General features: G+C 72.8%; 52 protein-coding genes, 1 tRNA gene and 2 pseudogenes (1 of these 55 running past the window's edge). 28 read left to right on the plus strand and 27 right to left on the minus strand.

Annotated features, from left to right (window positions below):
• Positions 1–153 precede the first annotated feature (153 nt).
• Positions 154–294 (minus strand): hypothetical protein, encoded by a 141-nt coding sequence (locus AC0682_RS03030; RefSeq protein WP_478530791.1) that lies wholly within the window; start codon positions 292–294, stop codon positions 154–156.
• A gap of 294 nt (positions 295–588) precedes the next feature.
• Here AC0682_RS03030 and AC0682_RS03035 point away from each other — a divergent pair, with 294 nt between their 5' ends.
• A complete protein-coding gene (locus tag AC0682_RS03035) occupies positions 589–1,761 on the plus strand; it encodes an ArsR/SmtB family transcription factor (RefSeq protein WP_478530657.1) in 1,173 nt (390 codons plus the stop codon).
• Positions 1,762–1,962: 201 nt separating this feature from the next.
• Entirely contained in the window at positions 1,963–2,343 is a 381-nt protein-coding gene (locus AC0682_RS03040; RefSeq protein ID WP_478530658.1) for a hypothetical protein, read from the plus strand.
• A gap of 118 nt (positions 2,344–2,461) precedes the next feature.
• On the opposite strand, the gene AC0682_RS03045 is transcribed toward AC0682_RS03040, so the two are convergent.
• The gene (locus AC0682_RS03045) at positions 2,462–2,923 is read right to left on the minus strand and encodes a peptidoglycan-binding domain-containing protein (protein WP_478530659.1); all 462 of its coding nucleotides are present in this window, start codon (positions 2,921–2,923) and stop codon (positions 2,462–2,464) included.
• A gap of 329 nt (positions 2,924–3,252) precedes the next feature.
• Complete coding sequence (locus AC0682_RS03050; RefSeq protein WP_478530660.1) at positions 3,253–4,896, minus strand: penicillin-binding transpeptidase domain-containing protein; 1,644 nt, start codon at positions 4,894–4,896, stop codon at positions 3,253–3,255.
• Positions 4,897–5,347: 451 nt separating this feature from the next.
• On the opposite strand from AC0682_RS03050, the gene AC0682_RS03055 reads away from it, so the two are divergent.
• Positions 5,348–5,503, plus strand: coding sequence for a DUF6131 family protein (locus tag AC0682_RS03055; protein WP_103421101.1), 156 nt, complete (start codon positions 5,348–5,350; stop codon positions 5,501–5,503).
• Between the two features lie 79 nt (positions 5,504–5,582).
• Positions 5,583–5,741 carry a hypothetical protein gene (locus AC0682_RS03060; RefSeq protein ID WP_478530661.1) on the plus strand — a complete coding sequence of 53 codons (159 nt, stop codon included), beginning with the start codon at positions 5,583–5,585 and terminating at the stop codon, positions 5,739–5,741.
• A 50-nt stretch (positions 5,742–5,791) separates the two neighbouring features.
• Here the strand turns inward: AC0682_RS03060 and AC0682_RS03065 are convergent, their stop codons facing one another.
• Complete coding sequence (locus AC0682_RS03065) at positions 5,792–7,561, minus strand: dolichyl-phosphate-mannose--protein mannosyltransferase (RefSeq protein WP_478530662.1); 1,770 nt, start codon at positions 7,559–7,561, stop codon at positions 5,792–5,794.
• A gap of 53 nt (positions 7,562–7,614) precedes the next feature.
• On the opposite strand from AC0682_RS03065, the gene rsmI reads away from it, so the two are divergent.
• Positions 7,615–8,544 carry a 16S rRNA (cytidine(1402)-2'-O)-methyltransferase gene (rsmI, locus tag AC0682_RS03070; RefSeq protein WP_478530663.1) on the plus strand — a complete coding sequence of 310 codons (930 nt, stop codon included), beginning with the start codon at positions 7,615–7,617 and terminating at the stop codon, positions 8,542–8,544.
• A gap of 18 nt (positions 8,545–8,562) precedes the next feature.
• On the opposite strand, the gene AC0682_RS03075 is transcribed toward rsmI, so the two are convergent.
• The 5 genes from AC0682_RS03075 to AC0682_RS03095 are packed head-to-tail and all read right to left on the minus strand — an operon-like array spanning position 8,563 to position 12,499.
• Complete coding sequence (locus AC0682_RS03075) at positions 8,563–9,621, minus strand: serine hydrolase domain-containing protein (protein WP_478530664.1); 1,059 nt, start codon at positions 9,619–9,621, stop codon at positions 8,563–8,565.
• Complete coding sequence (locus AC0682_RS03080; RefSeq protein WP_478530665.1) at positions 9,618–10,559, minus strand: DUF6895 family protein; 942 nt, start codon at positions 10,557–10,559, stop codon at positions 9,618–9,620. The genes AC0682_RS03075 and AC0682_RS03080 overlap by 4 nt, the downstream gene beginning before the upstream one ends.
• Positions 10,556–11,608 (minus strand): DUF6895 family protein, encoded by a 1,053-nt coding sequence (locus AC0682_RS03085; RefSeq protein WP_478530666.1) that lies wholly within the window; start codon positions 11,606–11,608, stop codon positions 10,556–10,558. Before AC0682_RS03085 ends, AC0682_RS03080 begins: the two co-directional genes overlap by 4 nt.
• Complete coding sequence (locus AC0682_RS03090; RefSeq protein WP_478530667.1) at positions 11,605–12,312, minus strand: hypothetical protein; 708 nt, start codon at positions 12,310–12,312, stop codon at positions 11,605–11,607. Before AC0682_RS03090 ends, AC0682_RS03085 begins: the two co-directional genes overlap by 4 nt.
• Positions 12,313–12,322: 10 nt before the next feature.
• Entirely contained in the window at positions 12,323–12,499 is a 177-nt protein-coding gene (locus tag AC0682_RS03095; RefSeq protein WP_019762097.1) for a hypothetical protein, read from the minus strand.
• Between the two features lie 475 nt (positions 12,500–12,974).
• On the opposite strand from AC0682_RS03095, the gene AC0682_RS03100 reads away from it, so the two are divergent.
• From AC0682_RS03100 to AC0682_RS03120, 5 genes are all read left to right on the plus strand, one after another.
• Positions 12,975–13,334: a hypothetical protein gene (locus AC0682_RS03100; protein WP_254812365.1), complete on the plus strand. Its 360-nt coding sequence runs from the start codon at positions 12,975–12,977 to the stop codon at positions 13,332–13,334.
• A gap of 193 nt (positions 13,335–13,527) precedes the next feature.
• Entirely contained in the window at positions 13,528–14,403 is an 876-nt protein-coding gene (locus tag AC0682_RS03105) for a TatD family hydrolase (RefSeq protein WP_478530668.1), read from the plus strand.
• 178 nt (positions 14,404–14,581) lie between these two features.
• Positions 14,582–15,751, plus strand: a complete 1,170-nt coding sequence (locus tag AC0682_RS03110; RefSeq protein WP_478530669.1) for a ubiquitin-like domain-containing protein — start codon at positions 14,582–14,584, stop codon at positions 15,749–15,751.
• Complete coding sequence (rsmA, locus tag AC0682_RS03115; protein ID WP_478530670.1) at positions 15,748–16,620, plus strand: 16S rRNA (adenine(1518)-N(6)/adenine(1519)-N(6))-dimethyltransferase RsmA; 873 nt, start codon at positions 15,748–15,750, stop codon at positions 16,618–16,620. The genes AC0682_RS03110 and rsmA overlap by 4 nt, the downstream gene beginning before the upstream one ends.
• Complete coding sequence (locus tag AC0682_RS03120) at positions 16,617–17,528, plus strand: 4-(cytidine 5'-diphospho)-2-C-methyl-D-erythritol kinase (RefSeq protein WP_478530671.1); 912 nt, start codon at positions 16,617–16,619, stop codon at positions 17,526–17,528. The genes rsmA and AC0682_RS03120 overlap by 4 nt, the downstream gene beginning before the upstream one ends.
• A 72-nt stretch (positions 17,529–17,600) precedes the next feature.
• Here the strand turns inward: AC0682_RS03120 and AC0682_RS03125 are convergent.
• The 4 genes and pseudogenes from AC0682_RS03125 to AC0682_RS03140 form a co-directional block, all read right to left on the minus strand.
• Positions 17,601–17,726, minus strand: a pseudogene (locus AC0682_RS03125) (mini-circle protein); the annotation flags it as partial.
• A 54-nt stretch (positions 17,727–17,780) separates the two neighbouring features.
• Entirely contained in the window at positions 17,781–18,425 is a 645-nt protein-coding gene (locus AC0682_RS03130; protein ID WP_478530672.1) for an SAM-dependent methyltransferase, read from the minus strand.
• A gap of 225 nt (positions 18,426–18,650) precedes the next feature.
• On the minus strand, positions 18,651–19,364 hold the full coding sequence (locus AC0682_RS03135) for a PASTA domain-containing protein (protein ID WP_478530673.1): 714 nt from the start codon (positions 19,362–19,364) through the stop codon (positions 18,651–18,653).
• A gap of 468 nt (positions 19,365–19,832) precedes the next feature.
• Positions 19,833–20,093 carry a Txe/YoeB family addiction module toxin gene (locus AC0682_RS03140; protein ID WP_478530674.1) on the minus strand — a complete coding sequence of 87 codons (261 nt, stop codon included), beginning with the start codon at positions 20,091–20,093 and terminating at the stop codon, positions 19,833–19,835.
• 123 nt (positions 20,094–20,216) lie between these two features.
• Between AC0682_RS03140 and AC0682_RS03145 the strand changes: the two genes are divergently transcribed.
• The 7 genes from AC0682_RS03145 (at position 20,217) to galK (ending at position 30,869) form a co-directional block, all read left to right on the plus strand.
• Positions 20,217–22,034: an ABC-F family ATP-binding cassette domain-containing protein gene (locus AC0682_RS03145; protein ID WP_478530675.1), complete on the plus strand. Its 1,818-nt coding sequence runs from the start codon at positions 20,217–20,219 to the stop codon at positions 22,032–22,034.
• A 408-nt stretch (positions 22,035–22,442) separates the two neighbouring features.
• Entirely contained in the window at positions 22,443–24,383 is a 1,941-nt protein-coding gene (locus AC0682_RS03150; protein ID WP_478530676.1) for an outer membrane protein assembly factor BamB family protein, read from the plus strand.
• A gap of 61 nt (positions 24,384–24,444) precedes the next feature.
• On the plus strand, positions 24,445–26,451 hold the full coding sequence (locus AC0682_RS03155; protein WP_478530677.1) for an outer membrane protein assembly factor BamB family protein: 2,007 nt from the start codon (positions 24,445–24,447) through the stop codon (positions 26,449–26,451).
• 247 nt (positions 26,452–26,698) lie between these two features.
• The gene (locus AC0682_RS03160) at positions 26,699–27,454 is read left to right on the plus strand and encodes a helix-turn-helix transcriptional regulator (protein ID WP_478530678.1); all 756 of its coding nucleotides are present in this window, start codon (positions 26,699–26,701) and stop codon (positions 27,452–27,454) included.
• A gap of 201 nt (positions 27,455–27,655) precedes the next feature.
• Positions 27,656–28,699 carry a galactose-1-phosphate uridylyltransferase gene (galT, locus tag AC0682_RS03165; RefSeq protein ID WP_478530679.1) on the plus strand — a complete coding sequence of 348 codons (1,044 nt, stop codon included), beginning with the start codon at positions 27,656–27,658 and terminating at the stop codon, positions 28,697–28,699.
• On the plus strand, positions 28,696–29,676 hold the full coding sequence (gene galE, locus AC0682_RS03170) for a UDP-glucose 4-epimerase GalE (protein ID WP_478530680.1): 981 nt from the start codon (positions 28,696–28,698) through the stop codon (positions 29,674–29,676). The genes galT and galE overlap by 4 nt, the downstream gene beginning before the upstream one ends.
• Complete coding sequence (gene galK, locus AC0682_RS03175) at positions 29,673–30,869, plus strand: galactokinase (protein WP_478530681.1); 1,197 nt, start codon at positions 29,673–29,675, stop codon at positions 30,867–30,869. The genes galE and galK overlap by 4 nt, the downstream gene beginning before the upstream one ends.
• Before the next feature lie 50 nt (positions 30,870–30,919).
• On the opposite strand, the gene AC0682_RS03180 is transcribed toward galK, so the two are convergent.
• Positions 30,920–31,363 carry a GNAT family N-acetyltransferase gene (locus tag AC0682_RS03180; protein ID WP_478530682.1) on the minus strand — a complete coding sequence of 148 codons (444 nt, stop codon included), beginning with the start codon at positions 31,361–31,363 and terminating at the stop codon, positions 30,920–30,922.
• A 282-nt stretch (positions 31,364–31,645) separates the two neighbouring features.
• On the opposite strand from AC0682_RS03180, the gene AC0682_RS03185 reads away from it, so the two are divergent.
• Positions 31,646–32,434 (plus strand): response regulator transcription factor, encoded by a 789-nt coding sequence (locus tag AC0682_RS03185; protein ID WP_254812368.1) that lies wholly within the window; start codon positions 31,646–31,648, stop codon positions 32,432–32,434.
• Here the strand turns inward: AC0682_RS03185 and AC0682_RS03190 are convergent.
• Positions 32,393–32,890 carry a MarR family winged helix-turn-helix transcriptional regulator gene (locus tag AC0682_RS03190; RefSeq protein ID WP_103421077.1) on the minus strand — a complete coding sequence of 166 codons (498 nt, stop codon included), beginning with the start codon at positions 32,888–32,890 and terminating at the stop codon, positions 32,393–32,395. The genes AC0682_RS03185 and AC0682_RS03190 overlap by 42 nt on opposite strands.
• Positions 32,891–32,979: 89 nt before the next feature.
• Here AC0682_RS03190 and AC0682_RS03195 point away from each other — a divergent pair, with 89 nt between their 5' ends.
• The gene (locus AC0682_RS03195; protein WP_478530683.1) at positions 32,980–33,792 is read left to right on the plus strand and encodes a trans-aconitate 2-methyltransferase; all 813 of its coding nucleotides are present in this window, start codon (positions 32,980–32,982) and stop codon (positions 33,790–33,792) included.
• A complete protein-coding gene (locus tag AC0682_RS03200) occupies positions 33,789–34,175 on the plus strand; it encodes a VOC family protein (protein WP_478530684.1) in 387 nt (128 codons plus the stop codon). Before AC0682_RS03195 ends, AC0682_RS03200 begins: the two co-directional genes overlap by 4 nt.
• A gap of 3 nt (positions 34,176–34,178) precedes the next feature.
• On the opposite strand, the pseudogene AC0682_RS03205 reads toward AC0682_RS03200, so the two are convergent.
• The 3 genes and pseudogenes from AC0682_RS03205 to AC0682_RS03215 form a co-directional block, all read right to left on the minus strand.
• Positions 34,179–34,391 (minus strand): annotated as a pseudogene (locus AC0682_RS03205) (Uma2 family endonuclease); the annotation flags it as partial.
• 13 nt (positions 34,392–34,404) lie between these two features.
• Positions 34,405–35,085 (minus strand): TetR/AcrR family transcriptional regulator, encoded by a 681-nt coding sequence (locus tag AC0682_RS03210; RefSeq protein WP_019763438.1) that lies wholly within the window; start codon positions 35,083–35,085, stop codon positions 34,405–34,407.
• Complete coding sequence (locus AC0682_RS03215) at positions 35,082–36,080, minus strand: acyl-CoA desaturase (protein WP_254812369.1); 999 nt, start codon at positions 36,078–36,080, stop codon at positions 35,082–35,084. Before AC0682_RS03215 ends, AC0682_RS03210 begins: the two co-directional genes overlap by 4 nt.
• A 396-nt stretch (positions 36,081–36,476) precedes the next feature.
• Here AC0682_RS03215 and ppc point away from each other — a divergent pair, with 396 nt between their 5' ends.
• Positions 36,477–39,209 (plus strand): phosphoenolpyruvate carboxylase, encoded by a 2,733-nt coding sequence (gene ppc / locus AC0682_RS03220; RefSeq protein WP_254812370.1) that lies wholly within the window; start codon positions 36,477–36,479, stop codon positions 39,207–39,209.
• Between the two features lie 175 nt (positions 39,210–39,384).
• Here ppc and AC0682_RS03225 read toward each other — a convergent pair whose 3' ends face one another.
• From AC0682_RS03225 to AC0682_RS03255, 7 genes are all read right to left on the minus strand, one after another.
• Positions 39,385–40,188 (minus strand): LPXTG cell wall anchor domain-containing protein, encoded by an 804-nt coding sequence (locus AC0682_RS03225; RefSeq protein ID WP_478530685.1) that lies wholly within the window; start codon positions 40,186–40,188, stop codon positions 39,385–39,387.
• Between the two features lie 412 nt (positions 40,189–40,600).
• On the minus strand, positions 40,601–41,194 hold the full coding sequence (gene pth / locus AC0682_RS03230) for an aminoacyl-tRNA hydrolase (RefSeq protein ID WP_478530686.1): 594 nt from the start codon (positions 41,192–41,194) through the stop codon (positions 40,601–40,603).
• 138 nt (positions 41,195–41,332) lie between these two features.
• Positions 41,333–41,926, minus strand: coding sequence for a 50S ribosomal protein L25/general stress protein Ctc (locus tag AC0682_RS03235; protein WP_254812372.1), 594 nt, complete (start codon positions 41,924–41,926; stop codon positions 41,333–41,335).
• A 205-nt stretch (positions 41,927–42,131) separates the two neighbouring features.
• The gene (locus AC0682_RS03240; protein WP_018492778.1) at positions 42,132–43,109 is read right to left on the minus strand and encodes a ribose-phosphate diphosphokinase; all 978 of its coding nucleotides are present in this window, start codon (positions 43,107–43,109) and stop codon (positions 42,132–42,134) included.
• A gap of 119 nt (positions 43,110–43,228) precedes the next feature.
• Entirely contained in the window at positions 43,229–44,677 is a 1,449-nt protein-coding gene (glmU, locus tag AC0682_RS03245; protein ID WP_478530687.1) for a bifunctional UDP-N-acetylglucosamine diphosphorylase/glucosamine-1-phosphate N-acetyltransferase GlmU, read from the minus strand.
• Between the two features lie 109 nt (positions 44,678–44,786).
• Positions 44,787–44,859, minus strand: a tRNA-Gln gene (locus AC0682_RS03250).
• Entirely contained in the window at positions 44,860–45,744 is an 885-nt protein-coding gene (locus tag AC0682_RS03255) for a hypothetical protein (RefSeq protein ID WP_478530688.1), read from the minus strand.
• Between the two features lie 156 nt (positions 45,745–45,900).
• Between AC0682_RS03255 and AC0682_RS03260 the strand changes: the two genes are divergently transcribed.
• Positions 45,901–47,247 (plus strand): sensor histidine kinase, encoded by a 1,347-nt coding sequence (locus AC0682_RS03260; protein ID WP_478530689.1) that lies wholly within the window; start codon positions 45,901–45,903, stop codon positions 47,245–47,247.
• A 54-nt stretch (positions 47,248–47,301) separates the two neighbouring features.
• On the opposite strand, the gene AC0682_RS03265 is transcribed toward AC0682_RS03260, so the two are convergent.
• Together AC0682_RS03265 and AC0682_RS03270 are read right to left on the minus strand one after the other, a co-directional pair.
• A complete protein-coding gene (locus tag AC0682_RS03265) occupies positions 47,302–47,892 on the minus strand; it encodes an SUKH-3 domain-containing protein (protein ID WP_478530690.1) in 591 nt (196 codons plus the stop codon).
• A gap of 10 nt (positions 47,893–47,902) precedes the next feature.
• Complete coding sequence (locus AC0682_RS03270) at positions 47,903–48,538, minus strand: YwqJ-related putative deaminase (protein WP_254812376.1); 636 nt, start codon at positions 48,536–48,538, stop codon at positions 47,903–47,905.
• Positions 48,539–48,773: 235 nt separating this feature from the next.
• On the opposite strand from AC0682_RS03270, the gene AC0682_RS03275 reads away from it, so the two are divergent.
• From AC0682_RS03275 to AC0682_RS03300, 6 genes are all read left to right on the plus strand, one after another.
• Entirely contained in the window at positions 48,774–49,751 is a 978-nt protein-coding gene (locus AC0682_RS03275; RefSeq protein WP_254812377.1) for an SMI1/KNR4 family protein, read from the plus strand.
• Between the two features lie 5 nt (positions 49,752–49,756).
• Positions 49,757–52,339, plus strand: coding sequence for an SUKH-4 family immunity protein (locus tag AC0682_RS03280; protein WP_478530691.1), 2,583 nt, complete (start codon positions 49,757–49,759; stop codon positions 52,337–52,339).
• A gap of 212 nt (positions 52,340–52,551) precedes the next feature.
• The gene (locus tag AC0682_RS03285) at positions 52,552–53,448 is read left to right on the plus strand and encodes a cellulose-binding protein (RefSeq protein ID WP_478530692.1); all 897 of its coding nucleotides are present in this window, start codon (positions 52,552–52,554) and stop codon (positions 53,446–53,448) included.
• 608 nt (positions 53,449–54,056) lie between these two features.
• Entirely contained in the window at positions 54,057–55,373 is a 1,317-nt protein-coding gene (locus AC0682_RS03290; RefSeq protein WP_478530693.1) for a type III PLP-dependent enzyme, read from the plus strand.
• A complete protein-coding gene (locus tag AC0682_RS03295; RefSeq protein ID WP_478530694.1) occupies positions 55,370–55,801 on the plus strand; it encodes a holo-ACP synthase in 432 nt (143 codons plus the stop codon). Before AC0682_RS03290 ends, AC0682_RS03295 begins: the two co-directional genes overlap by 4 nt.
• Positions 55,798–56,233: the 5' portion of a hotdog domain-containing protein gene (locus AC0682_RS03300; RefSeq protein ID WP_478530695.1), read on the plus strand. 17 nt of this gene lie beyond the right edge of the window; only the first 436 of its 453 coding nucleotides appear in the window; the start codon lies at positions 55,798–55,800; the stop codon falls past the right edge of the window. The genes AC0682_RS03295 and AC0682_RS03300 overlap by 4 nt, the downstream gene beginning before the upstream one ends.

A 56,233-nucleotide genomic window follows, 5' to 3' on the forward strand; every position in this document is an offset into this window, starting at 1 on the left:
CCCCCCCCCCCCCCCCCCCCCCCCCCCCCCCCCCCCCCCCCCCCCCCCCCCCCCCCCCCCCCCCCCCCCCCCCCCCCCCCCCCCCCCCCGCTTCCATGGGTTCCCCAGGAGGAGGGGAGCAGGCCGCCCCGCGGCCGGGGTGGTCCGCAGAGATCAACTCGTGTGCAGCATGAGGCTGATGCCCACCACCATCAGTCCCGCCGCCGCGATCCTCGGGGCGCCGAAGCGCTCCTTGAAGAACAGGGTGCCGATCGCCGCGCCCACGAGGACCGCCAGGGCGACCAGCGGGGTCACGTGGCGGGCTCGCGCACATCCACAACCGTCGCGCCCGCGTGGGCGATCACGTTCTCGGTGGGCTCGGGTGTGCTCATGGCTGCACGCCAGCGGTCGGTGTAGAGGGCATGCGAGGGGGTTACGAGGGGCGGGCCCCGCCCTTCACCGCGTGCGCCCCCGCGCTCTTTCCCCGGAGTGTCCGGCCAATCCCTGCGTCCTCCTCGGCCGGAAATCGCGGGTGGTGATCAGGGCTTCGTCCGGTCACGCCACAGTGAGAGGGCGATATGTACAGGAAAGTGCGACAAGGGGGAAATAGTGTTGCGCATCCATTTCACCGCCCAGGACCTGGCGTACGTCCGTCTCGCCCGCAGCCCCGACCCGCTCTGGGAGATCGTGTGCAGCCTCTGCCGGATCCAGACCGGCGAGGGCCCGATCGCGTTCGGGCCGTGGCGGCGGGCGGTCGCGGCCCGGCTGCGGGGCGCCGACGGGAGCGGGGGAGGGGCCGGGGGCGATCGGGCGGTCGCGCTCGCGTTGCGGAGCCTGGTGCCGTGCGGCCCGTACATCCCCGACTTCCTGACCCCGGCCGTGGACGGCGGTACCGTCGATCTGCGGCAGGGCGTGGACCGGGTGCTGTCGACGCCCCGGAGCCGGCTGCGCCGGGAGCTGACCCTGCTGACGGAGTCGGTACGGGCAGGGGTACGGGGGCCGGGGGCGGCGGTTCCGGGGGCGCCGCCGCCCAGGCCGCTGCGGCCCTTCGCGGGGGAGCGGCTGGCGCGGGGCGACGCGGGGGCGCTCCGGGCGCTGGGCGGGCTGCTCACGGCGTACGACGCGGGGTTCGTCGCCCCGTACCGGCCCTGGATCGACGCGGCGGTGGCCTCGGACGTCGCCTGGCGCTCCCGCGAACTCGCCGCGGGAGGGGTGCGGGCCCTGCTGGAGACCTTCCGCCCGATGGCCCGGTGGAGCCCGCCCGTCCTGGAGGTGACGTACCCGGTCGAGCGTGATCTGCACCTGGCGGGGCGCGGCCTGCTGCTGGTGCCCTCGTACTTCTGCTGGCGCAGGCCGATCACGTTGTTCGACGCGGCGCTGCTGCCGGTGCTGGTCTTTCCGGTGGAGAAGCCGGTGGAGGCGGCCCTCGCCCATCCCGGCCCCGGGCTGCCCGCCACGTCCGTGGACTCCGCCGCCTCCGGCGCCTCGCTCGCCCGGCTGCTGGGGCCGACGCGTGCCGCGCTCCTGTACGAGGCCGCCTCGCGCGGCTGCGCCACCACGTCCGAACTGGCCCTCGCGGTGGGCTGCTCGCTGCCCAACACCAGCCAGCAGCTGGCGATTCTGCGCGAGGCGGGCCTCACCGCCTGCCGCAAGGAGGGCCGCTGTGTGCTGCACCTCCCGACGCCGCTCGGGCAGCGGCTGCTGGAGACGGCCGGGGCGGCCGGGGCGGGCTCCCGGGCGAGCGGAGGCGGGCCGGCGGCGGCGCTGGCCGGGCCGCGGTGACCGCCCGCCGGGCGCCGGTCGGCGGGACGGTTTCACCCTGATGAAAGGGTGCGGCGCGCGGGGCCGTACCGCTGCCACGCTTCTGCCATCCGGTCGGCTCACCCGGCGCAGGGAACACGCGGGGCAGTCGGCCGGACGATGTGCACCACCCGTCCTACAGGGGAGTGCCGGGCCCGGGGCCCGGGGCAGGAAGGAAACGACATGCGCAGTTTCGTACGAGCGGCAGTGACGCTGATGCTCACGGCGGGCGCCGTGCTGGCGACGGGAGCGGGGGCGCAGGCAGGGGCGCCCGACACCCAGGACGCCCAGGACACCTACGCGGGCTGCCGGTCCGGGTACGTCTGCATCTACCCGGGCGCGTCCTGGAACGGCAACCGCCCCGAGTCGACGTACTACCGCTACGGCGTCTACAACCTCAACAACAAGATCGGCACCCACCGGGTGTTCAACAACCAGACCGGCGGGGCGACCGTCCAGCTCTGCACCGGCTACAACGGGGTCGGCTGCGGCGAGAAGATGCCCCCGTGGACCTACTGGGACGTGAACCTGACCCCGATCAACTCGATCAGGCTCGCCCCCTAAGGGCTGTCCCGCCAGGGATTGCGGGACAGCCCTGAGGGCGCCCCTCCGGATCCGGTCCGCACGCCTGCCTCGCCTCTTCTCCTCCTCCGTGGAGGGGCGAGGCAGGCGTGGTGCCTCATCACCTGCCGATGTAGTTGGCCCAGTTCGCCCATGCGGCCCTGGTGCCCGGTCCGGCGATGCCGTCGATCTGGCCCGTGTAGCCGGCGCGCTGCTTCAGGAACCGCTGCAGCGCCTTGATCGTGTTGGGGCCGACTACTCCGTCGATCGCGTCCCGGTAGCCCCACTGGGCGGCCAGGAAGCGCTGGACGGCCTTCCAGCTGTTGGTGCCCAGCTGGCCGTCGGCGGCTCCGGTGTAACCCCAGCCCGGCAGCCAGTTGCGCTGTATGCCCGCGGCCTGCTTGGTGGTCAGTCCGAGGTTGTTCACCGCGAAGGTGCCGATGGCGTCGGCACTCGCCGCCTGCTGGGCCGCGGTCGGCGCGGGGGCCGCGAAGCTGGTGCCGGCACCGGCGAGGGTCCCCACCGCCAGTCCGGCCACGGCGGTGGCGGCGACGATCGACCTCGTCATGATGCTCGGTCGCATGTGTTTCCCCTTCGTTCGTTCGGTCGGTCCTGGAGACGGCAGGGACGCTGTCACGTGGCTCGGGACGGCGGCAAGGGAACGCGGGACGCGCGGGACGGTGGGACGGGTGCCACGCATGTCACCTGGTCTTTTCCCGGCCAGTGGGACGTCTTCGGGACGGCGGCGGGACCGAGGCCGGGAAGACGACCGCCTGTGCCCCAGGCTGCTCGGCCCGGGGAGCGGCGGGCTCGGGAGCGCCGGGCCCGGTCCCGGGCCCGGCGGGCCGGCGAACGGGGGAGGCTCAGGAGTGCGGGCCCGGGACCGGCGGGCTCCGCGGTCCCGGCCGCTGCTCAGCGGCCCGCGCGCAGCACCTCCGCCACGACCGGGCCCGCCGCGTCGCCGCCGTGACCGCCCTTCTGGACCACCGCCGCCGCGGCGAGGTCGTTCCTGAAGCCGGTGAACCAGCTGTTCGACGTCTGCCCGTCGACCTCCGCCGAGCCGGTCTTGGCGCCCTTGTCGCCGCCCACGGTCGCCATGGACTTGGTGCCGGAGCCGGTGGGGCTGGTCGCGGTGTAGCGCATCATCTGCCGCAGCTGCTCGGCCACACCGGCCGGCAGCGGGCTGGCCGTGGCGAACGGCCGGTTGTCCACGTCGCGGGCGATCAGGTACGGCTGCTTGAAGCCGCCGTTCTTCACCGTGGCGGTGACCGACGCCATGTTCAGCGGGCTCATCAGCACCTTGCCCTGCCCGATGTACGAGGCCGCCGTCTCGGCCCCCGACGACTCCGGGACGCTGCCGTCGAAGGAGGGCACGCCGGTCTGCCAGTCGTCCCGGCCGAGGCCGAAGTAGTCGCGGGCCTCCTGGCCGAGGGCCGTGCCGGCCCGGGCGCCGAGCGGCTTGACCGGCTTGATGAAGGTGCTGTTGCAGGACCGGGCGAACGCCTCGCGCAGGGTGCCGCCGTTGACGGAGAAGCGGTTGAGGTTCTGGAAGGTCACCCCTCCCCACTCCACTGTCGCCGGGCACTCGGCCGGTGCGTCGATACTGCCCAGACCGTTCCGGATCATCATCGCCGCCGTCACGATCTTCATCGTGGAGCCGGGGGCCAACTGGCCGCTCATGGCGGCGTTGTAGCCGTCGGCGCGGTTGTTGGCGATCGCCACGATCGCGCCCGTGGACGGCTGGACGGCCGCCACCGAGGACTCCCCGTACCGCTTCACCGCCTGCTCGGCCGCCGCCTGGACGCCCGCGTCGATCGTGGTCCGCACCGTGCCGGGCTTGCCCTCGGCGAGGGTCAGCAGGTTGATGTCGGGCTGCTCGTCCTCGGCGGGATCGATCCAGGTCTCGATTCCGGGCGAACCGCCTGCCGTGGCACCGTACTTCTGGCGCAGGGTGTCCAGGATCGTCCCGAGCGAGGGGTACTTCTCCTTGGTGAGCACGGTCCCGTCGCGGTCGACGGCCTCGATCGCCGCCGTCGACGACTCGCCCGTCCTGAGTTTCGCGCCTTCGGTCAACTGCGGGTGTACGACGGTGGGTTCCCAGTCGACGAGGGCCTTCCCGGTCGTCAGGCCGCGTACGACGGTCAGCTCGGAGGCGTACGACAGGGGCTTGGACTTCCCTCCGTACGTGACGGTGGCCGTGACGGTGTAGGGCACCTTCGTGCCGACGGCCGCCTCCGGGGTGATCTTCACGTCGCCGATGTGGGCGTCCTTGCCGTACGAGGCGATTACGGGCTCCGCTTCGGCCTCGTTGTTGGTGAGCAGCGCCGCACCCGACGCGTCCCCCGCCGCCCAGGCGTCGAAGAACCCCTTCGACGTCTCGGCTATCTCCTCTGCGCTCGGCGGCCCCGTCTTCACCTCGGGCGTGGCGTTCTGAGAGGCGACCTTGCCGGTGCCGCCTCCGTCACCCCCGAGCGTGTCGTACGCCGCGTAGCCGACCCCACCGGCCACCAGCACGAACACTCCGCCGACCACGGCGACCTTCGCTCCACTGCGCATCTGTGCAGCCCCCTCCCCGGAACCGCCCCCTGAATAAGTTCAACGGGCAACAGTGAGGAACCCTAAAGGGTCGTCGCGGTCGGTGAGGGCGTTGTTACCGGACCGGAATGCTTGGCCGGAAAGCGCACTCCGGATGCGTTCCCCCGGAATCCGGTCCTCCCTCGCTCTCCCCGTGCCCCTCCGCTGCCGCGGGCCTGGAGGACTCCGTCACGGCGTGACGGGGGGCGAAAACCGGGCGGAGGTCCCGAAGGCCGAGCCGCGGAAATGGGCCCGCGAACAAATTTCCGTCGTCGTGAGTGAACCCGCTTCTGCCGGGCACTAGGACGGACGCAACGAGATCCTGGCGATGACGTGATCGCATTCGGGATGTACCGGTGGGGTGCATTGAGGCCGTTGTGAAGTTTCGGGCGCGCACGCGCCCGAATCGGACTTGACGATGGGAATGAAAAAAATGATCCTCCTTGGACTTCTTCTGCTCATAATCGGCCTGTTCGTCAAGGTGTCGCTGCTGACGACGATCGGCGGCATCCTGATCGTGGTGGGTGCCGTCCTGTGGATCCTGGGCGCGACCGGTCGCGCCGTCGGCGGGCGAAAGCATTTCTTCTGACCGACCCTTCCTCGGCCCTCTCCGGAACTGATCCCCGTCCGCCCGCGTCACGGCGTCCATGGAGCAGAGCGGAAGCACGATGGGCGAAGAACCGACGTGGGCGGAGCTGCTGCTCTCGTTCCTCCTCATCGGGGCCGTCCCCGTGGTCGTCGGAGGAGCGGTGGTTCTCTCGCTCGTCGGTCTGACGCTGTGGACGAGAGCAGTGCTGCGACGCGGACAGCGCGGGACCGAGGCATGAACGCCCGAGGGGTCCGACACCGGCCGGTGTCGGACCCCTCGGGCGTTCGGCTACACCCACGTGTCCAGCCACATCCGGTCCCGCCACAGGTTCTCCGGGATCGACGTCCCGGTGTAGAGCGGCCAGAAGTAGATGAAGTTCCAGATGATCAGGAGCACCAGGACGCCCGCCGCGATGGCGCCCAGGGTGCGGCGGCGTTCGCCGGTCGGGTCGGCCGTCGTCAGGCCCAGTTCGGCGCGGGTGCCCTTGCCCGCGGCCGGGCCGATGACCGCGCCCAGGAGCATGGTGACGGCCAGGCAGAGGAACGGGACGAAGACCACCGCGTAGAAGAGGAAGATCGTGCGCTCCTGGTAGAAGAACCAGGGGAGCCAGCCCGCCGCCACGCCGCACGCGATCGCGCCCGCCCGCCAGTCGCGGCGGAAGAGCCAGCGCCAGACCACGTACGCGAGGGCGACGCAGGCCAGCCACCAGAGCAGGGGCGTGCCGATGGCCAGGACCTCGGCGGCGCACTTGCCCGTGGCCGACTCCTGGCAGCCCGTCTGCTCCTCGTAGAAGTACGAGACGGGGCGGCCGAGCACCAGCCAGCTCCAGGGATTGGACTCGTACGTGTGGCCCGAGGTGAGGCCGACGTGGAAGTCGTACACCTGGGTCTCGTAGTGCCACAGGCTCCGCAGCCAGTCGGGCAGCAGCCAGCTCCAGCCGGAGTCCTTGCCCTCCGTGGCCGCCCAGTTCCGGTAGTACCCCTTGTCCGTGACGATCCAGCCGGTCCAGGAGACCAGGTACGTGACGATCGCCACCGGGACCGTGGAGACGAACGCGGGGACCAAGTCCCGGCGCAGTACCGCCAGATGCGGGCGAGCCGCGCCTGCCGTGCGGCGGGCGCCCACGTCCCACAACACCGTCATCAGGCCGAACGCGGCCAGCACGTACAGCCCGTTCCACTTCGTGGCGAACGCCAGGCCCAGCATCACGCCCGCCGCCAGCCGCCACGGCCGCCACCCCAGGCGCAGGGTCTCCGCGATCCGGGCGTCCGGGCGCAGCACCCCTTCCCCATCCACCGGCAGCGCGGCGGCCAACCGGCGGCGGGCACGGTCCCGGTCCACCAGCAGGCATCCGAAGGCCGCCAGCACGAAGAACATGACGATCAGGTCGAGCAGCGCCGTCCGGCTCATCACGAAGTGCAGCCCGTCCACCGCGAGCAGCAGCCCCGCCAGGCAGCCCAGGAACGTCGAGCGGAAGAGCCGCCGGCCGATCCGGCACAGCATGAGGACGGAGAGCGTGCCGAGCACCGCCACCATGAACCGCCAGCCGAACGGCGTGAAGCCGAACAGCTGCTCACCGAAGCCGATGACCCACTTGCCGACCGGCGGGTGCACCACATACCCCGGGTCGGTCGGGACCGGCACCGAGGACGGGTCCTTCAGGATCAGCTTGTCGACGTCCTTGGGCCACGACCCCTCGTACCCCTGGTTGACCAGCGCCCACGCGTCCTTCGCGTAGTACGTCTCGTCGAATATCACCGCGTGCGGCTGGTCCAGCTTCCAGAAGCGGAGCACACCCGCCACCAGCGCCACCAGGAGCGGGCCGCCCCAGCCCGACCACCGCACCAGCCGGTCGGCCAGCGGCTGCGAGATCGCGAGGACGGACCACACCTGGCGGCCCGGCCGGGTGTACGGCGGGTCCAGCCGGTCGCGGAGCGGTGTCTCCGGGCGGGGGACATGGCCGAAACGGCGCAGCCGCCGTTGCCAGGGGGTCGGCTCTTCGCCGAGCGGGTCCCCGGCGTCCTGGCCCCGCTGGGTCTCGGGTGCGGTACTCGTCACCGCGCCATCGTAGGGAACGCATCTGTGCGAAGGGTGCTGCCCGTGCTGCGAGGATGGCTGATGTGACTGGAACGACTGGAACGCTCGTGCTCGCAGGGACCCCCATCGGTGACGTGGCGGACGCCCCGCCACGCCTGGCCGCCGAACTGGAGAAGGCCGACGTCGTCGCCGCCGAGGACACCCGGCGGCTGCGCCGGCTCACCCAGGCGCTCGGCGTCCACACCTCGGGGCGTGTCGTCTCCTACTTCGAGGGCAACGAGTCCGCCCGTACCCCTGAGCTGGTCGAAGCGCTCGTCGGGGGAGCCCGGGTGCTCCTCGTCACGGACGCCGGGATGCCCTCCGTCTCCGACCCCGGGTACCGGCTCGTCGCCGCCGCCGTGGAGCGGGACATCCGTGTCACCGCCGTGCCGGGGCCCTCGGCCGTGCTCACCGCGCTCGCCCTCTCCGGGCTGCCCGTCGACCGGTTCTGCTTCGAGGGGTTCCTCCCGCGCAAGGCCGGTGAGCGGCTCTCCCGGCTCCGCGAGAACACCGACGAGCGGCGCACCATGGTCTTCTTCGAGGCCCCCCACCGGCTGGACGACACCCTCGCCGCCATGGCCGAGGTCTTCGGCGCCGAGCGGCGCGCCGCCGTCTGCCGCGAGCTGACCAAGACGTACGAGGAGGTCAGGCGCGGTCCGCTCGGTGAGCTGGCCGTGTGGGCCGCCGACGGCGTACGGGGTGAGATCACCGTCGTCGTCGAGGGCGCCGCCGACTCCGGGCCGGAGGAACTGGACGCCGAGGAGCTGGTGCGGCGCGTGCGGGTGCGCGAGGAGGCGGGGGAGCGGCGCAAGGAGGCCATCGCCGCCGTCGCCGCCGCTGCCGGGCTGCCCAAGCGGGAGGTGTTCGACGCGGTGGTCGCCGCCAAGAACGCCAAGAACGCCGAGAACGCCAAGAACGCCGAGAAGGGGACCGGGGACGCCTCCTGGCAGGCGCCCAAGCCGTAGGCGTACCCGTACGCGTTCTCACGGCGTCTGCGTCAGCAACTCGTACGCCGTCGCCACGAACGTGTCCTTCCGGTGCACCCGCCGCGTCGCCGTCGCCGCCACCGCGAGACCCGTCCCCGGGCGGAAGCCCAGGAACGCCTGCTGGCCCAGGGTCGCTCCCGCGTGGAAGAGGACCGGGCCGTACGGGGACGGGTGCTGGAACCACGTCAGCGTGTGGGTGTGGGCGTGGCGCCAGCCGCGCCGCAGCAGCGGGCGGACCACCTCGGTGAGCGCGGCGGCCAGCGAGGGGTCCCGGGGCTCGCCGCCCCCCAGGTGCGCTTCCAGGAACGTCAGCAGGTCCAGCGGGGTCGCGCGCAGCGCCCCCGCCGCCGTGAAGCCCCCCGTGTCCAGTGCGGGCAGCGGGGTGCCGTCGCGGCGGTGGCCGGTCGCGTCGGTGCCGTCCGGGCCGGGGCGCAGCAGCGTGGCCTCCAGGCCCAGCGGGGCCAGCACCTGCTGGTGCAGCAGCACCTCCCACGGGGTCCCGGTGGCGGCCGCGAGGGTGTGGCCGAGGACCGAGACCGCGAAGTTCGAGTAGCGCCACCGGGTGCCGGGGCGGTGGCGCGGGCGGGCACGGAGGAAGGCCCGCACCACCCGGGCCGCCGGGTAGTTGCCGTACGGGTCGGTCGACCAGCGCGGTACCGCCTGCGGGTAGAAGTCGGCGGGCAGCCCCGGCAGCCCCGAGGTGTGGGTGAGCAGCTGGCGCAGCGTGATCCGGCGCACCGCCGGGTGCACCGGGAGCCCCGGGGCCAGCAGGTCCGCCGCCCGGTCCTCGTACCGCACCCGCCCCTGCGCCACCAGCCGGGCCAGCAGCAGACCCGCGTACGGCTTCGAGGCCGAGCCCAGCTCGTGGTGCAGCCGCTCCCGGGGGATCGGGCCGGGCTCCGCGCTTCCGCCCGAGTGGACCGTACGGACTCCGCCCCGGCTCAGCGCGAGCACCACGTCCGGGGCGTCGATCCGCCCGGCCGCCTCGGCCAGGAGGCGGGCGGTGGCCGGGTCGTCGGCACCCGTGGTCACCGGCGACGCCGTCACGTCCGTCATGCCGGGGCCGGTTCCGTGCTCAGGTCCGACAGGGCCCGGCTCATCGCCAGAGCCGAGGCGAACGCGGCCACCAGCGTCGGGTGGTAGACCAGGTCGAACACCGCCTCCTCGTCCCCCTCCGGCATCTGGCCCACCACCGGCATCGCCCCGTCCGCCTGCTGCGCCTGCGCGAACCCCTGCCAGGCCGCCGCGTCCAGCGTCGGTTCCGGCAGGCAGGCGTCCACGACCAGCAGCTCGCCCAGCAGGTCCCAGCGCTTCAGGTCCAGCCAGTCGTCCAGCCAGGCCGGCAGCCACAGCGCCAGGTACTCGGCGATGTCGGCGGGCAGCCCGGCCGGCCTCTCGCCCCAGTCCGTGAGGTGGAAGACCGTGTGCGTGATGTCGTAGCCGATGTGGCCCTCCACCGTCCACGGCTCGGCCCGCCGCGCCAGCCAGGTGCGGGCCAGGGCCGCCGTCTCCGGAACGCTCGGCTCCACCCCGAACCGCCGCTCGATCGCGCTCAGCCCGAGCCGCCGCACCGGCAGCACCTCCAGCCCCGCCCAGCTGGCCAGCCCGTGGTTGAGCCGGATCGCGGACTCCAGGTCCGGCTGCCGGTAGCCCAGCTCCCGGAACGGTACGTAGACCTCCAGCGGTACCGGCGAGAGCGGTTCGCGCCGCTGGCCCTCCAGCAGCCGCGCCCCCGAACCCAGCAGCTCGTGCCAGGCGTGGTCCAGCAGCTTGTGCGCGAGCGCCGACTGCTGCGAACCCGCCACGCCCTCGCGGAAGATGACCTTCCCGATCAGTGCCAGCTCGCCCAGCGGTTTGAACCGGTCCAGCATCCCCGCCTCCGGTGACGGGTCCGCCTCCAGCCGGAAGCCCTCGCGGTGTTCGTACAGCCAGCCCAGGGCCTTCGCCCCCACGTCGTGGATCTGCTGGATGCCGGTGGTGGTGCCGCTGCTCATGGGGTGTGCCTTTCCCGGCCGGGAGTCGTCTCGCCCGGCTGTCGCAGCGACCTGAGGGACAGGGCCGCCGCGAAGGCCGTGACCAGCGTGGAGTGGTAGCAGTCGATGAAGGGGTACGGGTCCGGGGCCGTCGGCGCGCCCTCGTCGACCGGCGCGGGGTCCCGCACCGGTACGCCCGTCTCCGGGACGCAGCCGCTCCCGTGCTGGACGTCGGCCAGCACCGGCCAGACCGCGTCCAGCAGCTCCGCCGGGGCTGGGCCCGGCAGCGACGCCGCCACCGCCAGCAGCTCGCCGGTCAGGTCCCACTGGCCGCTCTCCAGGCAGCCGTCGGCCCAGGCCGGCAGCCAGGTCCGCAGATAGCCGTCGATCTTCTCCGGTACCCGGTCGGGCATCCGGCCCCAGTCGGTGAGGTGGAAGACGGTGTGCGTCAGCGCGTAGCCCGAGGGGCCCTCGAACATCCACGGCTCCGACAGACCGCCCAGCCAGGTCCGGGAGAGCACCCCGCCCGCGTCGGTGTGGGTCAGCACCCCCACCCGCCGCTCCGAGTTGACCAGCCCGAGCTGCCGGTTGGCGTGCTGCTCGGTGTGGGCCCAGGCGCGGGTCGCGGTGAGCGGCCGGGCCAGCGCCTCGAACCCCTCGTGGCGCAGCCCGTGCCCGGCGAAGGCGGCGTAGATCTCGTACGGGTAGGCCGCGAAGGGTTCGAGGCGGAGCAGCTCCAGGAGGAGGTCGCCCGCGCCCACCTGCTGCCAGGCGTACCCGACGAGCCCCCCGGCCACCTCGTGTTCGGGGGTGCCGGGAGCGGTGGCGGCGGTGACCGTGGAGCAGAGCTGGGCCAGTTCGCCGAGGGGCTTGAGTGTGGCGTTGACCTGGGTGTGGGGTTCCAGGACGTCGTCGGGGAGCGCGAACCGTGCGCGGTGCGCGTCGGTCCAGGCGAGGGCTCCGCGCAGGACGTGCGGGAGGACGGTGAGCGCGGCGCCGGGGGAGGGGCGCTCCCGGGAGGCGTGGCCCGGGTGGGCTCCGGGGTGCCGGTGCGTCGCGGTCGTCGTCATCGTGCCCTCGCCTCGGCCATCAGCCGTGCCGCCCGTACGTGGAGGGTGACGCGGGGGTCGTGGCCGCCCATCAGCTCCACGAAGTCGAGGCCGCGCTCCAGGCCCAGGGTGGCCGGTTCGCCGCCGGTGGCCGTGAGCCAGCGGCCCGCGCCCGCCGCCTGGAGCCAGTCGCGCCGCCGGACCGCGCGGACGAAGCCGCGTGCGAGGTCGACCGCCCGGCCCGCGGCGGCCCGCTGCACGGCCGAGGGGGCGGCCGGTACGGCGAGAGGGGCGAGGACCGAGAGCTGATGGGTGAACGACTGCCAGGGCGCCTGCTCCAGCCACGCCGCGTCCGGTTCCTCGTACGTGGTCGTGACCGGGGTGCCCGGGGACGGCGGGGCGATCCGCCGGAGGGTGGAGATCATGTGCCAGTGGCTCCAGGCCGTCGCGGCCGGGGCGTCGGGCTTGGGCGGGAACTCCCGTACCGCCCGGTCGAGCACGGCGACGTCCCCCGGATGCGGATGACGTCCGTACAGCACGCTCGGCAGCAGCACATCGGCGCCGATGACCCGCGCGGCCGCGATTCCGGTCCGGTTCTCCTCGTCGATTCCCGCCGCGCCGCACACCGTGGCGAGGTGGTCCCCGCTCCGAAGAGCGAGGACCACCTCTGTTGCCAGGTCATGCACGGCACCCGCCAGCGGGGACGACGCATGTGTCTGGTCCATGTTCCGACGTTCAGCCCTTCTTCGGGCGCGGGGTCGGAGGCGAGAGCAGCAGGGCGCCGCCGCCCGCGAGGAGCGCCAGGTAGGCGCATTCGCGGGTGTCGCGGTACACGCCGTCGATCTCGCCCGGGTTGAGCGCGGCGTCGAGGTCGAACTCGATGTCGGTGGCAGTGGTGTCCGTGGTGTACATGAGGTTGCTCCCCGTCCTGTGGGAAATGGGGTGGACGTAACGAGTGAAAAGGAGGAATGAGGGCTCCGCAAATCGGAGAGGGCGAGTGGGGGAAATCGGGTATTCAATTGAATGGTGAATTCATGGGCCGAACGGGTGAGGGGGAGCCGTAATACGGGGAATTTCGGGGAGTGGCGTGGGGGTGGTGCGCGGGCGCATTCGCTCCGGGCGGCAGGCGCGTGCGGGGCGCTCGGTGGCCCGCCGGTCACGGGGCGTCCGGCCCGCCGGTCACGGGCTGTCCGTCCGGAGCCCTCCGGCGGGCCATGCGGCGGCAAAGGGCGGCAAAAGGAGGGCAAGAACGCACCAATAACGGCTCTGAGCTGGTGCGTCCGCCTCCGCACGGGTGTCCACTGGAGGGGACGGGCCACCTGTCCGAACCCCTCGGGCGGGGAGGCCGTCCCCGGAGTGCCTGACCGGCGGACAAAGAGGAGCGGGTATGAGCGAGATCGCAGCGACCACCGTCCACGAGGCGTACGCCTTCGCCTGCATGCGGTGCGGGTACGGCTGGGAGCAGTCCTACGAGATAGAGCACCACGTGGACGTCTACGGCCATGAGTTCGTCACGTACACGGCCGACGGCGAGCGTGTGCCGTCCCCGCTCTCCACCCCCACCTGCACCAACTGCGGCGGGCACGTGGTCCGCATCATGCGGGCCGGGCGCGTGGCCGATGTGCAGAAGCTGCTCCAGCGCCGCCCCGGCCCCGCGCACACGGCGGAGCCGGCCGGGCCCGCCGGTGCCGACACCGGACCGGAGCGCCACCCCTGGCGGCTGGCGGACCTGTTCCACCGCAGGTGAGCCCCGGGGCCGACCTGCTCTGCGCGGCCCGGACCTGCCCCGGGCCGCGCAGAGCAGGTCGCCCCCGATCCGGGCCGTACGTGAGCCGGGCCCGGTGCCGCCGGTGGAGCGCCTCCCCGCGTGAGGACCGTGAGAGCCGTAAGGGCCCGGTCCTCGTACGCCGGCGGACCCGGGCCCTCGTAGAGTCGTGCGCATGAGCCGTACCGAAGCCCCGCCGCTGCCCGAACCCCTCCGGGTCCCGGTCGCCGACTCCCACACCCACCTGGACATGCAGGACTCCACCGTCGAGGAGGCCCTGGCCCGGGCCGCCGCGGTGAACGTGACGACGGTGGTCCAGGTGGGCTGCGACGTGGCGGGCTCCCGCTGGGCCGCCGAGACCGCGGCCGCCCACCCGGCCGTCCACGCCTCGGTCGCCCTGCACCCCAACGAGGCCCCGCGCATCGTCCACGGGTACGTCGAGGGTGCCGCCGGGACCGCCCGGCAGGGGGCCCGGGAGCCCGGCGGCAAGGCCGCGCTGGACGACGCCCTCGCGGAGATCGACGCGCTGGCCGCCCTGGACCACGTGCGCGGGGTCGGGGAGACCGGCCTGGACTTCTTCCGTACGGGCCCCGAGGGCATCGCCGCCCAGGAGGAGTCCTTCCGGGCCCACATCGAGATCGCCAAGCGCCACGGCAAGGCCCTGGTCATCCACGACCGGGACGCCCACGCCGACGTCCTGCGGGTCCTCGCGGACGCGGGCGCCCCCGAGCGGACGGTGTTCCACTGCTACTCCGGCGACGCGGAGATGGCCGAGGTCTGCGCACGGGCCGGGTACTTCATGTCGTTCGCGGGGAACGTGACCTTCAAGAACGCCCAGCCGCTGCGCGACGCGCTCGCCGTGGCCCCCATGGAGCTGGTCCTCGTCGAGACGGACGCGCCCTTCCTCACCCCCGCCCCCTACCGGGGGCGGCCCAACGCCCCCTACCTCATCCCCGTCACGCTCCGCGCGATGGCCGGGGTCAAAGGGGTCGACGAGGACACGCTGGCCTCCGCGGTCTACGACAACACGGCACGCGCGTTCGACTTCTGACTCCTGGCAGCCGTGTCGCTTTGGCGCGTCACCGAAGCTCGGCTATCGTCCCCGCGCACGACGGGGACAAGGGCGGATCTTCGGGAGCGGTGTGAGAACTTCGCAGGGCAGTCACCGGGCAGCGCGCGGCGGCGGTGGAGGGGGCACGGCGACGGCGCCCCCGCCTCCCGCCCCCACCGTGCCCCGGCAGGGGCCCACCCGCGCCGAGGCCCGGCGGGCCGCCAAACGCCGCCGGACGCCCGGCGCGAACCCCGAGGACCTCAAGCTCGCACGCCTGGTCCCCCGGGCCCTCGTCGTCGCCTTCCTGGCCGGGGGCACCACCGCGTTCGTCGCCCACGACAAGGCGATCCGGCTGGACGTCGACGGCACGCCCCGCACCCTGCACACCTTCGCCGACGACGTCACCGAGCTGCTGGCCGACGAAGGCGTCACCGTCGGCACCCACGACCGCGTCTCCCCGGCCCCCGGCACCGACCTGGCCCACGGCGACCGGGTCACCGTGCGCTACGGCCGCCCCCTCGACCTCACCCTCGACGGCCACCGCCGCCGGGTCTGGACGACCGCCGCCACCGTGGAGGAGGCCCTCCGCGCCCTCGGGGTCCGTACCGAGGGCGCGTACCTCTCCGTCCCCCGCTCGGCCCCCGTCGCCCGCACCGGCCTCACCCTCACCGTGCGCACCGAACGCACCGTGACCTTCATGGCCGACGGCCAGGAGCGCACCCTGCGCACCAACGCCGCCACCGTCCGCGAGGCCCTCGCCCAGGCGGGCATCACCCTGGAGGGGCTGGACACCACCTCCGTCGCCGCCACGAGCTTCCCGCGCGACGGGCAGACGGTCTCCGTCCTGCGGATCACCGACACCCACGAGGTGCGCGAGGAGAGCATCCCGTACGCCGTCGAGCGGAGCGAGGACCCCGAGCTGTTCCGGGGCATCGAACGGGTGGAGCGGGCGGGGCGCAACGGCGTGCGCCGGGTCACGTACGCCGTCCGGACCGTCAACGGCGTACGGCAGAAGCCCCGCCGGACCGCCGAGGAGCTGGTCCACCGGCCGGTCAGCCGCGTCGTGCGCACCGGCACCCGGCAGCGGCCCGCCTCGGTCGCCGGGGCGGACGGGCTGAACTGGGCCGCGCTCGCCGCCTGCGAGTCGGGCGGGCGGGCGGGGGCGGTGGACCCGAGCGGGACGTACGGCGGGCTGTACCAGTTCGACACCCGGACCTGGCAGTCCCTCGGCGGCAGCGGGCGGCCCCAGGACGCGCCCGCCGCCGAGCAGACGTACCGGGCGAAGAAGCTCTACGTACAGCGGGGGGCGAGTCCGTGGCCGCACTGCGGCCGTAGGCTTACCGGGTGAGCAGCACAGAGCCCGACGCCCTCCTGGGCCCCGCAGACATCCGCGACCTGGCCGCGAAGCTGGGTGTACGCCCCACCAAGCAGCGCGGTCAGAACTTCGTCATCGACGCCAACACCGTCCGCCGCATCGTGCGCACCGCCGAGGTCCGCCCCGACGACGTGGTCGTCGAGGTCGGCCCCGGGCTCGGCTCGCTGACCCTCGCGCTGCTGGAGGCGGCGGACCGGGTGGTCGCGGTCGAGATCGACGACACCCTCGCCGCCGCGCTGCCCGCCACGGTCCAGGCCCGGATGCCCGGGCGGGCCGACCGCTTCGCCCTCGTCCACTCCGACGCGATGCAGGTCACCGAGCTGCCGGGCCCCGCGCCCACCGCGCTCGTCGCGAACCTCCCCTACAACGTGGCCGTGCCCGTGCTGCTCACCATGCTGGAGCGGTTCCCGAGCATCGAGCGGACCCTCGTCATGGTCCAGTCCGAGGTGGCCGACCGGCTCGCCGCCCGCCCGGGGAACAAGGTCTACGGCGTGCCGTCGGTGAAGGCCAACTGGTACGCGGAGGTCAAGCGCGCCGGGGCCATCGGCCGCAACGTCTTCTGGCCCGCCCCGAACGTCGACTCCGGCCTCGTCTCGCTCGTCCGCCGCACCGAACCGCTCGCCACCCGGGCCTCCCGCGCCGAGGTCTTCGCCGTCGTGGACGCGGCCTTCGCCCAGCGCCGCAAGACGCTCCGGGCCGCGCTCTCCGGCTGGGCCGGGTCCGCGCCCGCCGCCGAGGCCGCGCTGACCGCCGCCGGGATCTCGCCGCAGGCGCGCGGCGAGTCGCTGACGGTGGAGGAGTTCGCCGCGATCGCGGAGCACAAGCCGGGGGTGTCGGCATGACCGCCACCGTCACCGTCCGCGTCCCCGCCAAGGTCAACGTCCAGCTGGCCGTGGGCGCCGCCCGGCCCGACGGCTTCCACGACCTGGCCAACGTCTTCCTCGCCGTCGGCCTGTACGACGAGGTCACCGCCGCGCCCGCCGACGAGCTGCGGATCACCTGCTCGGGCCCGGACGCCGCCCAGGTCCCGCTGGACGCCACCAACCTCGCCGCCCGCGCGGCCGTGGCCCTGGCCGAGCGGTACGGCGTCACGCCCGACGTCCATCTCCACATCGCCAAGGACATCCCGGTCGCGGGCGGCATGGCGGGCGGCAGCGCCGACGGGGCCGCCGCCCTGGTCGCCTGCGACGCCCTGTGGGGAACGGGCGCGAGCCGTGACGAACTGCTGGCCCTCTGCGCCGAGCTGGGCAGCGATGTGCCGTTCAGCCTGGTCGGCGGGGCCGCGCTCGGTACCGGCCGCGGCGAGAAGCTGACCCCTCTCGAGGTGGGCGGCGCCTTCCACTGGGTCTTCGCGGTGGCGGACGGAGGGCTGTCGACGCCCGCGGTGTACGGGGAGTTCGACCGGCTCACGGCGGGGGCGGAGATCCCCGAGCCGACCGCCTCGCCCGCCCTGCTGGCCGCCCTGCGCTCCGGCGACCCGGGCGCACTCGCCACGACCCTGGGCAACGACCTCCAGCCCGCCGCGCTCTCCCTGCGCCCCTCCCTCGCGGAGACGCTGGCGGCGGGCACGGAGGCGGGGGCGCTGGCCGCCCTGGTCTCGGGGTCCGGGCCGACGACGGCGTTCCTGGTGGCGGACGAGCCAGCGGCCCGCAAGGTGGCCGACGCGCTGCTGGCCTCCGGGACCTGCCGCAACGCGCGGGTCGCTCCGGCGCCCGCGCGGGGCGCGCACGTGGTGACGCCCTCCCCGTGAGCCGCTGAGGGCCGGGGAGGCTCAGCGGCCCGTCGTCCCGTCGACCAGTTCGCGCAGGATGTCCGCGTTGCCCGGTGCGCCTTCGACCTTCGCGGCGACGGAGGTACGGAGGTAGTCGAGGAAGCCCGGCAGGGTCTCGGCCTCGGTGGTGCCGGTGCGGGGCGGCGGGGTGTCGCGACGGCGGGCACGGTTTGCCACGGCGGTTCTCCTTCGTCTCCTCCGCGGACGGACTTCCCTCTCCGGGACGGCCGGTCAGGCGTCGGCGCGGCGGACGACGATCAGGACGTGGTCGGTGACCTCCGCGGTGGTGCCGTCCGGCCCGGTCGCGGTGCGGCGCGGGGCGTCGGCCCGCTCGACCGTCCAGTCGGCGGGGTCGAGCGCCAGTCCCTCCGCGACCTCCCGAGGGCTCGGGAAGCGGACGTCGGGGTCCTGGTTCCACGACCACGGCGCGGTCGAACCGTGGTCGACGACCAGCAGCCGCCCGCCGGGCCGCAGCGCCTGGGCGGCCCGGCGCAGGACGGCGGACCGGTCCAGGTCGAACGGGCTGTGCAGATAGTGCGCGGTGACCAGGTCGAACCCGCCGTCGGGGCCCTCGGGGAAGGACGCGCCCAGGTCGTGCCGTTCGGCGGTGACCCGGTCGGCCAGCCCGTGCGAGCGGGCCAGGGCGTTCAGCCGCTCGACGGCCACGGCCGAGAGGTCGACGGCGGTGACGCGCCACCCCCGCCGGGCCAGCCACAGCGTGTCGCCGCCCTCCCCGCAGCCCAGCTCCAGCGCCTCACCGGGCGGCAGGTCCGCGACCGTCTCGGTGAGGCGGACGTTCGGCCGGGGGTCGGTGGCGGCGGGCCGGGCCGCGTAGATGCCGTCCCAGGCGGTGCGGGCGTCGGCGGTGGTGTTCATGGGCGGGGCTCCTTGGCGCTGAGGCGGAGAAGGGGGTGCGCGCTCAGTCTTGCCAGGCCCGCCGCCGACCGCACGGGATCTTGCCGTTCTGGCAAGTCGCGTGCAGGAGCGGGGACGCGGACGGCAGCCAGGACACCGGTGGCGTCGCGCCCGCACGGGATGCGGGCGCCCGCACGGGCCGACCCGGACCGGACCTGATCACCGGACCCGGCCAGGGGGACGGTCCTACTGCCAGCGGTACGGTCGGACGCTCGGGTCGTACGAGCAGGTGACCGTCGTCCCGTTGGTGGCCTTGAGGGTGCGGCCGCGGTCGGCCTTGGGGCAGAACTGGCCGTCGACGACGGGGTGGCCGTTGGAGGTGCAGGCGTAACCCTGCTTGCCGTCGGGGCAGGTGGTCATCGAGCCGCCGACGGGCTTCGGCGCGGGCTTCTCGGGGGCCGGGGCGGGGGCCTGCGTGGTGGGCGCCGGCTTCGGCGCCGGCGGGGTGTAGGCAGGGTCGTTCTTCTGGTGCAGGTATCCGTTGAAGCTGGTCGTGCAGTCGTTGAAGTCCTTCGCGAGCCTGACCGTGACCGTGGTGGTGGCGTTGACCTCGGTGCCGGTCCGGGGGCTCGCGTCGCAGACGTACCAGCCGTCGTGGTCCGGGGGCAGGATGACGTCCTTGTGCTGGGCGGCGGGCTTCACCAGTGCGGTGGATATGTCCTGGCGGACCAGCTCGGCCCGGGCGTCCTCGTAGGTCTGGCTGTGCAGGGCGGGCATGACGGGATCGGGCGCGGGGGTGGGGGTCGGGCTGGGGGTGGGGTCGGCCGCCTGAGTGGTGGCGGACGGAGGCGGGGCCGTCGGGGTGCCGCTGTCGGCCTGCGTGGTGGAGCCGCCCGAGCAGCCGGCCAGGGCGAGCAGGCAGGCGAGGGCGACGGGGGCGAGGCGGCGAGGAATCCGCACGATGGTGGTACTCCGATTCAGGGGAACGGCGAACAGGGCGTACGCGTAAGGGGGTTGATCCCGGCGTCCGCCCGGCCGAGGAGTGGCTTCTGGCCCTGCTTACGCCTCCGGCGGCGGCCTGTCCAGATCTACCTCCCGGTAGGGAGGGGGCCCGGGAGGGGCCCGCCGCCCTCTCGCGTACTCAGGCGCCGAACTGCGTTCCTGCGGGCCCGGTTCCAGCGGCTGCCGCGCCCCACCGCGGTCTTCGTGCTGGTCCGGGGCGTCCTCGCGCTCCTCGTCCAACTGCTCGGCGGAGGCGGCGCGCTGACCGGGGTCACCCTGCGACTGGTGACCCAGCCGCTCTGGTTCATCGGGATCTACCTGGCGATGGTGGCGTTCACCCCGCCGCTGCCGAGGCTCCACGAGCGGTACGGCTGGGGCCTCTTCGCGGGGCTGGCGGGCGCGGCGGCGGGCAGTGCGTGGCAGCGATCAGCGCTGGTAGTGGTAGCGGCAGGCGGCGACACGCACCTCGTCGTCGACCACCTTGCAGATGAGCCGGTGCTCATCGGTGATGCGGCGCGACCAGTACCCCTGGAATCCGTGCTTCAGGGGCTCCGGCTCGCCCACGCCCTCGTTGCCGTTCCGGGCGCTGTCCTGGAGCAGCGTGTCGATCCGCGTGAGGATCTCGCGGTCCTGGTTCTGCCACCAGACGTAGTCGTCCCAGGCCGACTGATCCCACACGAACTTCACTACGGGATCCTGTACGTACAGGAAAACCGTATCGCGCTTCCCCGGTGCCCGGGCCGCGCCACCGGCCCCCCTCCGCCGGGCCGTACCCTGGGAGGGTCGATCAACCCCCTGGGCAGGAGTGAAATGGCCGTCAATCTGGTCAATGTCGAGCAGGTCAGCAAGGTGTACGGCACCCGTGCCCTGCTCGACGGTGTATCCCTCGGGGTCTCCGAGGGCGACCGGATCGGTGTCGTGGGCCGCAACGGGGACGGCAAGACCACCCTCATCCGGATGCTCGCCAAACTGGAGGAGGCGGACAGCGGCCGTGTCACCCACAACGGGGGGCTGCGGCTCGGCGTGCTCACCCAGCACGACTCGCTGGACCCGAAGGCCACCATCCGCCAGGAGGTCATCGGGGACCTGGCCGACCACGAGTGGGCCGGCAGCGCCAAGATCCGGGACGTGCTCACCGGGCTCTTCGGCGGTCTCGCCCTCCCCGGCTTCGAGCACGGGCTCGACACCGTCATCGCCCCGCTCTCCGGCGGCGAGCGCCGCCGTATCGCGCTGGCCAAGCTCCTCATCGAGGAGCAGGACCTGATCGTCCTGGACGAGCCCACCAACCACCTCGACGTCGAGGGCATCTCCTGGCTCGCCGGCCATCTGCGCGCCCGCCGCTCCGCCCTCGTCTGCGTCACCCACGACCGGTGGTTCCTCGACCAGGTCTGCACCCGCATGTGGGACGTCCAGCGCGGCACCGTCCACGAGTACGAGGGCGGCTACAGCGACTACGTCTTCGCCCGCGCCGAGCGGGAGCGCATCGCCGCCACCGAGGAGGCCAAGCGGCAGAACCTCATGCGCAAGGAGCTGGCCTGGCTGCGCCGCGGTGCCCCGGCCCGCACCTCCAAGCCGCGCTACCGCATCGAGGCCGCCAACGAGCTGATCGCCGACGTGCCGCCGCCGCGCGACACCAGCGAGCTGATGAAGTTCGCCAACGCCCGCCTCGGCAAGACCGTCTTCGACCTGGAGGACGTGACCGTCCAGGCCGGGCCCAAGACCCTGCTCACCCACCTCACCTGGCAGCTCGGCCCCGGCGACCGCATCGGCCTCGTGGGCGTCAACGGCGCCGGCAAGACCTCGCTGCTCCGCGCCCTCGCCGAGGCCGCCCGAACCCAGGGCGAGACCCAGCCCGCCGCAGGGAAGGTCGTCGTCGGCAAGACCGTCAGGCTCGCCTACCTCTCCCAGGAGGTCCACGAGCTGAACCCGAACCTCCGCGTCCTGGAGGCCGTCCAGCAGGTCCGCGACCGGGTCGACCTCGGCAAGGGCCGCGAGATGACCGCCGGGCAGCTCTGCGAGAAGTTCGGCTTCACCAAGGAGAAGCAGTGGACGCCCGTCGGGGACCTCTCCGGCGGTGAGCGCCGCCGCCTCCAGATCCTGCGGCTCCTGATGGACGAGCCCAACGTCCTCTTCCTCGACGAGCCCACCAACGACCTGGACATCGAGACCCTCACCCAGCTGGAGGACCTCCTCGACGGCTGGCCCGGATCGATGATCGTGATCTCCCACGACCGGTTCTTCATCGAGCGCACCACCGACCGGGTGATGGCCCTCCTCGGTGACCGTGCCCTGCGGATGCTGCCGCGCGGCATCGACGAGTACCTGGAGCGCAGGCAGCGCATGGAGGAGACGGCCACCCCCTCCGCCGCCCCCGTGCGGGAGGCCTCCGCCGCCCCGGCGGCCCCCGCGCTCTCCGCACAGGAGGCCCGCGCCGCGAAGAAGGAGTTGCAGAAGGTCGAGCGCCAGCTCGACAAGATCTCGACCCGGGAGACCGCGCTGCACCAGCAGATCGCGGAGAACGCCACCGACTTCGAGAAGGTCGCCAAGCTCGACGCCGAACTCCGTGAACTCGTCACCGAGCGCGACGAGCTGGAGATGCGCTGGCTGGAGCTGGCCGAGGACGCCTGAGAGCCGAGGGCCCGGCCTGCGCACCGGGACGCGTCGAGTGCGCCGGAGCGCCCCTTCCTCGAGGCGGTGGTGGGCTGCTCCGGCGGACGGCCGGTGCTGCTCCGGCCGTACACCAGCGGGGGCGACGACCAGCAGGAGAAGTCCACCGTCTCGATGCCCGCCTCCGGTGACTGACCGTCACCTCCCCTGGGTCGTAACGAGGGCATCACGGCGCGGTTCTCCCTTGGGAACAGGGGGCGGACCGATCCGGTGTTCGATGGCGGGCGGGTGGTACAAAGAAGCCCCGCCCGACTGTCGTAACACCGCGGAATCCATGCCCGATTCGCTCCTTTCCGAGAGGGATTGACCTCTTCGGAATCGCGGGGGAGACCGGATCGGACACCGGACCGCACGAAGGGGGACGTGCTGATGAGCCAGCCGCCCAGCCAGCAACCGCCGCAGGGAGGCTTCGGGGCTCCGCAGGAGCCGCCGCAGGGGACTCCTCAGCCGCCGCAGGCCCCGGCCCAGCCGCCGCAGGCCCCGCCGCCGGGCCCGCCCGCCCAGGCCCCGTCGGCCCCGCAGCCTCCGGCCGGGCAGCCCGCCCCGCCGCAGACGCCGCCCCCGGGCGACCCGGCGTACGGCTACCCGCAGGCACCCCCGGCCCAGCCCGGCTACGGCTACCCCCAGGCACCGGGGCAGGCGCCCGGTCAGGCTCCGGGCCAGGCCCCCGGCCCGTACGGTCAGGCCCCCGGTCCCTACGGTCAGCCGCCCTCCTCCCCGTACGGCCAGCAGCCCGGCCCCTACGGTCAGCCCGCACCCGGTCCCTACGGTCAGCCCACGCAGCCCGGTTACGGCTTCCCGCAGCAGCAGTACCCCGGCGCACCCGCCCCCAGCAAGCCCGGCGGCTCCGGGACGTTCAACGGGAAGACCGGCATCCTCGCCGCCGCGGCCGTCGCCGTCGTCCTGCTCGTCGGCGCGGGCGCCTGGTACGTGGTGAGCGACAGCGGCGACGACCCCAAGAAGCCGGTCGCGGCCCCGAGCGGCGACGCCAAGGCGCCCGAGACGCCCAGCGCGTCCCCCACCGTGGACGAGGGCGACGGCACCGGCGGCGGCCGGGAGACCGACGACGACCTCAACGCCGGGCGCAAGCCGGGCGAGGCCAAGGTCGCCTGGCTCCAGAAGAACGACGTCGACCTGCCGCGCAACGGCGGCGAGATCTACGGCCCCTGGTACGTCGGAGACACCATGGTCACCGCTCTGTACCGCGGCGTCTCCGGCTACGCGGTCGCCGACGGCAAGAAGAAGTGGACCGTCGACCTCCCCGCCGACATCTGCGCCACCCCCAACACGGTGGCTCCCGACGGCAAGACCGTCATCGCCATCAAGAACGGCACCACGGACCGGTCCACCTGCTCCGTGCTGCAGATGATCGACCTCAACACCGGCAAGGCCGGCTGGAAGACCGAGGTCAAGAAGGCCGGCGCCTTCGACCTGATCTCCGACATCGGCCTCGCGATCAGCGGGAACACGGTCACCGCCGGACGGACCAGCTACTCCAGCGCGTACCGGGTCAGCGACGGCGAGGAACTGTTCGGTACTCCGTCGGGCAACTGCAAGACCTTCGCCTTCGCCGGAGGCCCGAAGCTGATCGCCGCCGCGAACTGCCGCACCGGTGACAGCGACGAGCCGCAGCACGAGCTCCAGGAGCTCGACCCAGCCAGCGGCAAGCCCAAGTGGACCTACCAGCCGCCGCGCGGCTGGGAGATCAAGAAGGTCTACTCGGTGAGCCCGCTCGTGGTCTCGCTCGACAACAAGAAGAAGAAGCAGTGGTCGATCGCCGCGTTCACCGAGAACGGCAAGCTCCGCTCCCAGATGAGCCCGGCCAAGAATGACACGGTCGTCGCCAACTGCGGCGGTGCGTTCGCGGTCTTCGGCCAGAAGCTCGAAGGGTGCACCGGGGTCGTCGCCGGCGCCGACACCTTCTACATGGCCACCAAGGCCGAGGGGTCCGGCTCCGAGCGGACGAACAAGGTCGTCGCCTTCGACCTGAACACGGGCAAGCCCAAGTGGACGGCGCCCGCCCCGGCCGAGCGCTCCGTGACCCCGGTCCGGATGGACGGCGGCAAGCTGGTGCTCTACATGGAGCCGCGGTACGACAAGCCCGGCGCCATGCTCACGCTCCCGCCGACCGGCGGCTCCACCAGCGTCCTGCTCCAGCACCCGGAGCGGACCAACCGGATCGAGAACAGCCTCTTCGGCGGGCTCTCCGCCCGGTACGAGGACGGGCGTTCCTACATCCTCCCCAAGCGGCTCAGCGGCCGTGACGACGGGGAGATGGAGCAGGCGACGGCGCTGGTGTTCTCCAAGTGACCGCCGTCCCGACGGCATCCGCAACCCCCACACCACTCCCGTCTCCTGAGGTACGTACGCGATGACCCAGCCGCCGCAGCCCCCCAACGACCCCCAGGGCCAGTCCCCGGACCAGCCCCCGGGCCAGTCGCCTGCCCAGCCTCCGGCGGGCCCCCCGGCCGGTGGTCCGCCCGCCTCCCCGCCCTCCGGCGGGTTCGGGGCCCCGCAGGACCCGCCGCCCGGCGGGTTCGGTGAGCCGACCCCGCCGCCCTCGGACCCCTTCGCCAAGCAGCCCCCGCCCGCGGCCCCGCCCACCCCGCCGGCCGGCGGCTACGGCTCCCCGCCCACCCCGCCCGCCGGGGGTTACGGCTCTCCGCAGCCCGGCTACCCCACCCCGCCGGCCCCGCAGCCCAACGGCTACGGCTACCCGCAGGCCGCCCAGCCCGGCTACGGCTACCCGCAGGGCGCCCCCGGCCAGCCGGGCCAGCCCGGCTACCCGGCTCAGCAGGGCCAGCCGGGATACCCGGGCGCCCAGCCCGGCTACGGCTACCCCACCCAGCCGATGTACGGCGCCCCGCAGCCCGGGCCGGGCGGTGACGGCAACGGCGGCAAGAAGTTCAGCACCCAGATGCAGATCATCGTCGCCGCGGCCGTCGCCGTGGTGCTGATCATCGGCGCGGCCGTCGTCTACAGCGCCACCAAGGACGACGGAGACAAGGGCGACCAGGCGTCCACCTCGTCCGGCTCCACCGGCGGCGAGGGCAAGGACGGCAAGGACGGCGAGGGCAAGGGCGGCGAGGGCGGTCTGCCCGGCGGGGTCGAGAAGGCCCCCGGCAACACCAACGCCAAGGTCGCCTTCCAGCTCCTGCAGCCGGAGGTCACCCAGGTCACGTCGGTCAAGGGCTCCTGGCTCACCGACAAGGCGTACGTGAAGTCCGGCGCGGGAGAGGTCGTCGCCTACGACCGGGACAAGGGCACCAAGCTCTGGTCCGTGCCGGTGGCCGGCGAGGTCTGCGGCGCCTCCCGCCACATGACCAAGGACTACCGGACGGCGATCCTCTTCAAGGAGGGCAAGCCGACCGCCGAGAAGAAGTACCCGGCGTGCAACCAGGTCGGCGTGGTGGACATGGCGGCGGGCAAGCTGCTGTGGAGCAAGTCCGTCACCTCCGCCACCGGTGGCGACCGGCCCGTCCAGTTCGACGAGGTCACGCTCAGCGGGACCACCGTCGCGGCGGGCGGCACCTCGGGCGGCGCGGCCTTCAAGCTGGAGGACGGCGCCGAGCTGTGGAAGCCGAAGGTCGACGGCAACCGCTGCTACGACACGGGGTACGCCGGTGGTGAAGCCCTCGCCGTGGTGCGCAAGTGCGGCTCGTACGACAGCCCGCAGCTCTCCATCCAGATGCTGAACCCGGCGACCGGCGCGCCGCTCTCCTCGTTCGACATGCCCGCCGGCGTCGACTACGCCTCCGTCGTCTCCACCAAGCCGCTGGTGGTCGCGGCCAACGTCGGTGACACCGCGAGCGACGGCAGCGGCATCTCCGACTTCTTCTCGATCGACGCGGCCACCGGCAAGCTGATCATGAGGATCTCCGCCGACGCGGAGAAGTACGCGGCACGCTGCCGCTCCACCGACGTGGAGAGCTGCCAGGGGGTGGCCGTCGGCAACAACCGGCTGTACCTGCCGACCGAGGACCACGACGGAACGGGCGAGTACGGCAAGACCAACGAGATCGTCGCCTTCGACCTGACCACCGGCAAGCTGCTGGGCGGCCGGGCGGACGCGGGCGACCGCTACTCCCTGACCCCGCTGCGGATGGACGGCACCAGCGTCATCGCGTACAAGCGGCCCCCGTACGACAAGGGCGGTCAGATCGTCTCCATCGACGGCGAGACCTTCAAGCAGACGCTGCTGATGGAGAATCCGGCCGACGAGACGGTGCGGCGGGCGGAGACCAGCTTCTCCATCGACCACTCCGAAGTCCTCTACGGCGAGGGCCGGTTCTACCTGGCGAAGCAGCTCATCAGCGAGCGCCGCGACAGCCAGGCGGACGAGAAGCTCTACCTCTCGCTGGCCTTCCGCACCGAGTGACGCACCCCGCCGGGTGACACACCCGGCCTCTCCCGATCAGCCCTGCCGGACGGCCACCGTCCGGCAGGGCTGATCGGCTTCCGCCGTCCTTCCCGCTCAAGTGGGCCCGAACGGCATGGAATTCGGCCTACCGGGAGGCTTCTCCCGCGTACGGGGCACAGAGTGCCGAACGAGCGTGTAGCTTGCCGGGGCAGAAGCCCGGGGGCCGGAATCCAGGGCGTACAGGGGCACTTGGGGAGCTTTGTCGATGAGCGTGCGGCTCATGGTGGTCGACGACCACCGCCTGCTGGCGGAGGCACTCGCCTCGGCGCTGAAACTGCGGGGGCACCGGGTGCTCGCGGCCGCCGCCCCGACGGCCGGGTCGGCGGAGCTGGTGGTCGGCAGGGCCCCGGAGGTCTGCCTCTTCGGTACGGCGTCGCCCGCCGCGCCGGGGGTCTTCGACCCGATCGTGCGCATCGTCCAGGAGCGTCCCCAGGTGGCGGTGGTGGTGCTCGGCCCGGTTCCGAGCCCGCGCGGGATCGCCGCGGCCTTCGTGGCCGGAGCGGCGGGGTACGTCCGGCACGACGAGCGCATCGAGGGCGTGGAGCGGGCGATGCTGAAGGCGCGGGCGGGGGAGAGCGCCATCGCCCCGCCGCTCCTGCGCGGCGCCTTCGCGGAGCTGCTCGACCCGGCGGCCCGGCCCGACGACGAGGGCCGCCGGCTGCTGAGGATGCTGACCCCGCGCGAGGCGGAGGTCCTGGTCCGGGTCGCCGAGGGCGAGGACACCCGGCTGATCGCCGCCGGGATGCGGATCGCACCGAGCACCGCCCGCACGCACGTCCAGCGGGTCCTGATGAAGCTGGGCGTCGGCTCCCGGCTGGAGGCGGCCGCCCTCGCCGCCCGCACCGGACTGCTGGACCGGGCGGCGGGCGACGCCGACGGTACAGCCCACCACGGCCACTCCGGCTGCGCCCCCGGCTCGCGCGGCCCCTCCGGTTCGCAGGCGGGCGCCGCCGGCGTGTGAGCCGGGCGCGGCTTCCCGGGAGAGCGGGAGGCCGAGGCCGAGCGCGGTGACGGGAACAGCGCGTGCGAGCCGCGCGGCCTGCGAGCGAGCCCCACGTGACGCGTACGGGGCGCCCCCGGGCTGCGCCCGGCCATTTGACGGAGATGTTGGCTTGTGATTAATTATGTTTGCTTGTGTTGATTGAGGGGGTGGAGGGTGCTGGTGAAGAAGACGGTTACACGCCTGGCCGACGGCCGTGAGCTGATCTACTACGACTCCCTCGACAGCACCGCCCGGAGCGCCGTCGACCGGCGCCCGCTCGATGCCGTCGCCACCTCCTCGGAGATCCGCCACGACCCGCTGCTCGGGGACGCGGTCGTCATCGCCTCGCACCGCCAGGCCCGCACCTACCACCCGCCCGCCGACGCCTGCCCGCTCTGCCCCTCCCGGGACGGCCGCCTCGGCGAGATCCCCGACAGCCGCTACGACGTCGTCGTCTTCGAGAACCGCTTCCCCTCCCTCGCCGGCGACTCCGGCCGCTGCGAGGTCGTCTGCTTCACCTCCGACCACGACGCGTCCTTCGCCGACCTCACCGAGGAGCAGGCCGCGCTCGTCCTCGCCGCCTGGACCGACCGCACCGCCGCCCTGGGCGCCCTCGACCAGGTCACCCAGGTCTTCTGCTTCGAGAACCGCGGCGCCGAGATCGGCGTCACCCTCGGCCACCCGCACGGCCAGATCTACGGCTACCCCTTCGTCACCCCGCGCACCGAGCTGATGCTCCGCTCCGCCGCCCGCCACCGCGCGGAGCACGGGGGCAACCTCTTCGACGACGTGGTGGCCCGCGAGGAGAGGGACGGCAGCCGGATCGTCCTCGCCACCGACGACTGGATCGCCCATGTCCCGTACGCGGCGCGCTGGCCCTACGAGGTCCACCTCCACCCCCGCCGCCGCGTCCCCGACCTGACCGTGCTCGACGAGGCGGCACGGGCCGAGTTCCCCCGGGTCTACCTGGAACTGCTGGGGCGCTTCGACCGGATCTTCGGGCCGGGCGAGCCGCCCACCCCGTACATCTCCGCCTGGCACCAGGCGCCGTTCCGGGTCTCGGGCCGGGAGGAGTTCGCGCTGCACCTGGAGCTTTTCACCATCCGCCGCACATCCGGCAGACTGAAGTTCCTGGCGGGTTCCGAATCGGGCATGGGCGTGTTCATCAACGACGTGCCTCCGGAGGCCGCAGCCCAGCGACTGCGAGAGGTAGCGAGCACGTGAGCAACCCGAAGAAGAAGTACCTGGTCACCGGCGGCGCCGGCTACGTCGGCAGCGTGGTCGCCCAGCATCTGCTGGAGGCCGGGCACGCGGTGACCGTCCTGGACGACCTCTCCACCGGATTCCGCGAGGGCGTCCCGGCAGGTGCCACCTTCGTCGAGGGACGCATCCAGGACGCCGCCCGCCACCTCGACCCCTCCTTCGACGGCGTCCTGCACTTCGCCGCCTTCTCCCAGGTCGGGGAGTCCGTCGTGAACCCCGAGAAGTACTGGGTCAACAACGTCGGCGGCACCACCGCCCTCCTCGCCGCCATGCGCGAGCACGGCGTCCGCACCCTGGTCTTCTCCTCCACCGCCGCCACCTACGGCGAGCCGGTCTCCAGCCCCATCACCGAGACCGACCCCACCGCCCCCACCAGCCCCTACGGCGCCTCCAAGCTCGCCGTCGACCACATGATCAGCGGCGAGGCCACCGCCCACGGCCTGGCCGCCGTCTCGCTGCGCTACTTCAACGTCGCCGGGGCGTACGGCAGCTGCGGCGAGCGCCACACCCCCGAGTCCCACCTCATCCCCCTCGTCCTCCAGGTCGCCCTCGGCAAGCGGGAGTCGATCAACGTCTTCGGTGACGACTACCCCACCCCCGACGGCACCTGCGTGCGCGACTACATCCACGTCGCGGACCTCGCGGAGGCCCACCTCCTCGCCCTGGACGCCGCCGCCCCCGGCGAGCACCTGATCTGCAACCTCGGCAACGGCAACGGCTTCTCCGTACGCGAGGTCATCGAGACCGTCCGCAAGGTCACCGGCCACCCGATCCCCGAGACCCCGGCTCCGCGCCGCGGCGGCGACCCCGCCGTCCTCGTCGCATCCGCCGCCACCGCCACCGAACGCCTGGGCTGGCAGCCCTCCCGCGCCGACCTGGCCGAAATCGTCGCCGACGCCTGGGAGTTCGCCCGCCGAGAGGAACCCGCCACCGCATGACCGACACCGCCGGACCGTCGAGCGAGTACGGGCACGGGGCCGAGCCGTCCACCACCTTCACCACGCTGTACGGGGCCGAGCCCCACGGGGTGTGGGCGGCACCGGGGCGGGTGAACCTCATCGGTGAGTACACCGACGTCAACGACGGCTTCGTGATGCCGCTCGCCCTCCCGCACACCGCCCGCGCCGCCGTCGCCCCGCGCACGGACGGCGTCCTGCGGCTGTACTCCACCGACGTGCCCGGCGGCGTCGTCTCCCTCCGCGTCGACGAGCCGGCCCCGCGCTCCGGCCACGGCTGGGCCGCCTACCCGGCGGGTGTGGTCTGGGCGCTGCGTGCGGCCGGCCACCCGGTGACCGGCGCGGACATCGCCCTGGCCTCCACCGTCCCCGCCGGCGCCGGGCTCTCCTCGTCCGCCGCCCTGGAGACCGTCACCGCGCTCGCCCTCGACGACCTCTTCGGGCTCGGCCTGAGCCGACCCGAACTCGCCGCCATCGGCCGCCGCGCCGAGAACGACTTCGTCGGCGTGCCCTGCGGGATCATGGACCAGATGGCGTCGGCCTGCTGCACCGAGGGCCACGCCCTCCATCTGGACACCCGTGACATCACCCTGCGCCAGGTCCCCTTCGACCTGGCCGCCCAGGGCCTCACGCTCCTGGTCGTCGACACCCGGGTCAAGCACGCGCTCGGGGACGGGGCGTATGCGGAGCGCCGGGCGGGCTGCGAGGAGGGCGCCCGGCTGCTGGGCATCCCCACCCTGCGGGACCTCCCTTACGGCGACCTCCCCGCGGCCCTCGCCACGCTCGCCGGAGCCGGGGCGAACGAGTCCGTCATCCGCTACGTCACCCATGTCGTCGGCGACAACCGCCGGGTGGAGCAGGTCGCCGCCCTGCTCGACGCGGGTGAGGTGCGGGCGGCGGGCCCGGTCCTCAACGAGGGCCACCGCTCACTCCGGGACGATCTGCGGGTCTCCTGCCCCGAGTTGGACCTCGCCGTCGCCGCGGCCCAGGAGGCCGGGGCGCTCGGCGCGCGCATGACCGGGGGCGGCTTCGGCGGCTCCGCGATCGTGCTGGCGGAGGCGGCGGAGGCCGACGCGGTGGCCGAGGCCGTCACCCGGGCGTTCGCCCGGGCGGGCCACACGGCGCCGGGGATCTTCGCCGCCGTCCCGTCGGCCGGAGCCCGCCGCCTGAGCTGAACTCCCGTACAGGCGGACGGAGTCCGGACCTCTCGGGGCGGCGCAGGGCGTCAGGCGAGTGGTTTGGCGAGGATGAACTCCGTGACGCCCGGCGGATAGTCCTCGACCCGGCCGATCTCCTCGTACCCCCGCTTCCGGTAGAACTCCGGGGCCTGGAAGTCCCAGGTCTCCAACCGGGCGCGGGTGCAGGCCCGTTCGGTGCGGGCCACCCGCTCGGCCTCGGCCAGCAGCCGTGAACCGAGGCCGGAGCCGCGGTGGCGGGCGTCCACCCAGAGCAGGTCCACATGGAGCCAGTACGCCCAGGTCCGCCCGGTCAGCCCGCCCGCGAGCGCGCCCTCCCGGTCCAACGCCCACACTTCCAGCGGGACTTCGGGCTCGGCGGGGGTGGAGAGCAGGGCTCGCAGACCGGCCGAGGCGGCGACGTTGTCCTCCTGGAGCCGCTTGCTCAACAGCCGGTGACGCTCTTTGTCCACTTCTGTCTCAAGACGGAACATGCACCCCACCCTAAACAGGCCGACCACCGCCCCGGGCCATCAGTTCCGCGAATTCCCCTCCGCCCGGGGCCCCCGCCCGTACGCTGATCCCAGCGCCGGTGGGGGCCGGTGCCGAATCAGGGGGCGAGAGAGTCGGGTACGGCGCCCGGGGCGGGGTGGCGGGCGGTGCGGACGACGGCGGTCGGCGCACCCGGGTCCACCGGCACGGACGGCCAGGGGGCCGTCCGCAAGGTTCCGGGCGTCGTACCCGCAGCTGTCCGCCCCGCCGATGGGGGTCTCTCTGTGGCTCGAATCCGGGTTCTGGTGGTCGACGACCACCGCATCTTCGCCGAATCGCTCGCGGCGGCCCTCGCGGCCGAACCGGACGTGGACGTGGCGGCGGCGGGCAGCGGCCCGGCCGCCCTGCGCGCCCTGGAGCGGGCCGCCGCCGAGGCGCGCCCGTACGACGTGATCCTGGTCGACGCCGAGCTGGGCGCCCTCGCCCCCGACGGCGGGGACACGGCCATCCCGCCGCCCCGGCAGCCAGAGCCCGGGACGGCCGGGGGGATCGCGCTGGTCGCCGGGGTCCGAGCGGCCCGGCCGGGCGTCCGCTCGGTGGTGCTCGCGGAGAAGGACGACCCCCGGTGCGCCGCCCGCGCCCTCCAGGCGGGGGCCTTGGGGTGGGTCGCCAAGGACTGCTCCCTCCAGCGGCTGCTCACGGTGGTCCGGGGCGTGCTGCGCGACGAGACGCATCTGCCGCCGGCCCTGCTGACCGGGGTGCTGCGGGAGCTGACGGCGACCCGTAAGCACCGCACCGAGAGCCAGCAGCTGGTGGAGTCCCTGACCCCGCGCGAGCACGAGGTGCTGCGCTGCATGGTGGCCGGGCTCGGCCGGAAGGCGGTCGCGGAGCGGCTGTTCCTCTCCCCGCACACGGTCCGCACCCATGTGCAGAACGTGCTGGGCAAGCTCGGGGTGCACTCGACGCTGGCCGCCGTGGCGCTGGCCCGGCGGGCGGGGGTCGGCCCGGCGGAGCCGGTGGCAACGGCCCGGCTAGCCGGGGATGTTGTCGAACGGGGCGGTCAACTGGCGTAGCAGATCTGCCAGTTCACCGCGCTGGTGGCGGGACAGCTCGCCGAGGATGGCCCGCTCCTGGTCGAGCAGCCCGGCCAGCGACTGGTCGGCCTTGTCGCGCCCCTCGGCGGTCAGCCGGACGAGCACCCCGCGTCGGTCGTTGGGGTCGGGCAGTCGCTCGACCAGGTTCTTCTTGGTGAGCCGGTCGATGCGGTTGGTCATCGTGCCCGAGGTGACCAGGGTCTGGGTGAGCAGCTGGCCGGGGGAGAGCTGGTACGGGGGGCCGGCCCGGCGCAGCGAGGTGAGCACGTCGAACTCCCACGGCTCCAGGTGGTGCTCGGCGAACGCTATGCGGCGGGCCCGGTCGAGGTGGCGTGCCAGGCGGGAGACGCGACTGAGCACCTCGAGTGGTTCCACATCGAGGTCGGGGCGCTCGCGGCGCCATGCAGCGACCAGTCGGTCGACCTCGTCCTCCATGCCGATCAGTGTAGAGGGTCTGTCGACATGAAGTCTCTTGAATTCAAGTCTCTTGACATCAAGAGACTTGGCGGGGGACCCTGTCCTCCATGACACCGACCCCCGAACCCACCTGGGATCCGCGGCAGTACCTGCGCCACGCGGACCACCGCACCCGCCCCTTCCGGGACCTCCTGACCCGGATCGGGGACCTCCCCGGCCACCCCGCACCCCGGATCGCGGACCTCGGCTGCGGCGCCGGAAACGTCACCGCCCTGCTCGCCGACCGCTGGCCGCAGGCCCGTATCACCGGCTACGACAGCTCTCCGCAGATGCTCACCGAAGCCGCCGCCCACGCCCGCCCGCCCCAGCTCGACTTCGTCGAGGCCGACGCGCTGACCTGGACGCCCACCGAGACGTACGGGCTGATCGTCTCCACCTCCGCGCTCCAGTGGATTCCCGGCCACGCCGACCGCTTCCCCCGCTGGATCGACGCCCTGGCCCCCGGCGGCACCCTCGCCTTCCAGGTCCCCGGCAACTTCACCGCCCCCAGCCACACGCTCCTGGCCCGCCTCCGCGACTCCGACCGCTGGCGCCCCCGCCTCCACGGCGTCGGCGACCGCACCGCCGCGGTCCTGGACCCCGTCGACTACCTCACCCGCCTCCGGGACCTCGGCTGCACCGCGGATGTCTGGGAGACCACCTACCTCCAGACCCTGCACGGCGAGGACGCGGTCCTGGACTGGGTCAAGGGCACCGCCCTGCGCCCCGTCCTCACCACCCTGGCCGACGACCCCGAGGCCCGCGACGCCTTCCTCACCGACTACCGCGACCTGCTGCGCGAGGCCTACCCGCCAGGCCCGTACGGCACGGTCTTCCCGTTCCGCCGCATCTTCGCGGTAGCCCGCAAGGAGAACCGATGACCGCCTCTGTCGGCCTCGCCGCCGTCGACCACGTCCAGCTCGCCGCCCCGCCCGGCTCCGAGGACGCCCTGCGCGCCTTCTACGCCGACGCCCTGGGCATGACCGAGATCCCCAAACCCCCGGTGCTCGCCGCCCGCGGCGGCTGCTGGTTCGCCGCGGGCCCCGTCCAGCTCCACCTGGGCGTCGAGGAGGACTTCCACCCCGCGAAGAAGGCCCACCCGGGCCTGCGCGTGACGGGGATCGTGGAGTACGCGGCCCGCCTGGAGGCCCGCGGAATCCGCACGGAATGGGACGACGACCTCCCCGGCCACCGCCGGTTCTACGCCCACGACCCGGCCGGCAACCGCCTGGAGTTCCTGGAGCCGGAGCCTCCGGCGGGGTGAGCCCTACAGCTCCTTGAGCGCGTCCGCCGAGATGCCGATGTCCACGGGGAACGGCACACCCGTCTTCAGCCGGTCGTGGTGGATGCCCGTCAGTGCGTACGCCTTCGTCACCGGGTCCAGCTCGTAGACCCGCACGACGGGGTGCTGGTCGGTGCCCGTCATCTCCACCAGCCAGAAGTGCGGGATGCCGGCGGTGGCGTACTTGTGGGGCTTGGCCTATCAGCCGCGGTCAGCTCTTCCGGTGCCCTATCAGCCGCGGCTTCGCCTCCAGGTTCTCCAGCCCGTGCCAGCACAGGTTCACCAGATGGGCGGCCACCTCCGCCTTCTTCGGCTTGCGGACGTCCAGCCACCACTGGCCGGTCAGCGCCACCATGCCCACCAGCGCCTGCGCGTACAGGGGGGCCAGCTTCGGGTCGAAACCGCGGGCCTTGAACTCCAGACCGAGGATGTCCTCCACCTGCGTGGCGATATCGCTGATCAGCGACGCGAACGTGCCCGTCGACTGGGCCACCGGCGAGTCCCGGACCAGGATCCGGAAACCGTCCGTGTACGACTCGATGTAGTCCAGCAGGGCGAACGCCGCCTGCTCCAGCAGCTCGCGCGGATGGCCCGCCGTGAGCGCGCCCGTCACCATGTCCAGCAGCTGGCGCATCTCGCGGTCGACCACCACCGCGTACAGCCCCTCCTTGCCGCCGAAGTGCTCGTACACCACCGGCTTGGAGACCCCGGCGCGGGAGGCGATCTCCTCCACCGACGTGCCCTCGAACCCCTTGTCGGCGAAGAGGGCCCGGCCGATGTCCAGCAGCTGCTCGCGACGCTCCTTGCCCGTCATCCGGACCCGCCGGGCCCGCCGGGAGGACGGAGGTCTGCTCTTCTCGCTGCTGGAGTCGGTCGCCACGTCGTCAATCATGCCGGGTCGGCCGGTACGGGCGTGCGCCGGGAGGCGATCCGGTCCGCGTCGGGCCAGCGCACGTCATAGGCCCATCCCAGCTTCTCGAACCAGCGGATCAGCCGGGCGCTGGAGTCGATCTGCCCCCGCATCACCCCGTGCCGCGCACTCGTCGGGTCCGCGTGGTGCAGGTTGTGCCACGACTCGCCGCACGAGAGCACCGCCAGCCACCACACGTTGCCCGAACGGTCACGGGACTTGAAGGGGCGCTTGCCCACCGCGTGGCAGATCGAGTTGATCGACCACGTCACGTGGTGCAGCAGCGCCACCCGTACCAGCGAACCCCAGAAGAACGCCGTCGCCGCACCCCACCACGACATCGTCACCAGGCCGCCCACCAGGGGCGGGATCGCCAGCGACACGATGGTGAAGGTCAGGAAGTGGCGCGAGATCCCCCGGATCGCCGGGTCCTTGATCAGATCGGGGGCGTACTTCTGCTGCGGGGTCCGCTCCTCGTCGAACATCCATGCGATGTGGGCCCACCAGAGCCCCTTCATCAGGGCCGGCAGGCTCTCCCCGAACCGCCACGGCGAATGCGGGTCGCCCTCCGCGTCCGAGAACTTGTGGTGCTTGCGGTGATCGGCCACCCACCGCACCAGAGGCCCCTCCACCGCCAGCGACCCCATCACGGCCAGCGCGATCCGTAGCGGACGCCTCGCCTTGAACGAACCGTGCGTGAAGTACCGGTGGAAACCGATCGTGATCCCGTGGCAGCCGATGAAGTACATCGCCACCAGCAGCCCGATGTCGAGCCAGCTCACCCCCCACCCCCACGCCAGCGGCACCGCCGCCAGCAGAGCGATGAACGGCACCACGATGAACGCCAGCAGCGCGAACTGCTCGATCGACCGCTTCTGGTCCCCGCCCAGCGTGGCGGGGGGAAGGGCGGCAGCGGGAGCGGCGGCGGAGGAAGAGGACGGGCCCGTCTCGTCGAGGACATCGGGAGAGGACGGCATAGAGGGATACCTCGGAGGGTGAGGAAGCAGTTCCGGACGGCCGTGGCTACGGTTCCGTAACCTACGGCTTGGTAAGTATGGCAGTGACGGGGCCCACAACACGAGAGGCCGGTCCAGCCCGTCACCCGCGGTACCCCGCGCCTCCCGCGGGGTAGGGCACCCATGCCGACGGCATCCGCCCGCACCCCGCCAGGGCAGCGGACACACCGAAGGCGACGACACCTATCCTGGGAGGGTCGGACAGCGCGGTCCGCACCCGCTCGCCGGGGCGTGGCACCAGCACCCGCTGCCGTGCCACAGGGCCCCGGCACCCCGCCACGCGCTCTCCCACCGCCACCGCCACCGGGAGACGCCGAAGCGACGCACCTCCTCATTCACTGCAAGGAGCCGCACACTGTGAGCAGTGCCGACCAGACCCCCGCCGCCGCCAACACCGAGCTGCGCGCCGACATCCGCCGCCTCGGCGACCTCCTCGGCGAAACCCTCGTACGCCAGGAAGGCCAGGAACTCCTCGACCTCGTCGAACGAGTACGCGCCCTGACCCGCACCGACGGCGAAGCCGCCGCCGAACTCCTCGGCGACACGGCCCTGGAGACCGCCGCACAGCTCGTGCGCGCCTTCTCCACCTACTTCCACCTCGCCAACGTCACCGAGCAGGTGCACCGCGCCCGCGAGATGCGCGACCGCCGCGCGGCCGAGGGCGGCCTGCTGGCCCGCACCGCCGACCGGCTCAAGGACGCCGACCCCGAGCACCTGCGCGAGACGGTCAGGAACCTCAACGTGCGGCCCGTCTTCACCGCCCACCCCACCGAGGCCGCCCGCCGCTCCGTCCTCAACAAGCTCCGCCGCATCGCGGAACTGCTGGAGACCCCGGTCATCGAGGCCGACCGCCGCCGCCACGACCTCCGGCTCGCGGAGAACATCGACCTCATCTGGCAGACCGACGAACTCCGCGTCGTCCGCCCGGAGCCCGCCGACGAGGCCCGCAACGCCATCTACTACCTCGACGAGCTGCACACAGGCGCCGTCGGGGACGTCCTGGAGGACCTCGCCGCCGAGCTGGAGCGCGTCGGCGTCGAACTGCCCGCCGGCACCCGCCCCCTCACCTTCGGGACCTGGATCGGCGGCGACCGCGACGGCAACCCCAACGTGACCCCCGCCGTCACCTGGGACGTCCTCATCCTCCAGCACGAGCACGGCATCACCGACGCCCTCGAACTCGTCGACTACCTGCGCGGCCTGCTCTCCAACTCCATCCGCTACACCGGCGCCACCGACGAACTGCTCACCTCCCTCCAGGCCGACCTGGAACGCCTCCCCGAGATCAGCCCCCGCTACAAGCGGCTGAACGCCGAGGAGCCCTACCGCCTCAAGGCCACCTGCATCCGGCAGAAGCTCGTCAACACCCGCGAACGCCTGGCCAAGGGCACTCCCCACCGCCCCGGCTGCGACTACCTCGGCACCTCCGAGCTCCTCGCGGACCTGGAACTCATCCAGACCTCCCTGCGCGAGCACCGCGGCGGCCTCTTCGCCGACGGCCGCATGGACCGCACCATCCGCACCCTGGCCGCCTTCGGCCTCCAGCTCGCCACCATGGACGTACGCGAACACGCCGACGCCCACCACCACGCGCTCGGCCAGCTCTTCGACCGCCTCGGCGAGGAGTCCTGGCGCTACGCCGACATGCCCCGCGACTACCGGCAGAAGCTGCTGGCCAAGGAGCTGCGCTCGCGCCGGCCGCTCGCCCCCACCCCCGCCCCGCTCGACGCGGCAGGCGAGAAGACCCTCGGTGTCTTCCACACCATCAAGGAAGCCTTCGAGCGCTTCGGCCCCGAAGTCATCGAGTCCTACATCATCTCCATGTGCCAGGGCGCCGACGACGTCTTCGCCGCCACCGTCCTCGCCCGCGAGGCCGGACTCGTCGACCTCCACGCCGGCTGGGCCAAGATCGGCATCGTCCCGCTCCTGGAGACCACCGACGAGCTGCGCGCCGCCGACGTCATCCTCGACGAGATGCTGGCCGACCCCTCCTACCGCCGCCTCGTCTCGCTCCGCGGCGACGTCCAGGAGGTCATGCTCGGCTACAGCGACTCCTCCAAGTTCGGCGGCATCACCACCTCCCAGTGGGAGATCCACCGCGCCCAGCGCCGCCTCCGCGACGTCGCCCACCGCTACGGCGTACGCCTGCGCCTCTTCCACGGCCGCGGCGGCACCGTCGGCCGCGGCGGCGGCCCCTCCCACGACGCGATCCTCGCCCAGCCCTGGGGCACTCTGGAAGGCGAGATCAAGGTGACCGAGCAGGGCGAGGTCATCTCCGACAAGTACCTCATCCCCGCCCTCGCCCGCGAGAACCTGGAGCTGACCGTCGCGGCCACCCTCCAGGCCTCCGCCCTGCACACGGCACCCCGCCAGTCCGACGAGGCCCTCGCCCGCTGGGACGCGGCCATGGACACCGCCTCCGACGCCGCCCACAGCGCCTACCGCAAGCTCGTCGAGGACCCCGACCTCCCCGCCTACTTCCTCGCCTCCACCCCCGTGGACCAGCTCGCCGACCTGCACCTGGGCTCACGGCCCTCCCGCCGACCCGGCTCCGGCGTCTCCCTCGACGGCCTCCGCGCCATCCCGTGGGTCTTCGGCTGGACCCAGTCCCGCCAGATCGTCCCCGGCTGGTACGGCGTCGGCTCCGGCCTCAAGGCGCTGCGCGAAGCCGGACTCGACAGCGTCCTGGAAGAGATGCACGAGCAGTGGCACTTCTTCCGGAACTTCCTCTCCAACGTGGAGATGACGCTCGCCAAGACCGACCTGCGCATCGCCCGGCACTACGTCGACACCCTCGTCCCCGACGAGCTGAAGCACGTCTTCGACGCCATCGAGGCCGAGCACGCCCTGACCGTGAAGGAAGTCCTCAAGGTCACCGGCTCCACCGAACTCCTCGGCACCAGCCCGGCGCTCCAGCAGACCTTCGCCATCCGCGACGCCTACCTGGACCCGATCTCCTACCTCCAGGTCTCCCTGCTCGCCCGCCAGCGCCAGGCCGCCGAACGTGGCGAGGAGCCCGACCCGCTCCTCGCCCGCGCCCTGCTGCTCACCGTCAACGGGGTGGCCGCGGGCCTGCGCAACACCGGCTGACGTTCGACGACGCGAAGTGCCCCCCGCCGGCAGAGCCGGCGGGGGGCACTTCGCGTGGTGGCCCGACCCCTGCCACCAGCACGGGTCGGGGCGACGGAGAGCGCTGCGGGCGCGCCTCCGGTGGGGCCTCAAGGCCGGGCGGTCCGCCGCCCGGCCTTGAGACAACCCCGGGGCGTCAGCGGTGGGCCGACTGCTGCGTCTTGCGGCGGCGCGTCACCAGGAAGGCACCCGCGCCGGCCAGGGCCACGGCCGTAGCGGCCAGCAGGCCCACCGGGGCGCTGGACCCCGTCTCGGCCAGATCGCCCCCGCCCGTGCCCGGGGCGGTGCTCTCCGAGGCCGACGGCACGGCACCCGGTGATTCCGGCGTGGTCGTGGCCGGAGCGGTGGCCGACGGCGTCGAGCCCGGCTCGTCGGTCGGGGTGCCGGTCGGCTCGTCGGTCGGCGTGCCCGTGGGGGTGCCGGTCGGCTCGTCGGTCGGGGTGCCCGTGGGGGTGCCGGTCGGCTCGTCGGTCGGGGTGCCCGTGGGGGTGTCGGTCGGCGTGCCCGACGGCGACGGCGTCACCGAGGCCGGGCAGGTGTGCGACAGGTTGAACTTGTTCTGCGGGACCGTGCCGTTGATCTCGGCGGTGACCGCGGTCAGCTGCGCACCGGGCTCGGAGACGGCGTAGGCGTGGTCGTCCTTCGGCGGACCGAAGACCGTGATCTCCTGCGCGCCGCCCGGCTCGAAGGTGACCGTCAGCTTGGTGAAGGTCGCGCTGTTACCGGGGAGGACGAAGTGCCAGCCGTCCTTGTCGGACGGAACACCAGGGCACTTCCCGGGGGCCTTCCCGTCGGCGAACTCGGCGGCCGTCACCGGGAGCTCCTGGCGCAGCGTCGGGTTGCTCGAATCGGTGCCCGTGGCTATGGCGGCCGGCGCCAGCACGAGAGAGGTCGTCACGGCAGCGGCCAGCGCGCCGAAGGGGATCAGGATGCGTTTCATGGGCAGTCGTCCGTAGCGAGAGGTGAAGGTTGCGTGGAGGGGTGGCGGGGGCAGCTTAACCGTGCCACCGAGCCTCCGAGACCCCCGCTCGATAACGATCGAGGCCGCGACCGGGACCTTGGCCACACCACGGGCAAGCTCTGCGCCCGGGAGCGTTCCCCGACACCCCCCGGCGGACCGGCGCCGCGGGGCGCGCCGACCCGCCACCGCGCCCCGGACGGGACGGCCGCCGTACCTCCGCCCCGCCGCACACGGCCGCGGGGCGACCCCGCAGGCCGCACACGGCCACGGCACCTCCACGCGCCGCACACAGCCACCGCACCCCCGCCCGCCGCACACGGCCACGGCGAGGCCGTAGGCCGCGCGAGTCACGCGACGCGATCACCCAGCCGCCCCCGCGCCCGCGCGACGATCAGGAGTTGTACGCGCTCTGCGCCCGCTCCAGCCCTTCCGCCAGCAGACACTCCACCGCATCCGCCGCCCGGTCCACCAGGTACGCCAACTCCTTGCGCTCCGCCGAACCGAAGTCCTTCAGCACGAAGTCCGCGACCTGCATCCGCCCCGGCGGACGCCCGATCCCGAACCGCACCCGGTGGTAGTCCGGCCCCATCGCCTTCGTCAGCGACTTGAGCCCGTTGTGACCGTTGTCCCCGCCGCCCAGCTTCAGCCGCAGCATCCCGTAGTCGATGTCCAACTCGTCATGGACCGCCACCACATGATCCGTCGGCACCTTGTAGAAGTCCCGCAGCGCCGTCACCGGACCGCCCGACAGGTTCATGTACGACATCGGCTTCACCAGCACCACCCGCCGGCTCCCCGGACCCGGCGGACCGATGCGACCTTCCACCACCTGCGCCTGCGCCTTCTGCGCGCGCTTGAACTTCCCGCCGATCCGTGTCGCCAGCAGATCGGCCACCATGAACCCGGCGTTGTGCCGGTTCGCCGCGTACTCGGGCCCGGGGTTGCCGAGGCCCACGATGAGCCAGGGGTCGGTGGCGTCGGACATCAGCGCTCGGTCTCCTCGTACGGGTACAGGCGGATCGGACACAGGGGGACGGCAGGCGAACGGGGCGGCGGCTCCCCCGGAAGGGAACCGCCACCCCGTCAGTCAAGCAGGTGGAACAGGTGCAGCGGAGGGCGAGGCTCAGGCCTCGGCACCCTCGGTCGCCTCGGCGGCCTCGCCCGCGGCCGGCTCCTCGGCCTGCGCGGCGACGACCTGGATCACGATGGCGTCCTCGTCACCGGCGAGCACGGAGCCCTTCGGCAGCGGAACGTCCTTGGCGACGATCGAGTCGCCGGCGTCCAGGCCCGCGACGGAGACCGTGACGGACTCGGGGATGTGGGTGGCCTCGGCCTCGACCAGCAGGGTGTTCTGCACGAACTCCAGCAGGTTGGCGCCCGGCGCCAGATCGCCCTCGACGTGCACCGCGATCTCGACCTCGACCTTCTCGCCACGCTTCACGGTGAGCAGGTCGACGTGCTCGATGGTGCCCTTGAGGGGGTGACGCTGCACGGCCTTCGGGATGACCAGCGCGTCCTTGCCGTCGATCTCCAGACCGATCAGCACGTTGGCCGTACGCAGCGCCAGCAGGACCTCGTGACCCGGCAGCGTGACGTGGACCGGCTCGGCACCGTGGCCGTAGACGACCGCGGGAACCTTGTCGGCACGACGGATACGGCGGGCGGCACCCTTGCCGAACTCGGTACGGACCTCGCTGGCGAGCTTGATCTCGGCCATGTTGCACTCCTCGTCAGGTACGGAGAGCCGTCGGGGGTGACGGAACTCGAACGGTCACCCGGCCCACGACAGGCCTGCTACGAAGAGCGCGTCGATAACGGACCGCCGTACACACAGGTACGGCCTCCCTCGCCGAGCAACTCGCTGAGTCTACCCGGCGGGGAGGCCGCACCCCAAAGTGGATCAACAGGGACCGCTCAGGCGGTCAGCCCTGCTCCTCGAAGAGGCTCGTCACCGAACCGTCCTCGAACACCTCACGCACCGCGCGCGCGATCGTCGGCGCGATCGACAACACCGTGATCTTGTCCAGCTCCAGCTCACCCGGCGTCGGCAGCGTGTCCGTGAACACGAACTCGCTCACCTTCGAGTTCTTCAGCCGGTCCGCCGCCGGACCCGACAGCACCCCGTGCGTCGCCGTCACGATGACGTCCTCCGCACCGTGCGCGAACAACGCGTCCGCCGCGGCACAGATCGTGCCACCGGTGTCGATCATGTCGTCGACCAGCACGCAGACCCGGCCCTCGACGTTGCCCACGACCTCGTGGACCGAGACCTGGTTCGGCACGTCCTTGTCACGGCGCTTGTGCACGATCGCCAGCGGCGCGTCCAGCCGGTCGCACCAGCGGTCCGCGACCCGGACCCGGCCCGCGTCCGGGGACACGATCGTCAGCTTCGAACGGTCGACCTTGGCACCCACGTAGTCCGCCAGGATCGGCAGCGCGAACAGGTGGTCCACCGGACCGTCGAAGAAGCCCTGGATCTGGTCCGTGTGCAGATCCACCGTGAGGATCCGGTCCGCACCCGCCGCCTTCATCAGGTCCGCCACCAGACGGGCCGAGATCGGCTCGCGGCCCTTGTGCTTCTTGTCCTGACGGGCATAGCCGTAGAACGGCACGATCACCGTGATGGAGCGGGCCGACGCGCGCTTCAGCGCGTCCAGCATGATCAGCTGCTCCATGATCCACTTGTTGATCGGAGCCGTGTGGCTCTGGATCAGGAAGCAGTCCGCGCCCCGCGCCGACTCCTGGAAGCGGACGTAGATCTCACCGTTGGCGAAATCGAAGGCCTTCGTCGGCACGAGACCGACTCCCAGCTGATGGGCGACCTCCTCGGCCAGCTCGGGGTGGGCGCGGCCGGAGAAGAGCATCAGTTTCTTCTCGCCGGTCGTCTTGATCCCGGTCACAGCACAGTCTCCTCAGACGTGTATCTGGCGCTGCACGCATAGGTCCCGATGTGCAACGAGCCAGCCGAAATGGGTGAGCATCTATCACGGTACGCCGTCACCGGCGCACCTGTTTCCGGTCAGCTTTCGCCGTCGGCTCCCTGCGACGACGCCTGAGCAGCCTGAGCGGCGGCGCTGCCCGGACGCTTCCGGGCCACCCAACCCTCGATATTCCGCTGCTGGCCCCGGGCCACGGCCAGCGAACCGGACGGCACATCCTTCGTGATCACCGACCCGGCTGCGGTGTAGACCCCGTCCCCGACCGTGACCGGTGCCACAAACATATTGTCCGAACCGGTACGGCAGTGGGAGCCGATCGTCGTGTGGTGCTTGGCCACCCCGTCGTAGTTCACGAAGACGCTCGCCGCACCGATGTTGGTGTGGTCGCCGATGGTGGCGTCCCCGACGTAACTCAGGTGCGGGACCTTCGTCCCCTCCCCGATCGTGGCGTTCTTCATCTCCACGTACGTACCGGCCTTGGCCTTGACCCCCAGCCGCGTCCCCGGCCGCAGGTAGGCGTACGGCCCCACGGTCGCCCCGGGCCCGATCTCGGCAGAGAGCGTCACGCTGTTGTCGATGCGGGCTCCGGCGCCGACGAGGGTGTCCTCGATCCGCGAGTTCGGCCCCACCTCCGAGTCCTCCGCGAGATGCGTGGTCCCCAGCAGCTGCGTCCCCGGGTGCACGAGGGCGTCGCGCTCGTAGGTGACGGTCGCGTCGATCAACGTGGACGCCGGGTCGACGATCGTCACGCCCGCGAGCATCGCCCGCTCCAGCAGCCGCTCGTTCAGCAGGCGGCGGGCCTCGGCCAGCTGGAGCCGGTTGTTGATCCCGAGGATCTCGCGGTGGTCGCCCGCCACGGACGCCCCCACCCGGTGCCCCGCCTCACGCAGGATCGACAGCACATCGGTGAGGTACTCCTCGCCCTGGCTGTTGTCGGTCCGCACCTTGCCCAGCGCGTCGGCCAGCAGCGACCCGTCGAACGCGAACACCCCGGAGTTGATCTCACGGATCGCCCGCTGCTCGTCGGTCGCGTCCTTGTGCTCGACGATCTCGGTGACCGCCCCGGTGGCCGGGTCGCGCACGATGCGCCCGTAGCCGGTCGAGTCCGGGACCTCGGCGGTCAGGACGGTGACCGCGTTGGCGTCGGCGGCGTGGGTGGCGGCGAGCGCGCCGAGCGTCTCGCCGGAGAGCAGCGGGGTGTCGCCGCACACGACGATCACGGTCCCGTCGACGACCCCGCCCAGCTCTTCGAGCCCCGTCCGGACGGCGTGCCCGGTCCCGTTCTGCTCGGCCTGGAAGGCGGTGCGCACGGGGGCCTCGCCGGCGTTCAGATGCGCGGTGACCTGCTCGCTGGCGTGCCCGACGACCACGACGAGGTGCTGGGGCTCCAGCTCCCGGGCGGCGGCGACGACATGTCCGACGAGTGAGCGCCCGGAGATCTCGTGCAGGACCTTGGGGGTCTTCGACTTCATACGGGTGCCCTCACCCGCTGCGAGGACGACGACGGCTGCCGGGCTGGTTGCGCTCACGGATGTGCCCTTCGGCTTCGGGTGGTGGTCATCCGCAGGATACCGGGGGTGTTTCGGCGGGGAACGAGGGCGGGCCCCGACCGGTGTGGTCGGGGCCCGCGTGCCGGGGCTCCCCCATCAGGATTTGAACCTGAACAGACGGTACCAAAAACCGCAGTGCTGCCTGATTACACCATGGGGGATTAATTCCGGCTAAACCGGACATTGCGTCGGCTTGCCGGATCGGCACCCAACACTATGCCGTACCAAGCGCCTTCTACGCGACGATAGAGCTCGGCGCTCTTGGTCACGTAGATGACGAGGCAGCCGTGATAGGCCTCGCCGGTGTTCTTGCGGTTGGTCTTGGGGGAGTGTTTCTTGAGCGTCGCCTTCATGAAGTCGCCACGGGGCACCCCGGTGAGCTCCGACCAGAAGCTCTCGGCCTCCGGTACGTTCGCCGATTCGTGGATGCTGACGCGCAGGCGCAGCCGCTCGCGTGTGACGCCGAGCAGGTCGAGCCAGTCGAGGTAGAGCTTGATCACGTTGGGGTCGCTGTTGACGAAGAGCAGGCTCTCCCGGCGGCTGTACGGCTTGTCCTTCATGCCCTCGGCCCAGTAGAGCGCGACTCCGGCGACGAACAGCTCTCGGTCCGACAGCTCGCCCACGGACTCGCGCGCGGCCTGCTTCGTCGCCAGCCTTTCCCGGTCCTGGCGGGCGCGGAGGCCGGCCAGGCCCGCGTTCATCCGTGCAAGACGCTCCTCCTCCGTGTAGCGCGGTTCCGGCTTCGGCAGATCCCGTACCCAGAGCGAGATCGAACTCTTCGAGCACCCCAGCTCCACCTGGATCTGGTCGTACGTCATGCCCTGGAGGCGCAGCTCCCGGGCCTTCGCTCGCAGGTCGTCCTTGGCGCGGGGGCGCTTCGTCCACTCCGGGGCCGGTTCGCCCTGGAGGAGACGGTGAAGCATGTCGTTGTTGAAGACCTTCAGCCGGTCCCTGATCTGCCGGACGCTGAGGCCTTCCCTGCGCAGCGCCACCGCCCGGGCGCGCAGGCCCTCGAAGTCGGCGTGCTTGCCGGTGGTTTCCGTCATACGGTGATCGTCGTCCGGAATATGAACGTCCGGGTCGAAAGCCTGGTCGATTCGCCATTTCGGGCGATCGGTGTGCGTTTCGTGCACGTTCGAACGCGGAACGTGCTGTTACCGGGCACGGGAAAACGGGATGCGTCCGCCCGTAGGCTGGATGCCATGACCGCAACGGGGGCAGACCAGGAGGCGGCGGGATCGACCACCCGCGGCTACTGGTGGTGGGAGCGGCGGCGGAGTGTCGCCCTGGACGTGGGACTGGCGCTGGTCTCGGCGCTGGAGTGTGGCCTGGAGGGGGTGGAGTTCGCCGGGAACACCGGGCTGCCGGTGTCGGTGGGTGTGGTCTTCGGGCTGCTGGCGGGTTCGGTGCTGGTGGTGCGGCGGCGGTGGCCGATCGTCGTGGTGCTGGTGTCGATCGCGATGACGCCCGCCGAGATGGGCTTCCTGATGGCCCTGGTGGGTCTGTACACGCTGGCGGCGTCGGAGGTGCCGCGCCGGATCACCGTCGTGCTGGCGGGGATGGCGCTGGTGGGGACGTTCATCGTGACCTACGTACGGCTGCGCCAGACCGTGGCCGAGGAGGCCGACTTCGGGCCGGAGGACTGGTATGTGCCGCTGGTCTCGGTCTTCATGGCGGTGGGGCTGACGGCTCCTTCCGTGTTGTTCGGCCTGTACATAGGGGCCCGGCGCCGGTTGATGGAGAGCCTGCGGGAGCGGGCGGACTCGCTGGAGCGGGAGTTGTCGCTGCTGGCGGACCGGGCGGAGGAGCGGGCCGAGTGGGCGCGTACGGAGGAGCGGACCCGGATCGCGCGGGAGATGCATGACGTGGTGGCCCACCGGGTGAGTCTGATGGTGGTGCACGCCGCGGCGCTTCAGGCCGTCGCTCCGAAGGACCCGGCGAAGGCGGTGCGGAACGCCGCGCTGGTGGGGGAGATGGGGCGGCAGGCGCTGACGGAGCTGCGGGAGATGCTGGGCGTGCTGCGGAGCGGTGACGCGCTGGTGGCGCCCGCGGCTGCCGGTGAGGGCGGGCGCGCGGTTCCGCTGGCCGCGGTGGGGCAGGCGGCTGCCGCCGCCGCTGCCGCCGCTGCGGCTTCGGAGGACGGGCCCCGGCTGAGCGAGCTGGAGGCGCTGGTCGCGCAGTCGCGGCAGGCGGGGATGGCGGTGGAGTTGTCGGTCGACGGCGAGTTGCGTCCGTATGCGCCCGAGGTCGAGCAGACGGCGTTCCGGGTGGTGCAGGAGGCGCTGACGAACGTCCACAAGCATGCGGCGGGGGCGAAGGCGTGGGTGCGGTTGGCGCACCGGGGGTCGGAGGTCGCGATGCAGGTGGAGAACGGTCCGTCGGACGCGGCGGTGGCGGATGCGGGGTTGCCGAGCGGGGGGAACGGGTTGGTGGGGATGCGGGAGCGGGTGCTGGCGTTGGGGGGCGTGTTCGTGTCCGGTCCTACGGACGCGGGGGGCTTCCGGGTGTCGGCGGTGTTGCCGGACAGGTCGAGCCCGTCCGGCGCGTAGGGGCGCGGCGCCTCCCCGGCCCGCCCTCGAACGCCCGACGGGCTGGGAGGAGCCCTACGCGCCCTGCGCGCCGGACGGCGGCGGGCTCGACAGGCGCGTCGGCTGGGCGCCCGTGACCAGGGTGGTCAGGGCCTCGTCGATGTCCTGGCCGAGGAACCAGTCGCCCGTGTGGTCGATGCTGAACACCCGCCCCTCGGTGTCGATCGCGAGTACCGCCTGCTCGTCGCCCTCCGCCCCCAGGGGGGCGACTTCCGTCTCCAGGGCCCGGCCCAGGTCGCCCAGGGTGCGGGCGAGGTGCAGTCCGTGCAGCGGGTCGATGCGGATGGCGGCGGGGGCGATCTGTCGGCCCGGTGCGGACGCGGTGATGTGGAGGGCGCCGAACTCGGCCCAGGCCTCGACCGCCGCAGGGAAGAGCGCGTGCCGGTGTCCGGCGGGCGAGGTGTGGGCGCGCAGGGCGTCGGCCCACTCCTCGGCCTGCCGGATGTCCCAGCGGCCGGGCTGCCATCCGGCCTCGCGCAGGGCGGCGTCGACGGGGACGGCGAAGCGGGTGGAGTTGTGCTGCCGCGGAAGCCGTACCGGTGGCGCGGAGGGCGCCGGGGGTCCCGGGGGTGTGGTGGGCGGCGGGTGCGGGAGGTGGTCGCGCATCGGTGGGCGGTCAGCCCTTCTCGGCGGTGGTCGCGGCGCCGGTGGTGGTGAGGTCGACGGGGCGTACGCCGAAGTGGGAGAGGAGTGCCGAACAGGACCGGCACGGTGGTGCGTAGCTGCCGTGGAGCGGGTCGCCGTCCTCGCGGATGCGGCGGGCGGTGATGCGGGAGTGCTTGAGCGCGCGCCGGGCTTCTCCGTTGGTCAGGGGTTTTCGCTGGGCGCGTTTGGAGCGGCCGCTCTCGGCGGCGGTGAGCTGCCGGGAGAGCAGTATGGCTTCGGGGCAGCGGCCGGTGAACCGTTCGCGCTGGCTGCTGGTGAGGGTGTCGAGGAAGTCCTGGACGAGCGGGTGCAGCGCGGGTGGCTGGTCGCCCTTGCCGGCGGTGCAGGTCAGGGTCTCTCCGCGTACGGACAGGGCGGCGGCCACGGCGGGGAGGATCCCGTCGCGGCGGTGGAGCAGGTGGGGGGTGCGGTTGGTCTCGGTGTTGCTCCAGTTGAGCCGCGGGTCCCCCGAGGTTCCGGGCGGTCCCGATGGTCCCTGGCCCCCTGATGGTCCCGTTGTGCCGGATGCACCGCCTGGCGTTCCGGGTGTGCCGGACGCTCCGGGCGTACCGGATGTCCCGGTTGTCGCTGTTTGTGCCGAATGCATGGTGCTGTCGTCCCTCCCTGCAATCCCCCGAGTTGCGGGGACAGCCTGCCAAATGTGAAGCGAGGTGGGGAAGCTGGGTGGGGGAAACGTGTCTGCGTGTCGCCCGAAGGTGCGAGACCGTCGCCTCACCGTCACGTGAACGTGACGCTTGGTGACGTGACCAGCAGGGCGGCCCCCCTGTGGCCCCACCGCTTAGGCTGTGCGGAACCACCAGACGCAGCAGGGGGCAACCGCCATGACGACAGGTCGGCTCGGGCAGCAAGCCGCGCCACCGAACGCGGCCTATGCCGGGCAGGTCGTGCACTTCCCGGACCCGGTCCGGGCGTCCCGTCACCCCAGAGGTGTACGTGTGGGCGGCAGCGGCTACCCGGAGTTCTCGCCCTACGCGCGCGCCGCCGCCGAGATCGCCGACCCCCCGCCGGGGTTCGGTGTCGACGAGCTGAGGCTGACGGACTACGTGTCGGCGAACGCGGCGATGGCGGCCTCCGGCCATGAGCTGTGGGACACGATTCCCGCGGTGGCGACGCCGCACGGCTGGACCTGGCACCACGTGGCGGGCGGCCGGCGGATGGAGCTGGTGCCGGTCGAGGTGAAGGCGCTGCTGCGCCACCACGGCGGTCTGGCGACGACCGAGGTGGACCAGGACCGGCGGGGCACGCGCCCGTTGCAGGAGACCCGTCCGGCCCACTTCCGGCTGCCCAAGGGCGCGGTCGCGGTGAGCGAGCAGCAGATCCAGGGCGTCGAGGAGGACCTCGGATACCGGCTGCCCGGCGCCTACCGCTCCTTCCTGAAGGCGGCGGGCGGTTCGGCCCCGGTGGGGGCCGCGCTCGACGCCGAGCTGGGGCTCCTGGTGGACCAGCCGTTCTTCACGGTGCGTGACCAGGCCGGGGTCAACGACCTGGTGTACGTGAACAAGTGTTTGCGGGACCACTTCACCAAGGACTATCTGGGCGTCGCCTTCGTGCAGGGCGGGATCCTGGCCGTGAAGGTGCGCGGGCAGGGCGTCGGTTCGGTGTGGTTCTGCCCGTACGACGATGCCCGGGACCAGGACGGCTGGAGCGTGCAGGAGCGCGTCGAGCGGCTGCTGCTGCCCTGCGGCGAGGACTTCGACGCCTTCCTCCAGCGGCTCGCGGGCAACCCGCCGGAGCTGGAGACGGTGGCGAACCTGATGGTGGACGGTGGCTTCGCGCGCACCGTCCCGGTGGAGGGGTGAGCGCGGTGGTGACTTTCGCGCAGGCGCAGGAGCGGGCGGACGAGTGGGTCAACGGTGACGTGCCCGCGTACCAGCACCGTGAGGTCCGGGTCCGTGAGTTCGAGCTGGGTTTCGTGGTGTGGGCCGAGGACCGGGCGGAGGGCCCGGTCTCGGACGGTGGCCGTCAGCGGCTGGTGATCGCCCGGGACAGCGGTGAGGCGACGTTGTGGCCGGGGCTGCCGGTGGGTGAGGTGATCCGGCGGTACGAGGAGGAGTACGGGGCTCCGTCGGGTGCGCCGGTCGCCGCGCCGGAGCCGCCGCAGCGGGTGGACCTGAACCAGACGTCGTTCCTGCTGACGCCCCCGGAGTGGCTCCAGGAGGCGGCGGACAAGCTGGGCATCCCGGACCACCGGGCGGAGCGGCGGGCCGCGGCGGCGGAGGCGGGCGAAGGAGAGGGGACGGGATCGGCAGAGGCAGAGGCAGCGGCAGCTGCGGACGAGCCGGCCGACTCCTCCGTATCCACGCCGTCCCCTTCTTCGTCCACGCCGTCCCCCTCTCCAGCTTCCGCCGCCGCGTCGGATGAGCCCGCCGAGCCCGCCCCCGGCGGCTCCGCGACCTCCTCTCCCGCGTGGCCCGCCGCGGGTGGCGGCGCGGGCGGGGCCTACGAGCCCACCGCGTCCGACGGGGTGCCCGCCGGGGCGACCCCGTGGGCGGGTACGGACACCAACTCCACGGACTCCGACGACGGAGCGGTCCCCCTGCCCGCGACGGTCTTCGCGCCGCCGCTCTCGGGGACCGACGACGAGGAGGCCCCGCCGCCGGTGGTGTCGGCCGAGGCGCCGACCGCGCTGATGTCGGGAGGCAGTCAGCTGCCGCGTACGCAGGTGGCCCCCAGGATCCGGCCGGCCGACGAGGGCTCCCCGGATGCGGCGGGCTCCCCGGGCGCCGGGGACATCGCGGACGCGGCCACCAGCAAGGCCGTGGTGCCGCCGCGCGGCACGCGCGGCGGCGGGCCGACCACCCCGCCGCCGCCCGGTGCGCCCGGGATCCCCGGTGCGACCCCGCCGCCCTCGGGTCCCGGCGCGCCCGGTGCCCCGGCGGGCGGGTACATCCCGACGCAGCTCGTCTCCCAGCTCGGCCCGCCCGCGCCGCCCGGCTCCACCCCGCCGCCCGGCCCGCCCGGCGCCCCGCAGCCGCCCGCTCCTCCCGGTCCGCCGGGTGCCACGCCGCCTCCGGGCGGTGGGGTCCACCAGGCGGCGACGATGCTCGCCGACGGGAGCAGCATCGGCGCGGGCGTCCCGGGCGCGCCCCGCCCGCCAGGCCCTCCCGGTGCCCCGCTGCCCCCGGGCCCGCCCGGCGTACCCGGAGCCGGTGCCAGTGCCGGAGCCGGTGTCGGAGCACCCCGGCCGCCCGGCCCCCCCGGCCCCCCCGGTCCGCCGCCGGGCGCCACGCCGCCTCCCGGTGGCGGGGTGCACCAGGCCGAGACGATGTTCGCGCACTCCGGCCCGATCCCGGTCCCCGGTCCGCCGGGTCCCCCCGGCCCGCCGGGTGCTTCCCAGGGCGGCGCCCCCGGTCCCGTACAGCACCACACCCCGCCGCCCCCGGCGTACGGCTATCCGCAGCAGCCGGGCGGTCTGCCGACCGTGGGCCCCGGCTACCAGGCCGTGCTGCGGTTCCGGGCGCCGGACGGCAGTGAGCAGCAGCTGATCCGCCGCTCGGCGCCGGGCACCCCGCACCCCGAGTGGCAGATGCTGCACGAGCTGCGGGCGATGAACGTCGCCCCGCAGCAGGTGATCGAGCTGCACACGGAGCTGGAGTCGTGCGAGCTGCCGGGCGGGTACTGCGCCCGGATGATCCGGGAGACCTGGCCGCAGGTGCGGATCACCAGCGTGGCTCCGTACGGCACCGATCACGCCAGCCGGCAGCAGGGCATGCACCATCTGCTGACCCACCAGGGCGAGTTGCACCAGGTGGCGGACGGTCCGGCGCGCTCCGCCCCGGTGCGGGCGCCGCTGCCGCAGGTGCCGCCCGCCCCCGCGCTGCCGCCGGAGGGCGTGGCCGAGGAGTTGCTGCAGGCGTTCGGCCCGCAGGGGATCCTCCGGTTCGATCAGCGTGCGGTCTCCCGTCAGGGGGTGCCGGACGTGGTCGCGCGGACCCTGGTGTGGGCGGGGCTGCCCGCCGACTTCGGGCCGTTCTTCTGGGCGCAGCCGGGGCAGCCGGTGGTGCCGACGCTGGGCGAGCTGGCGGCGCAGCGGCAGGTGCAGGCCGCGCCGGATGCCGGGTCGTACCTGGTGATGGGCACGGACTTCGGGCGGGCGGTCTGCGTCCAGTACGGGACGGCGAACATCGTGGCCGTGCCGGTGGAGGCGGGGCCGGGCGGTCAGCCGGTGCCGCCGCAGTTCGTCAACACGGGGCTGCCGGAGTTCGTGCGGTCGATGGCTCTGCTGGGCCGGATGTGGCGGCTGCGGTACGGGCTGACCCCGGAGCAGGCGGGGCGGTGGACCGTCGATTTCCAGGCACAGCTGGTGGCGCTGGATCCGGCGGCGCTGGCCTCGCCGGAGAGCTGGTGGTCGGTGCTGCTGGAGCAGATGTGGGACGGTCTGCTCTGATCCGTACCCCTGGCCGATAAGCGTCGTACGAGGCACCCGCTCCGGGACGGATCGGGTGCCTCGCCACGTTACGGGCGTGTGACGCCGGTCGCTTTCCGTCCTGAAAGCATCTGATCGATTCCGACTTCCGGCCCCATTTGCCGCATCCTTGGCTTATCACGGGAGACCCGTGTGCGTCCGCGTGTCCGTAAGTCGTAGAAGGGCTTCAGGCTATGAGTGCTGGACCGGTGTCCGCGTTCGACGTGGTCGGCATGCGGGGGCGTGGCTACCGCCCGGACCAGGTCGACCGTGCCGTGGCCGAGCGCACGGCCGAGCGGGAGCGGGCGCTGGCCGAGGTCGCACGGCTGGAGGGGCTCGCGCAGGAGCTGGCGGCCGGGGCGGCCCGGCTGGCGGAGACCGCGGCGGCGCTGCCCGAGCAGGACTACGCGGAGCTGGGGGAGCGGGCCCAGCGGATTCTGGGGCTGGCGCGGGAGCAGGCCGAGGCGTTGCGGGCGGACGCGGAGGCGGCGGGCCAGGAGCTGGCGGACGCGGCCGACGCGGCGGGCCGGGCGGCCGTGGGCGCGGCGCGGGAGCAGGCCGAGGCGGTGCGTGCCGCCGCGGTGGCGGCGGCCGAGGAGCGGGTCGCGGAGGCGGTCCGGGAGGCGGAAGGAGTGCTGGCGGCGGCCCGTGAGGAGGCCGGGGAGGTCCGCGGGGCGGCGGAGGCCGCTATGGCGCAGACCCGGAGCCGTACGGCGAGTGTGCTGGCCCACCAGGAGCAGGAGCACGCCGAGCGCCACAAGGCCGCCGAGGCCGAGATCGCCGCCGCCGAGGCCGAGTCGGAGGCCCGCCACGCGGCGCTGACCGAACGGGCGGAGGTGCGGCTCGCGGAGGCGGCCCGCGCGCTCGCGGAGGCCCAGGAAGCCGCCCGTCACGGCCAGGAGGACGCGGAGGCGCGGGCGGCCGAGCTGCTGGCGCAGGCCCGGGTCCGCGAGGAGCGGATCGTCCGGGAGACCGAGCGGGTGCTGCGGGAGCACGAGGAGGCCCGCGAGGAGGTCCAGGCCCACATGGCGCATGTCCGCAGCTCGCTTGCGGCGCTGACGGGCCGGGTGACGGCGGGGGCGGAGGACTGAGCCTCGGCGCCTGCCGGGTCGGAGCCGAAGCCCTCGGTGACCGCCCGCCGGACTCACGGGTGAACTCCGCCACCGGTCGGGCCGGAAGCTGAACTCCGCTACCTGTCGGGCCGGAAGTTGAACTCCGCTACCTGTCGGGCCGGGGGCTGAACTCCGTCGGGCGCCGGGCTGAACTCCGTCGGCTGTCGGGCGCGGGGCTGAATTCCGCCGCCCGTCCGGTCGAGGGCTGAACTCGCCGCGCCTCGCGGGGGATTCGGCCATCGTGGCGGCAGGCCGATCCTCGCGGCTCGTCCGGCATGCGGGTAATCCGGGCATAACCGATATCGACCTCCCCAGGGCTTTTCCTGTGTGGTATGGATCACTCCTGGGCGGGCGGGTGCGTATGCCTCGTGGGGGTGGGTATCAGGGCGCCTCCCGTCCTTGCGCGGGAGCGGGGACGCCCTTCCGGAATGTCTTATTCCCCATGGCTGTCCCACCCTCCTGTCCCTCCGTCCCCTAGGGTTTCGGCAGTACCCGAGAGCAACAGAAAGTTCGCACCGTTCCGGTTCTTCGGAGTTCGGCTTCTCCGATCCGGCGGGGCGGATCCATGTCTGATCCGGGAGGGCTGCTTGTCCGAGCATCATGTGTATTCCGGTGACTGTGCCGAGGCGGAGATACAGGGAATTCCCTACGCCGCCATCGCGGAAGAACACGGGACCCCGTTCTTCGTCTACGACGCCCACGTCCTGTCCACCACCCTGGGAGAGCTGCGGGACGTGCTCCCGGCCGGCGTCGACGTCCTCTACTCGCTCAAGGCGAACCCCAACATCAGTGTCTGCGCCGTGCTGCACCGCGCCGGCGCGGGTGCCGAGGTCTCCTCCGTCGTCGAACTCACCACCGCGCTGCGCGCCGGCGTCCACCCCGGGGACATCGTCTTCCTCGGCCCCGGCAAGACCCGCGCCGACCTGGCCGCCTGCGTGCAGGCGGGGATCCACGCCGTGGTCTGCGAGTCCTTCGCCGAACTGCGGCTGCTCGACCGGATCGCGGCCGGGCACGGCGGCGGAGCCCCCGTCCGCGCGCTGCTGCGCGTCAACCCGGCCTTCCCCAGCAAGGGATCCGGGCTGGCGATGGGCGGCAAACCCCGCCAGTTCGGCATCGACGAGGAGCAGGTCAGAACGTGCCGCCCACTCCTCGACGGCCTCCGCCGGGTCGAGGTCGTGGGATTCCACGCCTATATGGGAACGCGCTTCCTGCGTCACGAGGACATCGTGGCGAATACCGAGAACATCCTCGCCATGGCGGAGAGACTCGCCGCCGAACTGCGTATCCGTCTCGACACGGTGGATTTCGGTGGCGGTCTCGGAGTCGCCTACTTCGAGAACGAGAAGGATCTCGACGCCGACGCCCTCGGAAAGGGACTGACCGGTCCCGTCGCGGAATTCCGGGAACGCCATCCCGGCTGCCGTCTCATCATGGAACTGGGCCGCTATCTCACCGCCCGCGCCGGGACCTACGTGACCCGCGCGCTGTACGTGAAGGAGTCCTCCGGGGAGTCGTTCGTCGTCGCGGACGGGGGTACCCACCACCACATGGCCGCCGTCGGCATCGGGAGCTTCGTCAAGCGCAACTTTCCCGTACGCCACCTGGGCCGCCCCGACGCCCCGGCCGACCGCACCTACACGGTCACCGGCCCCCTCTGCACCCCCAACGACACCGTGGTGAAGCGGGCCGCGCTGCCCGAGGTGGTCCCCGGCGACCTGCTCGGCATCGAGCGGTCCGGAGCCTACGGGCCCACCGCCTCGCCCGGCCTCTTCCTCAGCCACGGCTATCCGGCCGAGGTCCTGGTCCAGGCCGGCCGCGCCCACCTCGTACGCGACCGGGACACCCCCGAGGACCTGCTCGCCCGTCAGCACCTGGTCGGACTCGACCCGCCGGCCGTACGGTGACCGGCCGGCCCCGCCCGACCGGCGTGGGCCTCGATCTGCTCGACCGCACCGAACTGGACCGGCTCACCACCCGCGGCTGGTTCCTGCGGTACTGCTACGCCCCCGAGGAGATCGAACGGGCCCACCGGCTGACCGGACGGCGGCGCCAGGAGTATCTGGCCGGGCGGTTCGCCGCCAAGGAGGCCGTGCTCAAGGCGCTCGGCCGGGGTCTGTTCCAGGGGGTCGCCCCGCGCGACATCCTCGTGGGCCGGACCGCCGACGGAGCCCCGCACGTGGAGCTGCGCGGATCGGCGGCCACGGCCGCACCCGAGGTCACCGTGCTGGTCTCGATCACCCACAAGGGCGACGCGGTCGCGGCCGTGGCGCTCACCGTCCCCCGTGACGACATCACCCGCACCCATGACGAAGAGGAAGGGAGGGCCTCGTGACGCCCACGAACGCGGACGGCGGGCGGCCCGGCGGCGCACCGGAACCGCTCACGGTCGGCCTGCGCGTCAGGATCGGCCAGGAGGACGCGCACTACGGCGGCCAACTCGTCGACGGAGCCCGGATCCTGCGGCTGTTCGGCGATCTGGTCACCGAGGTCACCATCCGCAGCGACGGCGACGAAGGGCTCCTCACCGAGTACGCCGACATCCGCTTCACCGCGCCGGTCCACCCCGGCGACTACATCGAGGCGACCGGACGTGTCGTCCGCACCACCAAGCTGCGGCGCTTCGTGGAGCTGACGGCCCGCAAGGTGATCGCCGCCACCGGCGAGGGCCCCAGCTCCGCCGCCGTACTCCCCGAGCCGGTCACGGTCTGCACGGCCCGCGCCACCACCGTCGTCCCCCGGCAGACCGCCACCGCCCCCGCCACCG

Source organism: Streptomyces sp. NPDC043746 (genome assembly GCF_056436485.1).

Bases quoted from the DNA above. Each gene is read 5' to 3' on its own strand.
- AC0682_RS03040 (WP_478530658.1), top strand. From the start codon at position 1,963: ATGCGCAGTTTCGTACGAGCGGCAGTGACGCTGATGCTCACGGCGGGC.
- AC0682_RS03045 (WP_478530659.1), bottom strand. From the start codon at position 2,923: ATGCGACCGAGCATCATGACGAGGTCGATCGTCGCCGCCACCGCCGTG.
- AC0682_RS03050 (WP_478530660.1), bottom strand. From the start codon at position 4,896: ATGCGCAGTGGAGCGAAGGTCGCCGTGGTCGGCGGAGTGTTCGTGCTG.
- AC0682_RS03055 (WP_103421101.1), top strand. From the start codon at position 5,348: ATGATCCTCCTTGGACTTCTTCTGCTCATAATCGGCCTGTTCGTCAAG.
- AC0682_RS03060 (WP_478530661.1), top strand. From the start codon at position 5,583: ATGGGCGAAGAACCGACGTGGGCGGAGCTGCTGCTCTCGTTCCTCCTC.
- rsmI (WP_478530663.1), top strand. From the start codon at position 7,615: ATGGCTGATGTGACTGGAACGACTGGAACGCTCGTGCTCGCAGGGACC.
- AC0682_RS03075 (WP_478530664.1), bottom strand. From the start codon at position 9,621: ATGACGGACGTGACGGCGTCGCCGGTGACCACGGGTGCCGACGACCCG.
- AC0682_RS03080 (WP_478530665.1), bottom strand. From the start codon at position 10,559: ATGAGCAGCGGCACCACCACCGGCATCCAGCAGATCCACGACGTGGGG.
- AC0682_RS03085 (WP_478530666.1), bottom strand. From the start codon at position 11,608: ATGACGACGACCGCGACGCACCGGCACCCCGGAGCCCACCCGGGCCAC.
- AC0682_RS03090 (WP_478530667.1), bottom strand. From the start codon at position 12,312: ATGGACCAGACACATGCGTCGTCCCCGCTGGCGGGTGCCGTGCATGAC.
- AC0682_RS03095 (WP_019762097.1), bottom strand. From the start codon at position 12,499: ATGTACACCACGGACACCACTGCCACCGACATCGAGTTCGACCTCGAC.
- AC0682_RS03100 (WP_254812365.1), top strand. From the start codon at position 12,975: ATGAGCGAGATCGCAGCGACCACCGTCCACGAGGCGTACGCCTTCGCC.
- AC0682_RS03105 (WP_478530668.1), top strand. From the start codon at position 13,528: ATGAGCCGTACCGAAGCCCCGCCGCTGCCCGAACCCCTCCGGGTCCCG.
- AC0682_RS03120 (WP_478530671.1), top strand. From the start codon at position 16,617: ATGACCGCCACCGTCACCGTCCGCGTCCCCGCCAAGGTCAACGTCCAG.
- AC0682_RS03130 (WP_478530672.1), bottom strand. From the start codon at position 18,425: ATGAACACCACCGCCGACGCCCGCACCGCCTGGGACGGCATCTACGCG.
- AC0682_RS03145 (WP_478530675.1), top strand. From the start codon at position 20,217: ATGGCCGTCAATCTGGTCAATGTCGAGCAGGTCAGCAAGGTGTACGGC.
- AC0682_RS03150 (WP_478530676.1), top strand. From the start codon at position 22,443: ATGAGCCAGCCGCCCAGCCAGCAACCGCCGCAGGGAGGCTTCGGGGCT.
- AC0682_RS03155 (WP_478530677.1), top strand. From the start codon at position 24,445: ATGACCCAGCCGCCGCAGCCCCCCAACGACCCCCAGGGCCAGTCCCCG.
- AC0682_RS03160 (WP_478530678.1), top strand. From the start codon at position 26,699: ATGAGCGTGCGGCTCATGGTGGTCGACGACCACCGCCTGCTGGCGGAG.
- galK (WP_478530681.1), top strand. From the start codon at position 29,673: ATGACCGACACCGCCGGACCGTCGAGCGAGTACGGGCACGGGGCCGAG.
- AC0682_RS03180 (WP_478530682.1), bottom strand. From the start codon at position 31,363: ATGTTCCGTCTTGAGACAGAAGTGGACAAAGAGCGTCACCGGCTGTTG.
- AC0682_RS03190 (WP_103421077.1), bottom strand. From the start codon at position 32,890: ATGGAGGACGAGGTCGACCGACTGGTCGCTGCATGGCGCCGCGAGCGC.
- AC0682_RS03195 (WP_478530683.1), top strand. From the start codon at position 32,980: ATGACACCGACCCCCGAACCCACCTGGGATCCGCGGCAGTACCTGCGC.
- AC0682_RS03200 (WP_478530684.1), top strand. From the start codon at position 33,789: ATGACCGCCTCTGTCGGCCTCGCCGCCGTCGACCACGTCCAGCTCGCC.
- AC0682_RS03210 (WP_019763438.1), bottom strand. From the start codon at position 35,085: ATGATTGACGACGTGGCGACCGACTCCAGCAGCGAGAAGAGCAGACCT.
- AC0682_RS03215 (WP_254812369.1), bottom strand. From the start codon at position 36,080: ATGCCGTCCTCTCCCGATGTCCTCGACGAGACGGGCCCGTCCTCTTCC.
- AC0682_RS03225 (WP_478530685.1), bottom strand. From the start codon at position 40,188: ATGAAACGCATCCTGATCCCCTTCGGCGCGCTGGCCGCTGCCGTGACG.
- pth (WP_478530686.1), bottom strand. From the start codon at position 41,194: ATGTCCGACGCCACCGACCCCTGGCTCATCGTGGGCCTCGGCAACCCC.
- AC0682_RS03235 (WP_254812372.1), bottom strand. From the start codon at position 41,926: ATGGCCGAGATCAAGCTCGCCAGCGAGGTCCGTACCGAGTTCGGCAAG.
- AC0682_RS03255 (WP_478530688.1), bottom strand. From the start codon at position 45,744: ATGACGGAAACCACCGGCAAGCACGCCGACTTCGAGGGCCTGCGCGCC.
- AC0682_RS03260 (WP_478530689.1), top strand. From the start codon at position 45,901: ATGACCGCAACGGGGGCAGACCAGGAGGCGGCGGGATCGACCACCCGC.
- AC0682_RS03265 (WP_478530690.1), bottom strand. From the start codon at position 47,892: ATGCGCGACCACCTCCCGCACCCGCCGCCCACCACACCCCCGGGACCC.
- AC0682_RS03270 (WP_254812376.1), bottom strand. From the start codon at position 48,538: ATGCATTCGGCACAAACAGCGACAACCGGGACATCCGGTACGCCCGGA.
- AC0682_RS03275 (WP_254812377.1), top strand. From the start codon at position 48,774: ATGACGACAGGTCGGCTCGGGCAGCAAGCCGCGCCACCGAACGCGGCC.
- AC0682_RS03285 (WP_478530692.1), top strand. From the start codon at position 52,552: ATGAGTGCTGGACCGGTGTCCGCGTTCGACGTGGTCGGCATGCGGGGG.